The sequence below is a fragment of the Ancylobacter mangrovi genome (assembly GCF_024752355.1).
GTDB classification, from domain to species: Bacteria; Pseudomonadota; Alphaproteobacteria; order Rhizobiales; family Xanthobacteraceae; genus Ancylobacter; species Ancylobacter mangrovi.
This window is the reverse complement of sequence record NZ_JANTHZ010000006.1, coordinates 1-56,265: the sequence shown is the minus strand read 5'-3', so window position 1 is coordinate 56,265 and position 56,265 is coordinate 1. Positions and strand designations below refer to the sequence as shown.

Annotated in this window: 49 protein-coding genes, 1 tRNA gene, 1 pseudogene and 1 riboswitch (1 of these 52 only partly in view); of the genes and pseudogenes, 35 read left to right on the top strand and 16 right to left on the bottom strand. The window is 69.4% G+C overall.

All coding sequences use genetic code 11. The annotated features are described in order from the left end of the window. The 3 genes from NVS89_RS13915 to NVS89_RS13905 form a co-directional block, all read left to right on the top strand. On the top strand, positions 1–153 hold the 3' end of the coding sequence (locus tag NVS89_RS13915; RefSeq protein ID WP_258733359.1) for a malonyl-CoA decarboxylase. The gene continues 1,230 nt to the left of window position 1, outside the view; only the last 153 of its 1,383 coding nucleotides appear in the window; its start codon lies beyond the left edge, outside the window; its stop codon occupies positions 151–153. An 89-nt stretch (positions 154–242) separates the two neighbouring features. Further along, positions 243–1,337, top strand: coding sequence for a GGDEF domain-containing protein (locus NVS89_RS13910; RefSeq protein ID WP_258733358.1), 1,095 nt, complete (start codon positions 243–245; stop codon positions 1,335–1,337). Between the two features lie 114 nt (positions 1,338–1,451). Continuing rightward, positions 1,452–2,714, top strand: coding sequence for an SAM-dependent methyltransferase (locus tag NVS89_RS13905; protein WP_258733357.1), 1,263 nt, complete (start codon positions 1,452–1,454; stop codon positions 2,712–2,714). 66 nt (positions 2,715–2,780) lie between these two features. On the opposite strand, the gene NVS89_RS13900 is transcribed toward NVS89_RS13905, so the two are convergent. Then, entirely contained in the window at positions 2,781–3,440 is a 660-nt protein-coding gene (locus NVS89_RS13900) for a TetR/AcrR family transcriptional regulator (protein WP_258733356.1), read from the bottom strand. A gap of 126 nt (positions 3,441–3,566) precedes the next feature. On the opposite strand from NVS89_RS13900, the gene NVS89_RS13895 reads away from it, so the two are divergent. The 5 genes from NVS89_RS13895 (at position 3,567) to NVS89_RS13875 (ending at position 11,972) form a co-directional block, all read left to right on the top strand. Continuing rightward, positions 3,567–4,787 (top strand): HlyD family secretion protein, encoded by a 1,221-nt coding sequence (locus NVS89_RS13895; RefSeq protein ID WP_258733355.1) that lies wholly within the window; start codon positions 3,567–3,569, stop codon positions 4,785–4,787. 16 nt (positions 4,788–4,803) lie between these two features. After that, on the top strand, positions 4,804–6,372 hold the full coding sequence (locus NVS89_RS13890; protein WP_258733354.1) for a DHA2 family efflux MFS transporter permease subunit: 1,569 nt from the start codon (positions 4,804–4,806) through the stop codon (positions 6,370–6,372). A 209-nt stretch (positions 6,373–6,581) separates the two neighbouring features. Further along, positions 6,582–9,149 carry an HWE histidine kinase domain-containing protein gene (locus NVS89_RS13885; protein WP_258733580.1) on the top strand — a complete coding sequence of 856 codons (2,568 nt, stop codon included), beginning with the start codon at positions 6,582–6,584 and terminating at the stop codon, positions 9,147–9,149. A gap of 334 nt (positions 9,150–9,483) precedes the next feature. Further along, positions 9,484–11,052 (top strand): 2-isopropylmalate synthase, encoded by a 1,569-nt coding sequence (locus NVS89_RS13880; RefSeq protein WP_258733353.1) that lies wholly within the window; start codon positions 9,484–9,486, stop codon positions 11,050–11,052. 191 nt (positions 11,053–11,243) lie between these two features. After that, positions 11,244–11,972 carry a DUF930 domain-containing protein gene (locus NVS89_RS13875; protein WP_258733352.1) on the top strand — a complete coding sequence of 243 codons (729 nt, stop codon included), beginning with the start codon at positions 11,244–11,246 and terminating at the stop codon, positions 11,970–11,972. A 2-nt stretch (positions 11,973–11,974) separates the two neighbouring features. Here NVS89_RS13875 and NVS89_RS13870 read toward each other — a convergent pair whose 3' ends face one another. Genes NVS89_RS13870 through pabB form a run of 3 tightly spaced genes read right to left on the bottom strand, consistent with a single transcriptional unit; the run spans position 11,975 to position 14,806 of the window. Then, positions 11,975–12,796: an aminotransferase class IV gene (locus NVS89_RS13870; RefSeq protein WP_258733351.1), complete on the bottom strand. Its 822-nt coding sequence runs from the start codon at positions 12,794–12,796 to the stop codon at positions 11,975–11,977. Next, positions 12,793–13,377, bottom strand: a complete 585-nt coding sequence (locus NVS89_RS13865) for an anthranilate synthase component II (RefSeq protein ID WP_258733350.1) — start codon at positions 13,375–13,377, stop codon at positions 12,793–12,795. The genes NVS89_RS13870 and NVS89_RS13865 overlap by 4 nt, the downstream gene beginning before the upstream one ends. Positions 13,378–13,405: 28 nt before the next feature. Further along, entirely contained in the window at positions 13,406–14,806 is a 1,401-nt protein-coding gene (gene pabB, locus NVS89_RS13860; protein WP_258733349.1) for an aminodeoxychorismate synthase component I, read from the bottom strand. Between the two features lie 321 nt (positions 14,807–15,127). Here pabB and NVS89_RS13855 point away from each other — a divergent pair. Beyond that, positions 15,128–15,203, top strand: a tRNA-Lys gene (locus NVS89_RS13855). A gap of 597 nt (positions 15,204–15,800) precedes the next feature. Beyond that, complete coding sequence (locus NVS89_RS13850) at positions 15,801–17,210, top strand: TolC family outer membrane protein (protein ID WP_258733348.1); 1,410 nt, start codon at positions 15,801–15,803, stop codon at positions 17,208–17,210. 87 nt (positions 17,211–17,297) lie between these two features. On the opposite strand, the gene NVS89_RS13845 is transcribed toward NVS89_RS13850, so the two are convergent. The 3 genes from NVS89_RS13845 to NVS89_RS13835 all read right to left on the bottom strand — a co-directional run bounded on the left by NVS89_RS13845 (position 17,298) and on the right by NVS89_RS13835 (position 20,159). Further along, a complete protein-coding gene (locus NVS89_RS13845) occupies positions 17,298–18,176 on the bottom strand; it encodes an NAD(P)-dependent oxidoreductase (protein ID WP_258733347.1) in 879 nt (292 codons plus the stop codon). Positions 18,177–18,209: 33 nt separating this feature from the next. Further along, the gene (gene mgrA / locus NVS89_RS13840) at positions 18,210–19,238 is read right to left on the bottom strand and encodes an L-glyceraldehyde 3-phosphate reductase (protein ID WP_258733346.1); all 1,029 of its coding nucleotides are present in this window, start codon (positions 19,236–19,238) and stop codon (positions 18,210–18,212) included. A gap of 75 nt (positions 19,239–19,313) precedes the next feature. Continuing rightward, positions 19,314–20,159, bottom strand: coding sequence for an SDR family NAD(P)-dependent oxidoreductase (locus NVS89_RS13835; RefSeq protein WP_258733345.1), 846 nt, complete (start codon positions 20,157–20,159; stop codon positions 19,314–19,316). Positions 20,160–20,366: 207 nt separating this feature from the next. Between NVS89_RS13835 and NVS89_RS13830 the strand changes: the two genes are divergently transcribed. The 5 genes from NVS89_RS13830 to NVS89_RS13810 all read left to right on the top strand — a co-directional run bounded on the left by NVS89_RS13830 (position 20,367) and on the right by NVS89_RS13810 (position 23,501). Continuing rightward, a complete protein-coding gene (locus NVS89_RS13830) occupies positions 20,367–21,275 on the top strand; it encodes a LysR substrate-binding domain-containing protein (protein WP_258733344.1) in 909 nt (302 codons plus the stop codon). 120 nt (positions 21,276–21,395) lie between these two features. Further along, a complete protein-coding gene (locus NVS89_RS13825; RefSeq protein WP_258733343.1) occupies positions 21,396–21,584 on the top strand; it encodes a hypothetical protein in 189 nt (62 codons plus the stop codon). 82 nt (positions 21,585–21,666) lie between these two features. Beyond that, entirely contained in the window at positions 21,667–21,984 is a 318-nt protein-coding gene (locus tag NVS89_RS13820; protein ID WP_258733342.1) for a hypothetical protein, read from the top strand. Between the two features lie 52 nt (positions 21,985–22,036). Further along, the gene (locus NVS89_RS13815) at positions 22,037–22,927 is read left to right on the top strand and encodes a transglutaminase family protein (protein WP_258733341.1); all 891 of its coding nucleotides are present in this window, start codon (positions 22,037–22,039) and stop codon (positions 22,925–22,927) included. Between the two features lie 52 nt (positions 22,928–22,979). Continuing rightward, positions 22,980–23,501 carry an HXXEE domain-containing protein gene (locus NVS89_RS13810; RefSeq protein ID WP_258733340.1) on the top strand — a complete coding sequence of 174 codons (522 nt, stop codon included), beginning with the start codon at positions 22,980–22,982 and terminating at the stop codon, positions 23,499–23,501. Here NVS89_RS13810 and NVS89_RS13805 read toward each other — a convergent pair. Next, positions 23,471–24,568, bottom strand: a complete 1,098-nt coding sequence (locus NVS89_RS13805; RefSeq protein ID WP_258733339.1) for an alkene reductase — start codon at positions 24,566–24,568, stop codon at positions 23,471–23,473. The two genes, NVS89_RS13810 and NVS89_RS13805, sit on opposite strands and share 31 nt — an antisense overlap. A gap of 178 nt (positions 24,569–24,746) precedes the next feature. On the opposite strand from NVS89_RS13805, the gene NVS89_RS13800 reads away from it, so the two are divergent. From NVS89_RS13800 to NVS89_RS13755, 10 genes are all read left to right on the top strand, one after another. Next, positions 24,747–25,199, top strand: a complete 453-nt coding sequence (locus tag NVS89_RS13800; protein WP_258733338.1) for a MarR family winged helix-turn-helix transcriptional regulator — start codon at positions 24,747–24,749, stop codon at positions 25,197–25,199. Positions 25,200–25,210: 11 nt separating this feature from the next. Next, positions 25,211–26,428, top strand: a complete 1,218-nt coding sequence (locus NVS89_RS13795; protein WP_258733337.1) for an HlyD family secretion protein — start codon at positions 25,211–25,213, stop codon at positions 26,426–26,428. 185 nt (positions 26,429–26,613) lie between these two features. After that, on the top strand, positions 26,614–28,158 hold the full coding sequence (locus NVS89_RS13790) for a DHA2 family efflux MFS transporter permease subunit (RefSeq protein ID WP_374114575.1): 1,545 nt from the start codon (positions 26,614–26,616) through the stop codon (positions 28,156–28,158). Between the two features lie 134 nt (positions 28,159–28,292). Then, positions 28,293–29,585, top strand: a complete 1,293-nt coding sequence (gene pncB / locus NVS89_RS13785) for a nicotinate phosphoribosyltransferase (RefSeq protein WP_258733335.1) — start codon at positions 28,293–28,295, stop codon at positions 29,583–29,585. Positions 29,586–29,975: 390 nt separating this feature from the next. Next, complete coding sequence (locus NVS89_RS13780) at positions 29,976–31,412, top strand: SH3 domain-containing protein (protein ID WP_258733334.1); 1,437 nt, start codon at positions 29,976–29,978, stop codon at positions 31,410–31,412. Positions 31,413–31,556: 144 nt separating this feature from the next. Beyond that, complete coding sequence (locus tag NVS89_RS13775; protein ID WP_258733333.1) at positions 31,557–32,543, top strand: Gfo/Idh/MocA family protein; 987 nt, start codon at positions 31,557–31,559, stop codon at positions 32,541–32,543. 14 nt (positions 32,544–32,557) lie between these two features. Continuing rightward, the gene (locus NVS89_RS13770; RefSeq protein WP_258733332.1) at positions 32,558–33,712 is read left to right on the top strand and encodes a DegT/DnrJ/EryC1/StrS family aminotransferase; all 1,155 of its coding nucleotides are present in this window, start codon (positions 32,558–32,560) and stop codon (positions 33,710–33,712) included. 121 nt (positions 33,713–33,833) lie between these two features. After that, positions 33,834–35,384 carry a murein biosynthesis integral membrane protein MurJ gene (gene murJ / locus NVS89_RS13765; RefSeq protein WP_258733331.1) on the top strand — a complete coding sequence of 517 codons (1,551 nt, stop codon included), beginning with the start codon at positions 33,834–33,836 and terminating at the stop codon, positions 35,382–35,384. A gap of 140 nt (positions 35,385–35,524) precedes the next feature. Continuing rightward, on the top strand, positions 35,525–36,751 hold the full coding sequence (locus NVS89_RS13760) for an efflux RND transporter periplasmic adaptor subunit (protein WP_258733330.1): 1,227 nt from the start codon (positions 35,525–35,527) through the stop codon (positions 36,749–36,751). Between the two features lie 17 nt (positions 36,752–36,768). Beyond that, positions 36,769–39,948 (top strand): efflux RND transporter permease subunit, encoded by a 3,180-nt coding sequence (locus tag NVS89_RS13755; RefSeq protein ID WP_258733329.1) that lies wholly within the window; start codon positions 36,769–36,771, stop codon positions 39,946–39,948. Between the two features lie 71 nt (positions 39,949–40,019). Here the strand turns inward: NVS89_RS13755 and NVS89_RS13750 are convergent, their stop codons facing one another. Next, a complete protein-coding gene (locus NVS89_RS13750) occupies positions 40,020–40,640 on the bottom strand; it encodes a helix-turn-helix domain-containing protein (RefSeq protein ID WP_258733328.1) in 621 nt (206 codons plus the stop codon). Positions 40,641–40,789: 149 nt separating this feature from the next. Here NVS89_RS13750 and NVS89_RS13745 point away from each other — a divergent pair, with 149 nt between their 5' ends. Then, positions 40,790–41,779 (top strand): threonine ammonia-lyase, encoded by a 990-nt coding sequence (locus NVS89_RS13745; RefSeq protein ID WP_258733327.1) that lies wholly within the window; start codon positions 40,790–40,792, stop codon positions 41,777–41,779. A 34-nt stretch (positions 41,780–41,813) separates the two neighbouring features. Here NVS89_RS13745 and NVS89_RS13740 read toward each other — a convergent pair whose 3' ends face one another. From NVS89_RS13740 to NVS89_RS13725, 4 genes are all read right to left on the bottom strand, one after another. After that, complete coding sequence (locus NVS89_RS13740; protein WP_309486551.1) at positions 41,814–42,875, bottom strand: glycosyltransferase family 4 protein; 1,062 nt, start codon at positions 42,873–42,875, stop codon at positions 41,814–41,816. Further along, positions 42,875–43,702 carry a UDP-2,3-diacylglucosamine diphosphatase gene (locus NVS89_RS13735; RefSeq protein WP_258733326.1) on the bottom strand — a complete coding sequence of 276 codons (828 nt, stop codon included), beginning with the start codon at positions 43,700–43,702 and terminating at the stop codon, positions 42,875–42,877. The genes NVS89_RS13740 and NVS89_RS13735 overlap by 1 nt, the downstream gene beginning before the upstream one ends. An 87-nt stretch (positions 43,703–43,789) precedes the next feature. Beyond that, positions 43,790–44,446, bottom strand: coding sequence for a LysE family translocator (locus tag NVS89_RS13730; RefSeq protein WP_258733325.1), 657 nt, complete (start codon positions 44,444–44,446; stop codon positions 43,790–43,792). 104 nt (positions 44,447–44,550) lie between these two features. Continuing rightward, a complete protein-coding gene (locus NVS89_RS13725; protein WP_258733324.1) occupies positions 44,551–45,366 on the bottom strand; it encodes a universal stress protein in 816 nt (271 codons plus the stop codon). 261 nt (positions 45,367–45,627) lie between these two features. Between NVS89_RS13725 and NVS89_RS13720 the strand changes: the two genes are divergently transcribed. The 3 genes from NVS89_RS13720 to NVS89_RS13710 are packed head-to-tail and all read left to right on the top strand — an operon-like array spanning position 45,628 to position 47,761. Then, positions 45,628–46,068: a c-type cytochrome gene (locus tag NVS89_RS13720; protein WP_258733323.1), complete on the top strand. Its 441-nt coding sequence runs from the start codon at positions 45,628–45,630 to the stop codon at positions 46,066–46,068. A gap of 1 nt (position 46,069) precedes the next feature. Then, entirely contained in the window at positions 46,070–46,783 is a 714-nt protein-coding gene (locus NVS89_RS13715; protein WP_258733322.1) for a cytochrome b/b6 domain-containing protein, read from the top strand. Between the two features lie 54 nt (positions 46,784–46,837). Continuing rightward, entirely contained in the window at positions 46,838–47,761 is a 924-nt protein-coding gene (locus NVS89_RS13710) for a DMT family transporter (protein ID WP_258733321.1), read from the top strand. 8 nt (positions 47,762–47,769) lie between these two features. Here NVS89_RS13710 and NVS89_RS13705 read toward each other — a convergent pair whose 3' ends face one another. Further along, on the bottom strand, positions 47,770–48,012 hold the full coding sequence (locus tag NVS89_RS13705; protein WP_258733320.1) for an Lrp/AsnC ligand binding domain-containing protein: 243 nt from the start codon (positions 48,010–48,012) through the stop codon (positions 47,770–47,772). Positions 48,013–48,271: 259 nt separating this feature from the next. After that, a riboswitch (TPP riboswitch) is annotated at positions 48,272–48,370 on the top strand. A gap of 58 nt (positions 48,371–48,428) precedes the next feature. Between NVS89_RS13705 and thiD the strand changes: the two genes are divergently transcribed. Beyond that, complete coding sequence (gene thiD, locus NVS89_RS13700) at positions 48,429–49,247, top strand: bifunctional hydroxymethylpyrimidine kinase/phosphomethylpyrimidine kinase (RefSeq protein ID WP_258733319.1); 819 nt, start codon at positions 48,429–48,431, stop codon at positions 49,245–49,247. Between the two features lie 99 nt (positions 49,248–49,346). Next, a complete protein-coding gene (locus tag NVS89_RS13695; protein WP_258733318.1) occupies positions 49,347–50,519 on the top strand; it encodes an MFS transporter in 1,173 nt (390 codons plus the stop codon). Here NVS89_RS13695 and dgcA read toward each other — a convergent pair. Then, entirely contained in the window at positions 50,489–51,466 is a 978-nt protein-coding gene (dgcA, locus tag NVS89_RS13690; RefSeq protein ID WP_258733317.1) for an N-acetyl-D-Glu racemase DgcA, read from the bottom strand. The genes NVS89_RS13695 and dgcA overlap by 31 nt on opposite strands. A gap of 265 nt (positions 51,467–51,731) precedes the next feature. Here dgcA and NVS89_RS13685 point away from each other — a divergent pair, with 265 nt between their 5' ends. The 4 genes from NVS89_RS13685 (at position 51,732) to NVS89_RS13670 (ending at position 55,469) form a co-directional block, all read left to right on the top strand. Next, a complete protein-coding gene (locus NVS89_RS13685) occupies positions 51,732–52,880 on the top strand; it encodes an MlaE family ABC transporter permease (RefSeq protein WP_258733316.1) in 1,149 nt (382 codons plus the stop codon). A 76-nt stretch (positions 52,881–52,956) separates the two neighbouring features. Continuing rightward, on the top strand, positions 52,957–53,751 hold the full coding sequence (locus tag NVS89_RS13680; protein ID WP_258733578.1) for an ABC transporter ATP-binding protein: 795 nt from the start codon (positions 52,957–52,959) through the stop codon (positions 53,749–53,751). A 9-nt stretch (positions 53,752–53,760) separates the two neighbouring features. Continuing rightward, positions 53,761–54,807, top strand: coding sequence for an MlaD family protein (locus tag NVS89_RS13675; protein WP_258733315.1), 1,047 nt, complete (start codon positions 53,761–53,763; stop codon positions 54,805–54,807). 41 nt (positions 54,808–54,848) lie between these two features. After that, a complete protein-coding gene (locus NVS89_RS13670; protein WP_258733314.1) occupies positions 54,849–55,469 on the top strand; it encodes an ABC-type transport auxiliary lipoprotein family protein in 621 nt (206 codons plus the stop codon). A 136-nt stretch (positions 55,470–55,605) separates the two neighbouring features. On the opposite strand, the pseudogene NVS89_RS13665 reads toward NVS89_RS13670, so the two are convergent. Continuing rightward, a pseudogene (locus NVS89_RS13665) lies at positions 55,606–56,265 on the bottom strand (apolipoprotein acyltransferase); the annotation flags it as partial.

Here is a 56,265-nt window from a genome sequence, read left to right as displayed (position 1 = left end):
ATGGTGAATTACCGGTATGTGCTCGAGGATATCGAGCGCAACCATGAGGCGTTCTTCGACAAGGGCGAGATCGTCGCCAGCGCGCAGGTGCGCAAGCTGCTGCGGCCCGAGCCGCAGAGCCGCGCGGTCTCTGCCAGAGAGGTAGTTCAGTAGCATCGGCGAAGGCGCGCTTCCGGTCTATGTTGCCTTTCCAGCCGAGCGGGAAATGGCCGCACGATCAGTCATTGCGCCGGAATGCCGCCATGCACAAGGATCACACGTTCTCGACGATGGAAGAGGATGCCGCCCTGCTCGCGGAACTGCGCGGGTACATCGAGTCATCGGCCGACGGTGAACTGCAGCAGCTCGTGGGGCGGCTCGAGCGGAGCCTTGCCGGGCGCAGCCAGGCGTTGCGCGAGCGCGAGAGCGAGCTGGCGCGCTACAAGAAGATGTATGAGCGCTCCTCCTCGCTGGCGAAGATCGGCGTATGGGAATGCGACCTCGCCACCGAGGAGCTGACCTGGACCGACGGCGTCTACGACATCTTCGAGCTGCCGCGGCGGATGCGCGTCACGCGCGACCTGATCCTCGCCCTCTACACCGAGACCTCGCGGCTGGAGATGGAGGCGCTGCGCGCGAAGGCGATCCGCGAAGGCGGCTCCTTCACGCTCGACATCGAGGTGCGCACGGCGAGGGGGACGTCGCGCTGGGTCCGCCTGTCGGCCGACGTGGAATGCGAGGGTGATCGCCCGGTGCGCATCTTCGGCACCAAGCAGGACATCACCTACGAGAAGCATCTGTGGGACCAGATGCGGGTGCTGGCGGAGTGCGACGCGCTGACCGGCTTCGCCAATCGCGGGGTGTTCGAGACCCGGCTCGGCCAGTCGCTCGCCCCCGCCGCGCAGAAGCGGCTCGCCGCCCTGGTGTTGCTCGACGTCGACGGCTTCAAACTGATCAACGACACGCTCGGCCATGCCGCCGGCGACGAGTGCCTGCGCCGGACCGCGCAGAGGCTCAGCGAGGTTTTCGGCCCGGACAGCCTGGTCGCGCGCATCGGCGGCGACGAGTTCGGCGTGCTGGTGTTCGGTCCCCGCGCCGCCTCCTGGGTCGAGGAGCGGGTGGCGACGGCGGTGGCGGCGATCCGCGTGCCGGTCGTCTGGCAGGGCAAATCGGTCGCCATGAGCGCCTCGATCGGCTTCGCCCTCGCCGGGATGCCGGATGTCGGCGCGGCCCGGCTGTTCGTCGATGCCGACCTCGCGCTCTACGAGGCCAAAAAGGCCGGCCGCGACACCTATCGCCGCTCGGCGCCGCGCACCTCGCCGCGCAGGCCGCACCGGACGGCACCGCTCACCGATTGAAATCCGCCGCCCGGGAAGGGCGCCCCGGCCCGCGCGCCGGCGGCGGCCTTGACAGCGCGGGCGCGCTTATGCCCGATGCCGGCGAGTTTCCGGCACCCGAAGGCGGCTTTTCCGATGCGTTTTCTCCCCCATCTCCTGAAGCGCTTCGTCCGCAAGGGCAGCCTGACCGTGCTCGAGCCGAACGGGCAGCGCACCGTGTTCGGCAGCGGCTCGGACGGGCCGGCCGTGGTGATGCGGCTCCACGACGACAAGCTCGACCGCGAGCTGTTCTTCAACCCGGAGCTGGTCGCCGCCGAAGCCTATATGGACGGGCGGCTGAGCTTCGAGGACGGGTCGAGCGTCTACGACTTCCTCTACCTATTCTCGATCAACCGCACCGGCCTCGCCTCGCACCCGGTGCAGCAGGCGCTGCGCAAGGGCTGGCGCTCGCTGAAGCGCTGGCACCAGTCCAACCCGCTGGGGCGCGCGGCGTCGAACGCGCAGAGCCATTACGACCACCCGCCGGAGTTCTACCGGCTGTGGCTCGATTCGCAGATGATCTATTCCTGCGCCTATTTCCCGACTCCCGATGCCTCGCTGGAGGAGGCGCAGCAGGCCAAGCTGCGGCACATCGCGGCCAAGCTGAAGCTGGAGCCCGGCATGCGGGTGGCGGAGATAGGCTCGGGCTGGGGGGCGCTGGCGATCTATCTCGCCGGGCTCGGCGTCCATGTGACGGCGATCAACGTCGCCACCGAGCAGCTCGCCGAATCGAAGAAGCGCGCCGAGGCGGCCGGCGTCGCCGACCGCATCACCTTCTTCGAGCGCGACTATCGCGAGCTGACCGGCACCTATGACCGCATCGTCTCGGTCGGCATGATGGAGCATGTCGGCGTCAATCATTTCGACGAGTACTTCACTACCATAAAGCGGCTGCTCGCGCCGGGCGGCTTCGCCATGATCCACGCCATCGGGCGCATGTCCCTGCCCGGCACCACCGCGCCCTTCATCCGCAAGTACATCTTCCCCGGCGGCTACGTGCCGGCGATGTCGGAGGTGTTCACCTCGCTGGAGCGCACCGGGCTGTGGGTCGGCGACTGCGAGATGCTGCGGCTGCACTATTACTGGACCATCCGCCACTGGCGCCTGAACTTCGAGGCGAAGCGGGCGGAGGTGGTCGAGATGATGGGCGATCGCTTCGCGCGGATGTGGGAGTTCTACCTGGTCGCGGTCGAACTCGGCTTCCTGCACGGCTCGAACATGGTGTTCCAGCTCCTGCTGGCCAACGAGCGCGACGACGTTCCGGTGATCCGCGACTACATCGTCGACGAGGAGCGCGCGCTGGCCGCCCGGCCGGAGCAGAAGGGCGACGGCGAGGGCAGGGCGGTCCCGGCGTTCTGAGGTCCGTGCCTGCCGGGGGAGCGGCTTCCGGGGGGCGGCTCGCGGGGGGCTCAGCTCCTAGACGTCTTAGCTCCCGGAGGTCTCTGTGCCGTAGGCGGCGAGGAACACCTTCACCGCGCCGTCGACCGTCTTCTCGATCATCTCGGGCACCGGCGTCGGGTCGCTGCCGAACATCAGCCCCTTGACGATGTTGCCCTGGCACAGATTGAGGAACTGGAAGGCGGCCGTCTCGTAGTCGCTGACCGCCAGCGCGCCGGCCAAGGTCTGCCGCTCCAGCAGCTCGGCCAGCCGGCGCCCGCCGAGGCAGGGGCCGTCGTTGAAGAAGGTCTGGCCGATGCGGGGGAACTTCTCGGCGACGCCGATCACCATGCGCACCAGCCGGATATGGTCCGGGCGCACCATCATCGTCATGAAGGACACGCCGATGCGCCGCAGCACGGTGGCCGCGTCCGCGTCGCCCTCGCCGACCTCGAACAGGTGCTCGGCCGAGCGGGCGCGATCGACCTGGACCAGCGCCTCGAACAGGTCTTCCTTGCTGCCGAAATAAACGTAGATCGTCGCCTTGGAGACGCCCGCGACGCGCGCTACCTCATCCATGCTGGCGCCGTCGAACCCCTTCTCGAAGAAGACGTGGCGAGCGCCGTCGAGGATCTCGCGGCGCTTGGCAGGTTCGGCGTCGGAACGGCCCGGCGCAGTGACGGGCATGGTGCGCGCGGTGCTTGTCATGTTGTCCTCGTTTCATACTCCATAGGTCGCATGCGACCCGCTTGTCAAAGGATTTGACTGAACGGTTTAGTTTGCTATATAGACAACTGAACGGTTCAGTCAATGTTTATGCGAAAGGGGCGGCGCATGGCAGAAGCCAGCAAGGCGGCAGAGGCCGCCGGTCGCACGCAGGAGGTGCCCACCGGGCCGGTGGCGCTCACTCTACTGAAGAAGCCGGAACAGCAGCCGGCGGAAGCGGTTGCCGCGTCCACGCCGACGCCGCGCCGGCGCCGCTCGCGCCGGCCGCTGGTGTTCGGCGCGCTGCTGCTCGCCGCGCTCGCGGGCGGGGGCTATTACGGCCTTCACTGGTGGCAGGTGGGCCGCTTCGAGGTTTCCACCGACGACGCCTATGTCGGCGCGGACACGACCGTCCTCGCCGCCAAGATCTCCGGCTATGTGGTGAGCGTCGACGTCGACACGAATCAGCCGGTCAAGGCCGGCGACGTCATCGCCCGCATCGACGACGGCGACTACACGCTCGCCCTGCGCGCGGCCGCGGACAAGATCGCCACCCAGCAGGCCGTGCTCGGCAGCTATGACGAGCAGATCCGCGCCGCCGAGCGGGCGGTCGACCAGGCCAAGGCGCAGCTCACCGCCAGCGAGGCCGAACTCGCCCGTACCAAGCTGGAGTTCGACCGGCAGGACAAGCTCGCCCAGCAGAATTTCGCCAGCCGTTCCGCGCTCGACAATGCGCGCGCCGATCGGGACAAGGCGCAGGCCAATGTCGAGGCCGGTCGGGCGGCGGTCGCTTCGGCGCAGGCCAACGTCGCCGTGCTGCAGGCCCAGCGCACCGAGGCCGGCCGCGTGCTGGACGAGAACCGCACCGCCCGCGACCAGGCGCAGCGCAATCTCGACTTCACCGTGGTCCACGCCCCCGTCGACGGCGTGGTCGGCAACCGCGCCGTCCAGGTCGGCCAGCTCGTGCAGGCCGGCACGCGGCTGGCGGCGATCGTGCCGCTCGATGCGGTCTATGTCGACGCGAACTTCAAGGAGACGCAGCTCGGCCGGCTGAAGCCGGGCCAGAAGGTGCGTGTCGAGGTCGACGCCTACCCGGACGAGGACTTCCAGGGCACCGTCACCAGCGTCTCGCCGGCCTCGGGCTCTGTGTTCAGCCTGTTGCCGCCGGAGAACGCGACCGGCAACTTCACCAAGATCGTGCAGCGCGTGCCGGTGCGCATCGCCCTCGACGCCTCTGCGCTCGCCAAGTCCGAGCTGCGCCCGGGCATGTCCGTCACCGCCGTCGTCGACACGCGCACGGGCGACGCCCGTACGGGTGGGGCGCACGCCGGCGAGGGCACGGGCAACTGAGCGGGAGGGCGCGGCCATGGCCGAGACAGTGACGGCCGGCGGCGCCGGCCACTCCGTGGAGACGAGGCGCATGATCGCCTTTCTCTGCATGGTGTTCGGCATGTTCATGGCGATTCTGGACATCCAGATCGTCTCGGCCTCGCTCTCGGAGATCCAGGCGGGGCTCGCCGCCTCGTCGGACGAAATTTCGTGGGTGCAGACCAGCTACCTCATCGCCGAGGTGGTGATGATCCCGCTCTCGGGCTTCCTGTCGCGGGCGCTCTCGACGCGGTGGCTGTTCGTCGCCTCGGCGACCGGCTTCACCGTCATGAGCTTCATGTGCGCGACGGCGAACTCGATCGACCAGATGATCGTCTACCGGGCGCTGCAGGGCTTCCTCGGCGGCGGCATGATCCCGACCGTCTTCGCCTCCGCCTATGCCGTTTTCCCGCGCGAGAAGCAGCCCATCGTCACGCCGATGATCGGCCTGGTGGCGACGCTGGCGCCGACGATCGGCCCGACCATCGGCGGCTATCTCACCGACCTGTTCTCCTGGCACTGGCTGTTCCTGGTGAACATCGTCCCGGGCATCTTCGTCATCATCACCTCGGTGACGCTGATCGACTTCGACGAGCCCGACCTCGCCTTGCTCGACCGCTTCGACTGGTGGGGCCTGCTGTTCATGGCCGGCTTCCTCGGCAGCATGGAGTTCGTGCTTGAGGAAGGGCCGACCAATGACTGGTTCGACGACGAGACCATCTTCTACTTCGCCATCGTCGGCGTGGTCTCCGGCATCGCCTTCTTCCTGCGGGTGCTGACCGCGCGCGAGCCGGTGGTCGACATACGCGCGTTCCAGAACCGCAACTTCGCGACCGGCTCGGCCTTCAGCTTCGTACTCGGCATTGGGCTCTACGGGCTGACCTATCTCTATCCGATCTATCTGAGCTGGGTGCGCGGCTACTCGGCGCTGATGATCGGCGAGACCATGTTCGTCACCGGCATCGCCATGTTCGTCACCGCGCCGCTCGCCGGCCGGCTGATGACCCGCGTCGACCCGCGCCTGATGATCGGCATCGCCTTCGCCGGTTTCGCGCTCGGCACGTGGCGGGTGACGGGGCTGACCAAGGACTGGGACTTCTGGGAACTTTTGGTGCCGCAGATCCTGCGCGGCGTCTCGCTGATGATGGCGATGATCCCGATCACCAACCTGTCGCTCGGCACGCTCCACCCCTCGCAGATCAAGAACGCCTCTGGTCTGTTCAACCTGATGCGCAATCTCGGCGGCGCGGTGGGGCTCGCCCTCATCAACACCGTGCTCAACGACCGCTGGGACCTGCATCTGGCGCGCCTGCACGAGCAGGTGCAGTGGGCGAGCAGCGCGGCGATGGAGCGGCTCGACTCGATGACGAACGCCTTCGCCAGCTTCGGCTCGGACGCGGACAGCGCCGCGCTCAGGCAGATGGCGGCGATGGTGCGGCGCGAGGCGCTGGTGATGTCCTTCGCCGACGTGTTCTACCTGCTCACCTTCCTGTTCCTGGCGCTGGTCGTCTTCGCGCCGCTGATGCGCCGGCCGTCCCATGTCGGCGGCGGTGGGGGCGGGCACTGAATTCCGGGGGAAAGCGGTAGGGGGAAACGGAACTTTCCGGCATCCAGGCGTGTTCTTGGCTAAACGTTTCACGTCGCGTCTGGATAGCGGGATCATTTCCGAATGCCGAACTGCCACTTTGATCGGCGCCGTCCAGACTTCTGTCTCAGCCTCCATGTTCTTGCCGGTGCACCAGCAGTCGCGAAGGGGCGAGTCTGGAGGTGCCCGAAGTGCTGAGCCCCGAGAGCGTCAATCTTTCGAACTGCGATCGCGAGCCGATCCACGTTCCCGGTAGCATCCAGTGCCATGGCTGCCTGCTCGCCTGCGACGAGGCGGGCGAGAGTGTCGAGCGCTGCTCGGAAAATGCCGCGGGCATGCTGCGCGCTGAGGACGGGCCGGTGCTCGGCCAGCGGCTCGAGGCGCTGCTCGGAGCCGAGGCGGCCGGGCAATTGCGCGAGGCGCTCGGGCGCGCGGACGAGCCGACCGCGCCGGTGCTGCTGTTCGGCGTGACGGTCGCTGGCGGGCGGCGCTTCGACGTCGCCGTCCACCGCTATGACGGCGCCGCGATCTTCGAGTTCGAGCCGGCCGCCGGCGACGACGGGCTGGCGCTCGACCATGCGCGCGGCATGCTGGCGCGGGTGCGCGGCCTTACCGACATCGACGAGCTGGTGGAGGTCGCCGCCAGGCTCGTGCGCGACATGCTCGGCTATGACCGGGTGATGGTCTACCGCTTCGCCCATGACGGCGCGGGGCAGGTGGTGAGCGAGGCGCGCCGCGAGGACCTCGAGAGCTTCCTCGGCCAGTGGTTTCCCGAGAGCGACATCCCGCAGCAGGCACGCCGGCTCTATCTGCGCAACATCGTCCGCGTCATCGGCGACGTGCACGCCACGCGTTGCACCATCGAGCCGGAGCGGGACCCCGCCGGCCGGCAGCTGGACCTGTCCTTCGCGCATCTGCGCTCGGTCTCGCCGATCCATCTCGAATATCTGCGCAACATGGGCGTCGCGGCGTCGATGTCGATCTCGGTGGTGGTCGACGGCGAGCTCTGGGGCATGATCGCGTGCCACCACTACGCCCCGCGCGTGCTGCCGATGACCGAGCGCGTCGCGGCGGAGATGTTCGGCTCCTTCTTCTCGCTGCACCTGCAGGCGCTGAAGCAGAAGCGTTCGCTCCAGGTCGCGACCGAGGCCCGGCGGGCGCTGGACCGCTTCCTGCAGCGCGCCTCGCGCACCGAGGACGTGCTCGATCTGCTGCGCAGCAACCTCTCCGAGTTCGCCGCGCTCATGCCGTGCGACGGCATCGGGCTGTGGCTGGGCGGCGTGTGGACCGCGCAGGGCTGCGTGCCGCCGGCCGATGCCATTCCCGGCCTTCTCGGCGCCATGGTGACGCGCCCCGCGCGCATGATCGACGGGCCGGCCGAAGGCAAGATCTGGACGACGGACTCGCTCGCGCGGGCCTGGGAGCCGGCCGCCGCCTTCAGCGAGGAGGCGTCGGGCATGCTGGCCCTGCCGCTGTCCCAGCTTCCGCGCGACTACCTGCTGTTCTTCCGCCGCGAGGTGGCGCAGACGCTGGACTGGGCGGGCCGGCCGGAGAAGGTCTACGAGACCGGCCCCTTCGGCGACCGGCTGACGCCGCGCAAGAGCTTCGCGATCTGGAAGGAAACGGTGCGCCAGCACGCCAGCCCGTGGACCGACGCCGACCGCGAGATTGCCGAGGCAACCCGCTCGGCCCTGGTCGAGACCGTGCTGCGCCACAACGAGATGATGGCCGAGGAGCGCGAGAAGGCCGACATCCGCCAGCGCATGCTCAACGAGGAGCTCAACCACCGGGTCAAGAACATCCTCGCCGTCATCAAGTCGCTGGTCGAGCACTCGATGCAGGACGGCCGCGACATCACCGATTATGTCGATTCGCTGCGCGGGCGGATCCAGGCGCTCGCCGTCGCCCATGACCAGGTCGTGCGCGGTGCCGGCGGCGGGGCGCTCGCCGAGCTGCTGGGCGCCGAGCTGTCGCCCTATGGCGGCGGCGCGCGCACGCGGCTGGACGGCCCCGGCGTGCGGCTCGACGCGCGGGCCTTCTCGGTCATGGCGCTGGTGCTGCACGAGCTGGCCACCAATGCCGCCAAATACGGCGCGCTGTCGCGTTCGGAAGGCCGGGTCGAGGTGAGCTGGAAGATCGAGCCGAATGGCGATTGCACGGTGGACTGGCGCGAGCATGGCGGGCCGACGGTCGTCGACACCGGCCGGCGCGGCTTCGGCTCGGCGCTGATCGAGCGCAGCGTGCCGCACGACCTCGACGGCGACGCGACGATCGATCTCGTGCCGAGCGGGCTCGTCGCCCGCTTCCGCCTGCCGGCCCAGCACATCGTCGCGGTCGCGCCGGTCGAGGAGGCCGGCACGGCGGCCGGCACCGAGGCCGCGGCGGGGGAGAGCGACGTGCTGTCCGATTGCGCGGTGCTGCTGGTGGAGGACCAGATGATCATCGCGCTCGACGTCGAGGCGATGATGCTGGAGGGCGGCGTCGGCTCGGTGGTCACCGCCGCCTCGGTGAACGAGGCGCTGCGCAAGCTCGAAGGGCTGACGCCCGACGTCGCCGTGCTCGACGTCAATCTGGGCACGCGCAACTCCGCGCCGGTGGCCGAGGAACTGCGCCGGCGCGGCGTTCCCTACCTCTTCGCCACCGGCTATGGCGACCAGTCGATGATCCCGGACGGGCACCAGGACGCGATGGTACTGCCCAAGCCCTATGAGAGCGGAACGCTGCTCACCGCGCTGCGGGCGCTGCTCGAAGCGTCCTGAGCGGGCAGGGCTGGTACGGACCTGCCGGCGGTTTTGCCGACAGGCTTGCCAGCACCGCCTCGCATCCGGTATGAGAGCGGTCCGAGCAACCTCGCGAGAGCCGAGCCGTGACGCCTTCGTCCGCCCGCTGCTGTTCCGCGACCCCGGCCGCCAAGCGGCTTGCGGGGAACGCTCTCCTTCTGTCCGGACTGCTTCTTCTTAGCCGCCCCTGAGGGCCGGCCGGGCTTCGTGCCTGGGCGCTCAGGGGATGACGCCCGAACGAACTCGCAGACGACATTCCGAGCCGATGAGAGCCGCCCCGCGGCGCCGGCCGACGCGACAGAAGGAAAAGCCGATGTCCACCTCCGCCCATGATCGCATCGTGATCTTCGACACCACGCTGCGCGACGGTGAACAGTGCCCCGGTGCCTCGATGACCTTCGAGGAGAAGCTCGAGGTCGCCGAACTCCTCGACGCGATGGGTGTCGACGTCATCGAGGCCGGCTTCCCGATCGCCTCCGTCGGCGACTTCGAATCGGTGGCCGAGATCGCGCGCCGCGCCGACCGCTCGGTGATCGCCGGCCTCAGCCGCGCCATCCCGGCCGACATCGCGCGCGCCGGCGAGGCGGTGAAGCATGCGCGCCGCCCGCGCATCCACACCTTCGTCTCGACCTCGCCGATCCATCTCGAGCACCAGATGCGCAAGACGCAGGACCAGGTGATCGACATCATCACCGCCACGGTGGCGCAGGCGCGCAACCTGGTCGAGGACGTCGAGTGGTCGGCGATGGACGCCACCCGCACGCCGATCGACTATCTGGCGCGCTGCGTGGAGACCGCCATCAAGGCCGGCGCCACGACGATCAACCTGCCCGATACGGTCGGTTATGCGACCCCGTCCGAATACGAGGCGATGTTCCGCCAGGTGCGTGAGCGCGTCCTCGACCGCGTCTCCAACCCCGAGGCGATCGTCTTCTCGACCCACTGCCACAACGATCTCGGCCTCGCGGTGGCGAACTCGCTGGCCGGCGTCGCCGGCGGCGCGCGGCAGATCGAGTGCACCATCAACGGCCTCGGCGAGCGCGCCGGCAACGCGGCGCTGGAGGAGATCGTCATGGCGATCAACACCCGCCGCGACGTGCTGCCCTACGAGACCGGCATCGACACCACCATGCTCACCCGCGCCTCGAAGATGGTGTCGGCGGTGACCTCGTTCCCGGTGCAGTACAACAAGGCGATCGTCGGCCGGAACGCCTTCGCCCACGAGAGCGGCATCCACCAGGACGGCATGCTCAAGAACAACACCACCTACGAGATCATGACGCCGGAGAGCGTCGGCGTGACCAAGACCTCGCTGGTGATGGGCAAGCATTCCGGCCGTGCCGCCTTCCGCGACAAGCTCAAGGCGCTCGGCTACTCGCTGGGCGAGAACGCGCTGAACGACGCCTTCACCCGCTTCAAGGACCTCGCCGACCGCAAGAAGGTGGTCTACGACGAGGACATCGAGGCGCTGGTCGATCACGAGATTGCCGTCGCCCATGACCGCATGAAGCTGGTCTCGCTCTCGGTCATCGCCGGCAGCCACGGCCCGCAGCGCGCCACCATGAAGATGGAGGTCGACGGCCACGTCATCACCGAGGAATCGGCGGGCAACGGGCCGGTGGACGCCACCTTCAACTGCATCCAGGCAATCGTGCCGCACAGCGCCAAGCTCGCGCTCTACCAGGTCCACGCGGTGACCGAGGGCACGGACGCGCAGGCCGAGGTGTCGGTACGGCTCGAGGACGGCGACAAGGCGGTGACGGGGCGCGGTTCCGATCCGGACACGCTGGTCGCCTCGGCGCAGGCCTACATCATCGCGCTGAACAAGCTGCAGGCGAAGCGCAACAGCCTCAACGCCCAGGCGCAGTCCGCCGCCGGCTGAGCCGCGCCTCCGGCCGAACCATCGTCGAAGTGGCGCCGTCCCGCCTTTGCGCGGGGCGGCGCTTTCGTGTGCGGCGCCCCGTGCCATATTGATGCCGGAACGATGGGTGATGTCCGAACCCATACACCCGCCAGAACCTCCCGCAGCCCGCGTTCCAGGCCGTTGCGCGCCATGACATCCCGTTCCGCACGATGAACGTTGCGAGCGTGCCATTCCCGGGCCTTACCGGCGACGACCTGTCGGGCCGGCTGGCCGCCCCGCCGCGCCTGCGAAGGGGTGGCGTGGACCTGCTCGCCTCGCTGGTTCTGCACGGTGGGCTGCTCGCGCTGATGCTGCTGGTGGCGATCGCCCCGCCGCTGCCGGTGCCCGAGCCGCCGGCGATCCAGACCGAGGTCATCAGCCAGCGCGACTTCGATCTCCTGCGCGGCGTCACGGCGGCACCCGCGCCGGCTCCTGCGGCTGAGCCCGAACTGCCGCCGCCGGCGGCGCCCTCCGCTCCGCATCCGCGATCGGGCGGGGCAAGGGCGCAGCCCGACATGGTGCGCCCCTCGCGCATGTTGTCCGAGCAGGCGCTGGCCAATCCGCGCAGCCGCGGCCTGCGCCGCGCCCTTGCCGGCCTCGCCGAGGAGGAGCGCATCGCCCAGCTCTGCGACCTCGAGGCGATGGAGCAGATCCATGCCTGGCGCGACGAGTTCCAGCCCGACCGGCTGGTCGACTACGCGCTGTCCGACACGCGCATGGAAGGGCAGACGCTGGTCGCCCCGCGCGGCGCCTTCCGCAGCCGGCACCAGTGGTACGAGGTGTCGTTCCAGTGCGAGCTCGATGCCGGCTGGCGCAAGGTCGCCGGCTTCGCCTTTCATGTCGGCGAGCCGATCCCGCGCGAGGAATGGGCGGCGGACAATCTCGCCGCCGTGCACTGAGCTCAGGGGGCGGGCAGCACCACGCCGCATTCGGCGAGCACATGGGCGCCGAGGGCGGCGACAAGCGCGTCGGTCACCTCGGGCTCCCGTGCCAGCATCTCCCCGTCCAGCGCCGTCACCGGCCGGATGAAGCCCACGCTGTTGGTCAGGAACACCGCGTCGGCGCCGTGCAGCGCCTCGGGCGCCAGCGGACGCTCCTCGACGGCGAGGCCGAGCTTCGGCGCGGCCTCGATCACCAGCGCGCGCAGGATGCCCGGCAGGCAGCCCTCGCCGAGCGAGGGGGTGATGAGCCGGCCGGCGATCAGCACGAAGACGTTGGCGATGGTCGAGCAGCACACGCGCCCGCGCGTGTTGAGGATCAGCGCGTCGTCCACTCCCGCCGCCACCGCCTCGCGCGCGGCGAGGATGTGGTCGAGATAGCCGAGCGTCTTCAGGTTCGCGGTCGGGGAGAACTCGTTGCGCCGGCCGGTCGCGGTGACGAGCCGCGCGGGCTTGCCGAGCAGCGCCGCGCTCCACGCCGCGCGAGTCGTCACCAGCGTCGGCTCGCCCGTGCTTGCCGGCCACAGGCCGCGCGCGGCGGTGCCCCGCGTCAGCGTGGTGCGCAGGATGGCGGGCTCTGCGCCGGGAGCGGCCTCGATCGCCGCATCAAGGGTGGCCTCGATCCGCGCGCGCTCGACGCCGATGCCGAGCAGGCGTGCAGCCTCGAGAAGGCGCGCCACATGGCGCTCGCGGGCAAAGACGCGGCCGCCGAGCGCAAGCGCGGTGTCGAACACGCCGTCGCCCAGCGTGAAGCCGCGGTCCTCGACGTCGATGGTCGTGCTCACGCGGCGGTTTCCCTGGTCCGTGCCAGCTTCAGGAAGTTCGCGAGCAATTCGTAGCCCGGTCCCGTGAGGACCGATTCGGGATGGAACTGCACGCCGTAGGTCGGGTGCTCGCGATGGGCGAGGCCCATGATCTCCCCGTCCTCGCTCCAGGCGGTGGGCACCAGCGCGGACCCCTCGTCCAGCTCCACGGCCAGCGAATGATAGCGCGCGGCCGGGAACGGGGAGGGCAGGCCGGCGAACACGTCGCTGCCGTGATGGCGAATCTGCGAGGCGCGCCCGTGCATCGGCTCCTTCGCGCGCACCACGCGTCCGCCGAAGGCCTGCCCGATGCACTGGTGCCCGAGGCAGATGCCGAGGATCGGCAGGCGCCCGGAAAGGGCGCGCACCGCCTCCAGCGAGATGCCCGCCTCGTTGGGCGAGCAGGGGCCCGGCGATACGACCAGCGCGTCCGGCTGCCGTGCCTCGATGGCGGCGAGGTCGAGCGCGTCGTTGCGCGCCACCTCGACCTCGGCGCCGAGCTCGACGAGGTAGCGTGCGACGTTGAAGACGAAGCTGTCGTAATTGTCGATCAGCAGGATCACGGCGCCGCCTCCCTCATCGCCGCCTCCCTCACCGCGCAGGCCGGAAGGCGCGGAACAGGCGCTCGGCCTTGGTCAGGCTTTCCTCGTGCTCCGCGCCGGGGTCGGAGAGGGTGGTGATGCCGCCGCCCACGCCGAAGCTCGCCTCGCCCTTCTCGACCGTTACGGTGCGGATGGCGATGTTGAAATCCATCGCGCCGTCGAAGCCGACATAGCCGATGGAGCCGCAATAGACCCCGCGCGGCCGGCCCTCCAGCTCGTGGATGATCTCCATGGCGCGGATCTTCGGCGCGCCGGTGATCGAGCCGCCGGGGAACGAGGCCTTCAGCAGGTCGAGCCCGTCGTGCTCCTCCGCCAGCTCGCCGGTGACCACCGAGACGAGGTGGTGGACGTTGGCATAGGTCTCGAGCCCGCACAGGCGGGGCACCTTCACCGTGCCGGGCCGGCACACGCGCGAGAGATCGTTGCGCAACAGGTCGACGATCATGACGTTCTCGGCGCGGTCCTTCTCGCTGGCGGTGAGCTCGCGCCCGCGATGGGCGTCGAGCGTCGGCTCGACCGAGCGCGGCACCGTGCCCTTGATCGGGCGCGTCTCCACCTGTTCGCCGACGAGACGCACGAAGCGCTCGGGCGAGGAGGAGGCGATGGTGCGCTCGCCATTGACGATCAGCGCCGCGAAGGTCGCCGGATTGGCGCGGCGGAGCTGGTCGTAGAGCGCGAGCGGATCGGCCTCGCCGATCGCGGCGGCGAAGCGCTGGGTGAAGTTGGCCTGGAAGATGTCGCCGGCGCGGATGTAGTCGATCACCCGCGTCACCGCGGCGCGGTAGCCGGCGGCATCGAAATTCGAGCGCCACTCCCCGGCGACCACCGCCGGGCCGAGCGCGGGCAGGGGGCCGGCGAGACGCGCGGAGGCTTCCTCGAGGCGTTCGCGGGCGCGGCGGGCGCGGCGGCCGGCGTCCTCCTCCGGCCAGCCGGTCGAGACGATGAAGGCGCGCTTGCCCATCGTGTCGAAGGCGACGACGAGGTCGTAGAAGCCGAGGTCGATCTGCGCCCCTTCGCCCGGCTCGGGCGCGGAGGTCGGGAAACGGTCGAACAGCCGGCCGGCCTCATAGGCGATGTAGCCCGCCGCGCCGGCCTGGAAGGTCATTTCGCCCGGCAGGCGGGGCTGGGCGAAGGCGTGGAGCCGCGCGCGCAGCGCCTCCAACGGGGCGGAGGCCTCGCGCTCGCCGTTCCAGCGCGCCTGCCCGTCCTCGACACGGAAGCGGCCGAAGGGCTGCGCCATCACATAGGACCAGCGCCCCAGCACGGGGTGGGTCATGGCGCTGTCGAGGAAGGTCAGCCCTTCCCGATCGCCACCGGCCAAGCGCCGCGCGGCCTGCCAGGGGTCCTGGAAGGCGATCTCGACGACGAGAGGCGGCGGCTCGTGAATCATCGCCGGAATATGGAGTGTCCGGCGGCATCTTCCTAGATCGCCCGGCAGTCAAACCGGCTGCACCCAAGCGCAAAGCCGTCACATCTACCTCGGAGCGGCGCCGCAACGCTGGGGCAGGGCGGCGCGGGTAGGGCAAACGACATGAAGGCGGCCGCGCCGCGCCGCCGCGCGGTCGCGTTTTCCGCAGCGGAAGACGCCGCCGCGTGGGCGGTTCGCGTCATCCACAGGGTGAATTAGGCGGGCCAGGGGGTATGGACACGCCCCGGCAGCTTTGCTAAACGACCGCGGCTCGCGGGGCTCAACCCCGCGACATTCGGTTCCGGGCGCATAGCTCAGTTGGTAGAGCAGCTGACTCTTAATCAGCGGGTCCTAGGTTCGAGCCCTAGTGCGCCCACCACCGCATCCCATTGAAGGATCAGCGGTTTTCGGAACCGGATCACGCCCACAAGCGCAAAGCGTTCCCCATCACATTCCCCGGCGTCTCGGGAACGTGTTCACCCGGCGTTCCTTCTGGCAATTGGCAGCGCGGCGACGCGGGCAGTCTTCTTCAAGGTGCTTCGATTGTAGCGCTGGGTCGTGCTCACCTGGGTATGTCCAGCGGCGTTCATGACGTTGCTGTCGATGGCGCCCTCAACTCCGCGCCCCCACGCAGAGCCCGTCTGCGCCAGCCACCTCCGGTAACGTATCGGCACCCCGCCGGTCGACATCCGGGCGGTGTCATCGGCCTCCTTTTACATCTTCGGAAACACCGCGGACATACCCGGGAAATCGATCCTTGGGATAGTTCGCCTCGTCCGGTCGCGCTTCCCAGACGTCATGCCGTCTCGGCGTGCCGGTACAGCAACGAGGTGGCCCGTTCGCCGTTGGCGCAGTCCGCCCCGTAAGTAACCGGGGCGGGATTGACGCTCCGTCTCGGCCTGGAGCCAGACGCGTTGCCTGCCCCCTGTCAGGCGATGCGTTTGGCTCCTCATTTCTTCATGGATCGGCGACGGCTGTGTACGGTTCGACTGCTTTCCTCCGGACTTTTCGACTTGCCTTCCTCACCTGCGGCCTCGCCAGCGGCGCAGCCTCGGGTGCTTGGGCGCAGACCCTCGATCAGGCGCTCGCCTCCGCCTACGACGCCAATCCCAGCCTCAATTCGCAGCGCGCGGCCACCCGGGCGGTGGACGAATACGTGCCGATCGCGCTGTCGGGCTACCGCCCGCAGATCTTCGGCAGCGCCTCGATCGGCTCGCAATGGGTGGAAGGGCGCTACGATGCCGGTATCGGTTCCGTGACCAGCCACTACAAGACCGACCCGTCGAGCTTCGGCATCACCATCAGCCAGACCATCTATGACGGGCTGAAGACCGCCAATTCGGTCCGCGGCGCCGAGGCGCAGGTGAAGGGCCAGCGCGAATTGCTGCGCAACACCGAGCAGACCGTCCTGCTCGACGCCGCCACCGCCTACATGAACGTGCTGGAGGACGGCGCGCTGCTGGAATTGCGCCGGCAGAACCTCACCGCGTTCGAGGAGGAGCTGAAGTCGGCCCGCCAGCGCTTCGCCGTCGGCGAGATCACCCGCACCGATGTCGCCCAGGCGGAGGCGAGCGTCGCCGACGCCAAGAGCACGCTGGCCGAGGCGACCGCCAACCTCAAGACCGCCGACGCGGTGTTCGTCCGGGTGACGCAGCTCCAGCCGCAGCAGCTCTCGCCCGCGCGGCCGGTCGACGGCCTGCTGCCCGCCTCGCTCGACGCCGCCCTGGCCTCGGGCCTCACCCGGCATCCGGCCATCCGCGCCGCGCAATACGCGATGGACCAGAGCGCGACCGAGGTGAAGGTGGCCGAGGCGGCGCTCTCGCCGACGCTGTCGCTCAACGGCTCGGCCACCAACCAGTACAACTACTATTCCGACGGCGACCGCATCGAGCGCGGGACCGACGTCGCGGCCACGCTCAACCTGTCCGTGCCGATCTACCAGGGCGGCGCCGAGTATTCCTCGATCCGCCAGAGCAAGGAGAAGCTGACGCAGGCCCGCATCGATATCGATACCGAGCGCGACCAGGTGCGGGCGAGCGTCCAGCAGTACTGGAGCGGCCTGCAGGCGGCCAAGGCCGCGATCGAATCGGCGCAGGCCTCGGTCGCCGCCAACGAGATCGCGCTCAAGGGCGTGCGGGAGGAGTGGCGGGTCGGCCAGCGCACCACGCTCGACGTGCTGAACGCCCAGACCTCGCTGTTCGAGGCGCGGGCGAGCCTCGTCACGGCCCAGCGCGACCGGGTCGTGGCCTCGTTCTCGCTGCTCTCGTCCGTGGGCGAGCTCAGCGCGGGCCGGCTAAAGCTGAAGGTGCGGGCCTACAACCCGAAGGTCCATTACGACCAGGTTCGCGATGCCTGGATCGGCGTGCGGACCCCGGGCGGTCAATGAGCGATGCCCGCCGCAAGCCCGCCCGCCTCCGCACGGGTCGGCGGCCGGGCCGGCGCGAAGACGGACGTGCAGACCGGCGGCAGCTCCCTACTGGCCGGACTGGATCTTGGCGAGTTCGCCGAGCGAGGACCAGTCCTTCGCTTCGCCTTCGGTGGCGATCATCGTCATCAGCCGGTCGCGCAGCAGGCTGCCGATGGGCAGGGGCACCTTCAGCTCCTCCCCGGCGGCGAGGGCGAGGCGGACGTCCTTGGCTCCCAGAGGCAATGCGAAGCCCGCCGGCTCATAGGCGCGGTCGACGATGAGCTGGCCGTAGGTCCGGTAGACCGGGGCGGAGAACAGCGTCGAGGTGAGCAGGTCGAGATAGGCCTGCTGGTCCACCCCGCCCTTGGCGACCAGCGCCAGCGCCTCGCCGAGGCTCTCGATCACCGAGGCGATGAGGAAATTGCCGGCGAGCTTGGCGAGGTTGGCCTGCTGCGGGTCCTCGCCCATCACCTGCGTCATGCGGCCGATGGCGGCGAAGGCGGGTGCGAGCCGCTCCAGCGCCGCTCCGGGACCGGCGGCGACCACCGCCAGCTCGCCCTTGGCCGCGACATCCGGCCGGCCGAACACGGGGGCGGAGACATAGACCTGTCCCGCCTGCGCATGCGCCTCTTCAAGCCGACGGGCCATCGCGGTGCCGATGGTGCTGGTGCCGACATGGATGGCGCCGCGGGCGAGGTTCGCCACCAACCCGTGCGGGCCGAGCACCACCTCCTCCAGCGCCGCGTCGTCCGGCAGGCTGGTGAAGACGATCTCCTCGCCCGCCGCGAGGGCGGCGAGGTCGGGGGCGACGGTGGCGCCCTGCGCGGCCAGCGGCTCCGCCCTCGCGGGGCTGCGGTTCCACACCGTCACCTCGTGCCCGGCCCGCAGCAGCGCACCGGCCATACCCGATCCCATCAGTCCCAGCCCGACGAAGCCGACCTTCATGACGCTTTCCTCCCACTCGGGCCGGCTCGCGGTTCACACCGCCGAGGAGCGGGCCCACAGATTGATGTCCTCCTCGGTCGCCCAGCGGTCGATCTCGCCGAGCTCCTCGGGGGTGAAGTCGAGATTACGGATTGCGCCGACGCAGTCGACCACCTGCTGCGGGCGCGAGGCGCCGATCAGCGCCGAGGTGATGCCGCCATCGCGCAGCACCCAGGCGAGGGCCATCTGCGCCAGCGTCTGGTCGCGGCGGGCGGCGATCGCGTTCAGCTTGCTGAGGTGCTCGAGCGCGCGCGCCGAGAGCGCCTCGGGCTTCAGCGTCTTGCCCTGGGTGGCGCGCGAGCCTTCGGGAATACCGCCGAGATACTTGTCGGTGAGCATGCCCTGCGCCAGCGGGGTGAAGGCGATGGAGCCGATGCCGAGCTCGGCGAGCGTCTCCTTCAGCCCGTCGCGCTCGACCCAGCGGTTGAGCATGTTGTAGCTCGGCTGGTGGATCAGGCAGGGCGTGCCGAGTTCCTTCAGGATCGACGCCGCCTCGCGGGTGCGCTGGGCACTGTAGGAGGAGATGCCGACATAGAGCGCCTTGCCCTGACGCACCAGCGTGTCGAGCGCGCCCATGGTCTCTTCCAGCGGCGTGTCGGGATCGGCCCGGTGCGAATAGAAGATGTCGACATAGTCGAGCCCCAGCCGCTTCAGCGACTGCTCGCAGGAGGCGATCAGGTACTTGCGGCTGCCCCAGCTTCCATAGGGGCCGGGCCACATGTCGTACCCCGCCTTGGTGGAGACGATGAGCTCGTCGCGATAGCCGGCGAAGTCGGTGCGAAGGATTTTGCCGAACGCCTCCTCGGCCGAGCCGGAGGGCGGGCCGTAATTGTTGGCGAGGTCGAAATGGGTGATGCCGTGGTCGAAGGCGGTGCGGCAGAGCTCGCTCTTCAGCGCGTGCGGCCGGTCATGGCCGAAATTGTGCCACAGGCCGAGCGAGATCGCCGGCAGCTTCAGCCCCGAGCGGCCGCAGCGGCGATAGACCATGGTCTCGTAGCGGTTCTCGGCGGGGACGTAGGGCATGGGGAAAGGTCTCCAGAGGCAATGAAAGGGCGGCGTGCCGGCCTCGCGGCCGCGGGCAGGGGGTGCGCGGCGCGGTCAGCCGTCGCCCTCCATCCAGCGCCGGAAGGCGTCGGCATGGTCGGGATGCCAGCGCGACAGGGCGGGGCGGTTCTCCAGAATGTCGCCGAAGCCCCAGCGCATGCGCCGGATGTCGATGGCGCGGTCGACCTCGTTGTCGGGGCACAGGATGTAGAAGTCGCCCGCCGCCATGCCCGCGAGCATGAAGTCCGCCACCTGTTCCGGCGTCCAGGCGCCGGGCGGCTTCTGCTCGACGCCGCGCCGGCGGGTGAAGCCGGTATAGGTGAAGCCGGGAATGAGCAGATGCGCGGAGACGCGCCCGGAGGTCGCCCCGACCAGCTCGTGCGAGAGCGATTCCGTCAGCGCCTTCAGCGCCGCCTTGCTGACATTGTAGGCGGTGTCGCCCGGCGGCAGGGTGATGCCCTGCTTGGAGCCGGTGCAGATCACGGCGCCGGGGAGGTCGGCGGCGATCATGTCCGGCACGAAGAGCTGGAGGCAGTGGATCGCGCCCCAGAGGTTGGTGTCGAGCGTGCGCCGCCAGACCTCCTCGCCGGCGAACAGGCCGCCGCCGCCCTCGCGCCCGGCATTGCTGAGCAGCACGCCGACCGGACCAAGCGCGTCGGCCCGCGCCTTCAGCGTCGCAATCTCGTCGCGCACGCGCACGTCGGTGGGCTGGGCCACGGCGTCGATGCCCTCGGCCGCGAGCGATGAGCGGGCATCGTCGAGCGCCTCGCCCGGCAGGTCGGCGAGCAGCACCTTCATGCCGGCCGCGCCGAGCCGCTGCGCCGCCGCAAGGCCGATGCCGCTGGCGCCGCCGGTGATGACGGCGACATGGCCGGGTCGGATGGCCGGATGGGAGGTCATGCGTTTGTCTCCTGGTTCGGGCGGCCTCGCCTGGGGCCGGTCATCAGGGCGGATGCCGGCGAGGCGGCAATGGCGATGCCCGCGGGCCCGCCCCTTGGCCGAACCCGCGCCTCGATCTGTCCGGCCTTGAGAATAATCGGTTTGTGCTGGCGGAGAACGGCTTAATTGTTTAGCCAGGCTCAATGATGCGGTGAGGAGACGGCAAGGATGGCCTATCGTGGCGGCCCCGATCTGAGCGATCTGCAGGCCTTCGCGGCGATCGTGCGCCACCTCAGCTTCACCCGCGCGGCGATCGAGCTCGGCGTCTCGACCTCCGCCCTCAGCCACCGCATCCGCCGGCTGGAAGCGGGGCTGGAGGTGCGCCTGCTCAACCGCACCAGCCGCTCGGTCGTGCCGACCCAGGCCGGGGCGGCGCTGGCGGAGCGGCTGGCGCGCGGCTTCGAGGCGATCGGCGACGCGCTGGGCGCGCTCGACCTCCACCGCCGCTACCCGGTCGGCCGCCTGCGGCTCAACGTGCCGCACGACGCGGCGCGGCTGCTGCTGGCGCCGGTGATCGGCGAGTTCGTCGAGCGCTACCCGCAGATCCATCTCGACGTGATCGCCGACGACCGCCCGGTCGACATCGTCGCCGCCGGCTTCGACGCCGGGATACGCTATGCCGACCACGTGCCCGGCGACATGATCGCGATGCAGGTGACGCCGCCGCTGGACTGGGTGGTGGTCGGCGCGCCGGCTCTGCTCGACCGTCTCGGCCGGCCGCGCACGCCCGACGACCTCGCCGACTATCCCTGCATCCAGATGCGGATCGGCGACAGCACCTCCTTCCCGTGGGAGCTCGGGGAGGGCGAGCGCCTGCGCCGGCTGGACGTCTCCGGCCCGCTCAGCTCGAACGACACCGACTATTCCATCGCTGCCGCGATCGAGGGCGCCGGGCTCGCCTATTGCCTCGCCTGGCGGGTGGCGGCCGAGCTGACGGCGGGGACGCTGGAGGTCGTGCTGCCGGACTGGGCCTCGCCCGGCGCGCCGTTCGCGGTCTATTATCCGAGCCGCCGGCAGCCGCCCCCGGGTCTGCGCCAGCTCGTCGAGCTGCTGAAGCGGCGCTCGCGGCTCGGCTGATGCCGTGCCGGTGCCTGCATCCGGCGCCTCGGCCTCATGGCGGGATGTTGCGGGCGGGCGGTGGGATACCCATCTGTCGGGCCCTGCGCGGAAGGAGCCACCACCATCGACGCGACATCCATGATCTGTGCGCACTGCCAGCGCTGCGGCCGCCGTTCGGCGCTGGGGAGGGGGGATTCGACGCTCCTCACCGTGCTCGAGGAGGACGCGCCGCGGCTGCGCTGCGACATGTGCGGCTGCCGGCGGGTCCGGCTGTTCCGGGCGCGCGGGCCGGCCGAGATGCTGGCCTTCCTGACCGGGCGCATCTGACGGGCAGCCCTGAACCAATCGTGCGCTGGAACGTTGATCCGCGCGAGTTCAGTGACCGAGGAAGCGACAAGGAGGGTGCATCATGGCCGAGGGTGACAAAGTGCCGAATGGCGTGGCGCGGGAAGCGGTGGACCAGGAAGCGGCGGCCGGCGCTGGGCGCGCAAGCGCCGCGCGGGCCAAGGCAGCGGCCGGAACCCGTTCGACGCGCTCGTCTTCCGAATCCGGCTCGCGCGCAGGGGCAAACGACGCGTCCGCCGCACGCGGGGCCCGCGAGAGCGCCCGTGCGACCCGCGAAGCGGTGGCGCACCTGCCCGGGCTCCCCCCCCGCCACTATTCATTCAACGCCCTCGTCGCGGCCGGCGTGCTGGGCTTCGTCATCGGGCGCATCTGCGCACGCTGACCGCGAGGGAACCGGGGCGGCCGATGGTCCCGCCCCAGATGGAAAGACATAGATGCAGACCCTAACTGTCCGCCACGTGACCCATTACAGCTATGCCAATCCGGTGGAGTTCCAGCCCCACCGGCTGATGCTGCGCCCGCGCGACAGCCATGATCTGCGCCTCGTCAACGCCGAGCTGTCGATCTGGCCGCACGGCAATGTGCGGTGGCTGCACGACGTGTTCGGCAATTCGGTCGCGGTGGTCGACTTCATCGAGCCGTCGAACGAATTGAAGATCGAGAGCGTGCTGACGCTGGAGCGCTATGGGGCCGGCGGCCTGCCGTTCGAGCTGGAGGAGAGCGCGAGGGACTATCCGTTCGTCTATTCCTCGGACGACCGGATCGACCTCGGCCGCATGCTCGACTGCCACTATCCCGACCCCACCGGCGAGCTCGAGACGTGGGCCAAGGGCTTCGTCGCCGCGCGGCCGACCGACACGATGGCGCTGCTGACCGACATCAACAACGGCATCCACCAGGGCTTCACCTACCAGATGCGGCACGAGGAGGGCACGCAGGCCCCACTCGAGACGCTGCGGCTCGGCACCGGCTCCTGCCGAGACTTCGCGCTGCTGCTGATCGAGGCGGTGCGCGCGCTCGGCTTCGGCGCCCGCTTCGTCACCGGCTATCTCTACGATCCGGCGCTGGACGGCGACGATTCGGCGGTGGTCGGCGCCGGGGCGACCCATGCCTGGGCCGACATCTACCTTCCGGGCGCGGGCTGGGTCGAGTTCGACCCGACCAATGGCAGCATCGCCGCCGACAACCTGATCCGTGTCGCCGTCACGCGCGACCCGAGCCAGGCGGTGCCGGTGGCGGGCGGGTTCACCGGTCTGCTGGGCGACTATCTCGGCATGACGGTGGACGTCTCGGTGCGCTCCCATGCGGAGCCGCTGGCGGCCTGAGGCGCTAGCCGGTAACATTTCCCCGCCGGGCATTTCATGGCGGGAGAGGGCAATGAGCTTTCAGGTCTGGGCCTGGCTGGGACTGCTGGCCTACACGTTGCACATCATGGAGGAGTTCGCCTTCGACTGGCGGAACTGGGCGCGCGACGTCATCAGGCTGCCGGTCGAATGGAGCGATTTCTACGTCACCAACGCGGCGGTGGTGATCCTCGGCTTCGCGCAGGCCCAGATCTCCTATGCGCTGCCGGTGGCGGCGCTGACCTTCGCGGCGCTGATGCTGATCAACGCGACCTTCTTCCACGTGGTGCCGATGATGGCGACGCGCGGGCGCTTCTCGCCGGGCACCTTCACCGCGGTGCTGCTGTTCTACCCGGTGGCGCTCGGCATCTACCGCAGCGCGGCGGCCGAAGGACAGGTCTCGACCGTGACGGTGATCGGCTCCGTGGTCGGCGGGGCGCTGCTGATGGCCTATCCGGTGGCGATGATGCGGCTCAGGGGCCTGCCCTATTTCAGGCAGACCCCCGAGGGGAGCGTCGGCGTGGATCAGGCGTCCACGTCCTCCAGCGTCGGGTAGTCGGTGTAGCCGGTGGCGCCACCGCCATAGAGGTGGTCCTTGTCGACCTCGTTGAAGGCGACGCCGCGCCGCAGCCGCTCGACCGCGTCGGGGCTGGAGATGAAGGCCTTGCCGAAGGCGACGAGATCGGCCCGGCCGGAGGCGACCGCCTCTTCCGCCATCGTCTTGTCGTAGCCGTTATTGACCATCCACGTCCCGCTGTAGCGCTTGTGCAGGGCCTCGAAGTCGAAGCCGGGCACGATGTCGCGCGACCCGCCGGTGGCGCCCTCGATCATGTGGACATAGACCGGGCCGAGCTTCTCCAGCACGTCCACCACATGGGCGAAAAGGGCGGCCGGGTCGCTGTCGGAAATTCCGTTGGCGGGCGTGACGGGCGAGATGCGGATGCCGGTGCGGCTGGCGCCGATCTCGGCGATCACGGCCTCGACCACCTCCTTCATGAAGCGCACGCGGTTCTCGATCGAGCCGCCATAGGCATCCGTGCGCTTGTTGGCGCCGTCACGCAGGAACTGGTCGATCAGGTAGCCGTTGGCGCCGTGGATCTCGACCCCGTCGAAGCCGGCGCGGATGGCGTTCGCCGCCGCCTTGCGGAAGTCGTCGACGATGCCGGGGATCTCCTCCAGCGTGAGCGCGCGGGGCTCGTCGGTCGGCTGGAAGCTGTTGTTCACATAGGTCTTGGTGTCGGCACGTACGGCCGAGGGCGCCAGCGGCGCGGCGCCGCCGGGCTGGAGCGAGCGGTGCGAGACCCGGCCCACATGCCAGAGCTGCACGAACATGCGCCCGCCCTTGGCGCGGACCGCGTCGGTGACGGCCTTCCAGCCCTCGACCTGGGCGTCGGTGAAGATGCCGGGCGTGTCCTGGTAGCCCTGGGCGGTGGCGGAGACCTGCGTCGCCTCGGTGACGATGAGGCCGGCAGTGGCGCGCTGGCCGTAATATTCGACGGCGAGCGGAGAGGGGACCAGCCCGGCGGCGGCGCGGTTGCGCGTCAGCGGGGCCATGACGATGCGGTTCGACAGCGTGATGTCGCCGAGGCGATAGCTGTCGAACAGGGACGGCGTGGAGGTCATGCTCACGTCCTTCGATCTCAGTGAGGAGTCTATCAGGTCGGACATAAGCATTGCGGTGCAGCATGCCAGAGCCCCGGCGGGTGAGGAGCTGGCATGCAGATACTGCATGACGTGTGGTATGGCGCGATATAATAACGTTGCTTATATTATCCCTCGTAAGGAGCTTGCCATGCCCACCATGCCCCAGGACGACGTGCTCACGGTGATCCACGAGGTCGCGCATCTCATGCGCATCCGCTTCGACCAGCGTGCGCGCGCCTACGGCATGACCCGGGCGCAGTGGGTCATCCTGCTCAAGCTGCGCCGCGGGCCCGCGCCGACACAGAACGAGCTGGCCTCGATGATCGAGGTGGAACCGATAACGGTGGCGCGTCTTGTCGACAGGCTGGAGGCAAGGGGCTTCGTCGAACGCCGGCACGATCCGAACGATCGGCGCGCCTGGCGCCTGCATCTGCTGCCGGCGGCCGGGCCCATCATCGACGACATCGCCGTCGTGCGGGCCGAGGTGCTGGCCCAGCTCCTCGGCGACACCGTGGACGAGAAGGAAGTCGCGGCCGTCGATGCGACGCTGCGCAAGATGAAATCGAACCTGCAATCGGCAGACGGGCGCACCAGCGCCGCTGCTCCGTAAAGAGAACCGCCATGCTCGATCGTACCCGCGCCCCCGGCGACACCGATCCGGCCGAGGTGACCAGCGAACGTCCCGCGACCCCCATCGAAACCCCGCGGCCCCTCCCGGCAGCGGCGCCCGCGCTCGCGCCTTCTCCGGCGCCTGCCCCTGCTGCCGCTCCCGCTCCCAGGCGCAAGCGGCGGCTGCGCTCGGTGCTGATGCTCGGCGGCATCGCCGTGGTCGCGATCGGCGCCGGCTATTTCTGGCTCACCGGCGGGCGCTACGTCTCGACCGACGACGCCTATGTGCGCGCCGCCAAGCTCATGGTCTCCACCGACGTCTCCGGCATCGTCTCCGATGTCGACGTGAAGGAAGGCCAGAAGGTCAAGGCGGGCGACGTGCTGTTCCGCATCGATCCGCGCCAGTACGAGATCGCGCTCGCCAACGCCAAGGCGAACCTCTCCGAGACGGCGCTGGACCTCAAGGCGCAGAAGGTTGACTACCAGCGCATGCTGAGCGACATCGCCGCGCAGCAGGCCGTGGTCGAGAACGACCAGGCGACCTTCGACCGCTACGCCAAGCTGGTGAAGGATTCCGCCGCTCTGTCGAAGGCGCAGTATGACGACGCGCGCTTCGCGCTCGACGGCGAGCAGCGCAAGCTCGACTCGCTGCGCAAACAGGCCGAGGTCGCGCTGGCCAAGCTCGGCGGCAACCCCGATTTCGACGTCGAGCAGCACCCGCAATATCTGCAGGCCAAGGCGGCGGTCGACGAGGCCCAGCGCCAGTACGACCACGCCACGGTGCGCGCGCCCTTCGCCGGCACGGTGACAGGGGTCGATTCGCTGCAGCCCGGCCTCTACCTCGTCGCCGCCACCGCGGCGCTGACCAATCAGGGCGCGGTGGGCCTCGTCTCCGCCGACAAGGTGTGGATCGATGCCAACATCAAGGAGACCGACCTCACCCATGTGAAGGCCGGCGACAAGGTCGATGTGACGATCGACGCCTATCCCGACCGCACCTGGCAGGGCACGGTGCAAAGCATCGCGCCGGCGAGCGGCTCGGAATTCTCTGTCCTTCCGGCCGAGAATGCGAGCGGCAACTGGGTGAAGGTGGTCCAGCGCGTGCCCGTGCGTGTCACGGTCGAGAGCGCGAAGGACGATCCCCCGCTGCGCGCCGGCATGAGCGCGGTGGTGTCGATCGACACCGGCCAGAAGCGCTCGATCGGAAGTCTGATCTCCGACGTGATCTGATCGCCCGCGCGACCCGACCCGCCGAATAACCGGATCGCCCGCCGCCAATACGCCCCCCTTGGCGGCCGGGCGGGCGGGCAGGGACGGACCGAAAGGCCACCGTTCCTGCCCGCAGATACCCACGCGAAGAACGCCGGAGGCGGGTGCTCCCGCCCGGAGGTGATGCGATGTCCAGCACAGCAACGATGAACACGGACGCTCCCTCGGAGCATGTCGGGATGGCCCGCATCCTGGTGACCGTCTGCGCCATGATGGCGACGCTGATGCAGGCGCTCGATTCCACCATCGCCAATGTCGCGCTGCCCTACATGCAGGGCTCGCTCTCGGCGACGGCGGACCAGATCACCTGGGTGCTGACCTCCTACATCGTCGCCGCCGCGATCATGACCGCGCCGGTCGGCTGGCTCTCGGCCCGTTTCGGGCGCAAGAGGATCTTCATCATCAGCCTGGTCGGCTTCACGCTCGCCTCGATGCTGTGCGGCGTCGCCCAGTCGCTGACCGAGATCGTCGTCTTCCGGCTCGCCCAGGGCGTGTTCGGCGCGGCGCTGGTGCCGCTGTCGCAGGCGACCATGCTCGACCTCTACCCGGTCGAGCAGCGCGGCCAGGCGATGGCGGTGTGGGGCATGGGCGTGATGCTCGGCCCCATCCTCGGGCCCACGCTCGGCGGCTGGCTGACCGACGCCTACGACTGGCGCTGGGTGTTCTACGTGAACCTGCCCTTCGGCGTGCTGGCGACCGCCGGGCTGGCGCTGTTCCTCAACGACAGCAAGCGCGACGAGGGGCTGCGCTTCGACTGGATCGGCTTCGCCGTGCTCGCGCTCGGCATCGGCGCGCTGCAGATGATGCTCGACCGCGGCGAGCAGAAGGACTGGTTCGGCTCGACCGAGATCGTGATCGAGACGGTGCTGGCGGGGCTCGGGCTCTATCTCTTCACCGTCCACATGATCACGGCCGAGAAGCCGTTCATCAGCCCGCGCCTGTTCAAGGACCGCAACTTCGTGGTCGGCCTCGTCATCATGTTCGCCATCGGCATGGTGCTGCTGTCGACCTCTGCGTTGCTCGCGCCCTATCTCCAGCGGCTCAGCGGCTACCCGGTGCAGACCGCGGGCCTGCTGATGGCGCCGCGCGGCTTCGGGACCATGATGGCGATGATGGTCGCGGGGCGGCTGGTGTCGAGGGTCGACCCGCGCCTGCCCATGGTGGCCGGCCTCGGGCTGATCGCCTGGAGCCTGTGGGACATGACCGGGTGGACCCCCAACGTCGGCACCGAGGAGATGATCGTCAACAGCGTGCTGCAGGGCGCGGGGCTCGGCTTCGTGTTCACGCCGCTCACCGTCGTCGCCTTCGCGACGCTGGCGCCGGAGCTGCGCACCGACGGCACCGCGCTGTTCAGCCTGGTGCGCAATGTCGGCAGCGCGATCGGCATCTCGGTGACCTCGTTCCTGCTGTCGCAGAACACCCAGATCATGCACGCCTCGCTCGCCGCGCATGTGACCCCGTTCAACCGGATGATCCAGTCGGGCGGCGCCTACGAGTTCTGGAACATCGCCAACCCGTCGACGCTCGCCGCGCTCAACGCCGAGATCACGCGGCAGGCGACCGCTATCGCCTATGTGGACGACTTCAAGTTCATGATGCTGGTCACGCTGCCGACCGCCCTGCTGCTGTTCCTGATGAGCGCGCCCGAGAAGAAGAAGGGCGACGACATGGTCCCCGAGATTCTGGACTGACGGGCCCGGCGCCGGGCGGCTGCGCCCGCCCCGGGCCCCGGTCGCGCGGCGCCGTGACGAAGCGGCACGCTGCGCCCTAGGAAGGAGGTGCCCGCGTCGGGTAGAAGGGGGAATCCGCATCGGCAGGCCCCGCCATGATCGACATCGCTTCCCGCGTCTATGCCCATACCTGGAAGATCGACCCGATCGTGCGTTCGGTGCTCGACACCGACTTCTACAAGCTGCTCATGGCGCAGACGATCTACCGGCGCCATTTCCACACCCGCGTCACCTTCGGCATCATCAACCGCACCGCGCGGGTGCGGATCGCCGATTTCGTCGACGAGGGCGAACTGCGCGAGCAGCTCGACCATGTGCGCACTCTCTCGCTCACCCGCGGCGAATCGACCTGGCTGCGCGGCAACACCTTCTATGGCCGCCGGCAGATGTTCTCGCCCGACTTCATGGCCTGGTTCGAGAGCTTCCGCTTTCCCGCCTACCACCTCGAGAAGCGCGACGGCCAGTACGAGCTGACCTTCGAGGGGCCGTGGATCGAGACCACCATGTGGGAGATCCCGGCGCTCGCCATCATCAACGAGCTGCGCTCGCGCGCGGTGCTGCGCTCCATGGGGCGGTTCGAACTCCAGGTGCTCTATGCGCGCGCCATGACCCGGGTGTGGGAGAAGGTGGAGCGGCTGAAGAAGCTGGGGGGCGTCAACGTCGCCGATTTCGGCACCCGCCGGCGCCACGGCTTCCTGTGGCAGGACTGGTGCGTGCAGGCGATGATGGAGGGGCTGGGCGAGCGCTTCCTCGGCACCTCGAACTGCCTCATCGCGCTGCGCCGCGAGGTCGAGGCGACCGGCACCAACGCCCATGAGCTGCCCATGGTCTATGCCGCGCTCGCCGACAGCGACGAGGCGCTGGCCGAGGCGCCCTACAAGGTGCTCGCCGACTGGCAGAAGGACTATGAAGGCAATCTGCGCGTCATCCTGCCCGACACCTTCGGCACCGCGCATTTCCTCGCCGAGGCGCCCGACTGGGTGGCGCAGTGGACCGGCATCCGCATCGACAGCAAGGACCCGATCGAGGGCGGGGAGGAGGCCATCGCCTGGTGGCAGTCGCGCGGGCAGGACCCGCGCGAGAAGCTGGCGATCTTCTCCGACGCGCTCGACATCGACGACATCGAGCGCATCTACCGCCATTTCGACGGGCGGATGCGGATGGGCTTCGGCTGGGGCACGCTGCTGACCAACGATTTCCGTGGATTCGCGCCGGACGGGGCGCTCGACCCGATTTCCATCGTGTGCAAGGTCATCTCGGCCAATGGCCGGCCGACGGTGAAACTCTCGGACAATCCCACCAAGGCGATGGGCCCGCCCGAGGAGGTCGCACGCTACCGGCGCGTGTTCGAGGCCCGGCCGGAACACGCCCGCGAGGTGCTCGTGTGACGCGGTATTATAGCGCTGTCACAAGGGGGTATTAAAATAGGGTAAGGGATTTGGGGTCATTCCCGACCAAGAGTTGCCGCAATCGGCCATCAAGGTGATATTTTAAAAGCTGTGGTTTTCTTGCATCAAACCCTGCGATGCCGTTAGTTAGGCGCCGAACGCAGGATGGGGTGCGGAACTGGCGCGGTGATTCCCGGATCATCGCCCTCAAACGAACTGGACGTAAGGCATGCGAAGTGGTCAGCACCGTGCAACCGAACATGAGGCCGCAGGTGAGACCCGATCCTGTGGCGCAGCCGGATCCGATGCCGACAATTCCGCGCTCCACCGCCTCCGCCGCTTGCCGGCCGCCCCGTGGGCGCCCAAAGCCTTCGTAGGGTGAGTCGCGTCATGACCGTTTCCTCCCAGGAGCCGCGCGGGACCGGGCTCTCCACGTCGCTCGTCAGTGATTTCCGCGCCATTCTCAACGCGCTTGAAAAGGAAAAGGGCGGGCGCCCCGCCGACGATGCGGGCGAATCGCACACCGGCAACGACGCCCCTTCGACCGTTTCCGGCTCGGTACTCGCGGTGGCGAAGATCGACTCCGTGCCGGTTCCGCCCGCGGCGGACGGCGAGAATGAGGACGAGCGTCCGTCCGAGCCGACCGGCCCCATGGTGCGCGAGCGGGTGAGGGTTCCCCGCGGCGAGACGCCGGCGCGGCCCGAGCCGATGGCGCTTTCCGAAGTGCGCAGCCGGATTTCCGCGCTGGGCGACGTGCGCGACATGTTCCCGCATCGCGCCGGCCGCCCCGCCGCCGAGGGCGACCAGGCGGGCGAGGCCGCCGATGCGCGCCCGGCCGCAGGCCAGCCTCTTCCGCAACCGACGCCCCCTGCGCGCAATCCCATCGGGCGCAAGCGCGCCGCTGCCGCGCCGGCCGTCGCCGAGGCGCCCGCGCCGCGCCGCCGGGCCTTCGGGGCCTCGGGCCGGGCCGGGGAGGCGGAGACGCCGGTGCGCCGGCGCAAATCCACCTCGAGCGACGTCATCACCTGGCAGAGGCTCGGCATTCTCGCCATCTGCGCCGTCGTGTTCGGCGGCGGGCTGGTGGCGCTCCAGCGCGTCGTCGGCCGCGAGGAGGCGGTGGTGGCGCCCGATGAGATCGGCAATGCCGCGATCGCCAGCGTCGCCCCCTCGACCTCGTACGACGTGCCCGCGCCAGCTACGGTCGCCGTGGCGCCGCCCGTGGCCGCTCCGGCGACGCAGGAGGCCAGCACGCCGGCCGCGCCCGCCAGCGTCGCCGACGTGGTGGCCGAGATCCCCAAGCTCAATCTGCGTGACGCCGAGCCCGTGTTCGACACGGCCACCCCGCCGGCGGCCCCGTCCGGGGTGACGGCCTTCGCGCCGCCCGAGCCGCCGGCTTCGCCGCGTCTCGACGACACCGCCGTGCCGGCGGACGCCGCGACCGATGCGGCGAGCGCCCATGTGACGCTGCCCAAGCAGCCGCCGCTGCCGCCGGTCCGGCAGGCGGCGCTCGACACCGGCGCCGCGCCGGCTGCCGCGTCGGATACCGCCGCCGCCGAGCCGGCGACGGACGAGGTCGCGGACGATACGGAGACGGCCGGTGGCGGCGATCCGGTCGGCACGGTCCTCGTGCGCAGCTCGGTGACCATGCGCTCGGCCCCCCGCAAGGGCGCCTCGGCGCTGGCGAACCTGCAGGGCGGCGAGAAGGTCGACCTCGTGGCCTGCCACGGCTGGTGCGAGGTCATCGCCGATGGCAAGCGCGGCTTCGTCTACAAGAGCTTCCTCAACACCCAGTCCGTGCAGCAGCAGGCCGACGCTGCCGCCGAGTGAGCCCGGCGGCCTGTGCAGGCGCGGTAACATCCTGAATCAATGATTGAACCGCGCGGGCGGCGAATCGCGCCGCTCCGCCTCGTCTTGCCCCGAGGCGCGTGTTAGACCCCGGGCATCTTCACGAGCCGACATTAGGAATCGATCATGCCGAACAGTCCGACCGAGGCGCCCCATCCGATCCGCGTCGGCGTCGTCGGCGTCGGCGTCATGGGCTACAACCACGCCCGCGTGCTGTCGGACCTGCCGGGCGCGACGCTGGTCGGCATCGCCGATCCCGATGACGGCCAGCGCGGCAAGGTCGCGGCCCTGCTCGGATGCGAGGCGGTGCCGGGTATCGCCGACCTGATCGAGCGCGGCGTCGACGCGCTGGTGGTGGCTGCGCCCACGCACCTTCACCACGACATCGCGCTCACCGCCATCGAGGCCGGCAAGCACGTTCTTGTGGAAAAGCCGATCGCCCCCGTAGTGGCCGAGGCCGAAGCCATCGTCGCCGCCGCCCGCGCCAAGGGCGTGGCGCTGATGGTCGGCCATGTCGAGCGGTTCAACCCGGCGGTCGAGGCGATCAAGAACGCCATTCGCGGCGAGGAGATCCTCTCCATCGGCATCACCCGCGTCGGACCGTTCCCCCCGCGCATGTCCAATGTCGGCGTGGTGATCGACCTCGCCGTGCACGACATCGACCTGATCTGCCATTTCACCGGCTCGCAGATCGCCGAGATCCAGCCGCAGGTGAAGGCGGCGGTGGCGGACCGCGAGGACATCGCGCTGCTGCAGTTCCGCACCGCCAACGGCGTGCTCGCCCACATCAACACCAACTGGCTGACGCCCTTCAAGGCGCGCACGGTGCATGTGGCGACCCGCAACAAATACGTCATCGGCGACCTGCTGACCCGGCAGGTGACCGAGTGCTTCGACTACAAGCCGGACGGCAGCTACTCGATGCGCCACCTGCCGGTGGCCTATGCCGAGCCGCTGCGCGTCGAGCTGAACCGCTTCCTCGAAGCGGTGCGCGGCGACAAGGATTCGGCGGTGACCGGCGAGGACGGGGTCGCGGCCATCGCCACCGCCATCCGCTGCCTCGGGGAGCCCACGCCGGCCGAGGCGCCGCGCCGCCTCAAGGTCGCCGGCTGAGCCAGGACAAGATGATGAACACCCATGTGAAGACCGAACTGGCGCCGATCCCCTTCATCGACGTCGCCGCCCAGCGCGCCCGGCTGGGCACGCGCATCGACGACGCGGTGACCCGCGTGCTGAACCACTGCCGGTTCGTGAACGGGCCGGAAGTTGCGGAGCTGGAAAGCCGGCTCGCGGCCTTCGCCGGCGCCCGCCACGCCATCGCCTGCTCCAGCGGCACCGATGCGCTGGCCATGATCCTGATGGCCTGGGGCGTGAAGCCGGGCGACGCGGTGTTCTGCCCCTCCTTCACCTTCTGCGCCACCGCGGAGGTAGTGCCGTGGGTCGGGGCGACGCCGGTGTTCGTCGACGTGCTGGCCGACACCTTCAACATGGACCCGGCGAGCCTCGAGGCCGCCATCGAGGTCGCGAAGCGCAAGGGGCTGACGCCGAAGGTGGTCATCCCGGTCGACCTGTTCGGCCAGCCGGCCGACCTCGACGCCATCGAGGCCATCGCCAAGGCCAACGGGCTGAAGGTGCTGTGCGACACCGCGCAGGGCTTCGGCGCGACCTGGAACGGCAAGCGCACCGGCTCGTTCGGCGACGCCACCGCGACCAGCTTCTTCCCGGCCAAGCCACTTGGCTGCTTCGGCGACGGCGGCGCGGTGTTCACCGATGACGACGATCTGGTTCCGGTGCTCAAGAGCGTGCGCGAGCACGGGCAGGGTGTCGACAAGTACCAGAACGTGCGCATCGGCATGACCGGCCGGCTCGACACGATCCAGGCCGCTATCCTCCTGGAAAAGCTGGCGATCTTCGAGGACGAGGTCGCGGCCCGGCAGAAGGTCGCCGAGCGCTACAACGCCGCGCTCGCCGATGTGTGCATCGTTCCGGCGGTCGACCCGCGCGCGACCTCGGTCTGGGCGCAGTACACCATCCGGGTGCCGCAGGGCGGGCGCGACGCGCTCGGCCCGGCGCTGCAGAAGGAGGGCGTGCCGACGGCGGTGTATTATCGCCTGCCGATGCACATGCAGCCCGCCTATGAGCAGTATCCGTCCGCCGGCAACGGCCTGCCGGTCTGCGAGAAGCTCGCCGGCGAGGTGATCAGCCTGCCGATGCACGCCTATCTTGACGAGGCGACGCAGGACCGCGTCATCGCGGCAGTGCGCCGCGCGCTGGGCGGCTGACGCCGCGCTGAAGGGGAGCGCCGCCCGGCGCGGCCGTGTTCGCCTCCGTGCGGCCGGCCGGCTGGCGGGAGAGGCGGGGCTCGGCTAGGTTCCGGCCCCGCTCAACGCGGCCGGGTTTCGCATGATTCGCTCCATCTTCTCCGTCGGCGGCTGGACGCTGCTTTCGCGGCTGACCGGCTTCATCCGCGACATCGTGATGGCGGCCGTGCTCGGCGCCGGGCCGGTGGCGGACGCGTTCTACATCGCCTTCCGGCTGCCGAACCATTTCCGCTCCATCTTCGCCGAGGGCGCCTTCAACACCGCCTTCATCCCCGCCTATGCGCGGGTGAAGACGACCGAGGGCGACGCCAAGGCCAATCGCTTCGCCGACGGCATCCTGACCGCCGTGGTGCTGGTGCAACTCGCCATCCTCGCCTTCGCGCTGGTGGCGACGGACTGGGTGGTGGCGACCCTGGCGCCGGGCCTCTCCAGCGATCCCGAGCGCTTCGCGCTGACGGTCGACTTCACCCGCATCACCTTTCCCTATCTCGGCCTGATCGCGGTGGTGACGCTGGTCGGCGGGGTGCTCAACGCCAATGAGCGGTTCTGGGCCGCGGCGGCGGCGTCGATCCTGCTCAACGTCTCGATGGTGGGGACGCTCAGCGTCGTCGGGCTGTTTCCCAATGCCGGTGCGGCGGCGGCCTGGGGCGTGCTGATCTCGGGCTTCCTGCAGGTCGCTCTGCTCGTCTACGATTCCGAATCGCACGGTCTCGGCCTGCGCTTCGGCCGGCCGCGGCTCGATCCCGAGATGCGGCGCTTCCTGATCGCGCTGGGGCCGGCGATCATCGGCTCGGCGGGCGTGCAGCTCGCCATCTTCGCCGACACCATCATCGCCTCCTTCCTGCCGCAGGGCGCGGTGGCGGCGCTGTTCTACGCCGACCGCATCAACCAGCTTCCGATCGGCGTGGTGGGCATCGCCGCCGGCGTGGTGCTGCTGCCGGAGATGTCGCGGCGCATCGCGGCGGAGGATTTCGAGGGCGCCCGCCATGCGCAGGCGCGGGCGATCGAGCTGACCCTGCTGCTGGTCCTGCCCTTCCTCGCCGCCTCGCTGGTGATACCGGAACTGCTGATGCGCGGCCTGTTCATGCGCGGGGCCTTCACGCCGGAGGCGGCGGAGGCGGCGGGGCAGACGCTGGCGGCCTATGGGCTCGGCCTGGTGCCGTTCGTGGTGATGCGGGCCTTCATGTCGCCCTTCTATGCGCGCGGCGACACGCGTACACCGGTGATGGCGACGCTCGGCGCGGCCTGCATCAACATTCTCATCAAGATCTGGCTGATGGACAGCCTCGCCCAGGTGGGCCTCGCCTTCGCCACCTCCGTGGGCGGCTGGATCTGCGTGCTGCTGCTCGCCTTCCTGGCGCGGCGGCGCGGCTATGAGTGTGGCGACACCCAGCTCCTGCGCATCCTGCCGCGCCTCGTCCTGATCGGCCTCGGGGTCGCGGCGACGCTGTATATTGTCGAAAAGCACTCGCGCCAGCTCGTCGCAAGTCTCGCTGCATTGCAAAACGAGACCCAGCTGCTTATGTGCGTTGCAGCAGGCGGTGCGGTCTATGCCGCGCTGGTCATCACCCTGATCGGACCGCGTTATTTGCGTGCCCTGCTTCGTGGGCAACCCCAGCCGAAGTTACGTTGACACTTTTATTGCTTACGCGGTGCAGCAAAGTTGTGCTAGTGGCGTGTCGCGTTGAGCGTTCCCGGGAGCGGGCCGGGTCGCGTCGCGTTGCTTCGAGTGGGGGCCGGAGCGCTTTTTTTGCCTTTCTCGGAGACGGTTGCATGAACACCGCCTTGTCGCGCCTTCCCGCTCTTGTCGTTGTCGCCGCCGCTCTCGCGCTGGCGGCCTGCTCGGAACAGCAGGCCCAGCAACAGGCGCCGCAGGCGCCGCCCGTGACCGTCGCCAAGCCGGAAACGCGCACCATTACCGACTATGACGAGTATGTCGGCCGCTTCGCCGCGGTCGACCTCATCAACGTCTATGCCCGCGTCTCCGGCTATCTGGAGACCATCAACTTCACCGATGGTCAGATCGTGAAGAAGGGCGACCTGCTGTTCTCGATCGACAAGCGCCCGTTCCAGGTCGCGCTCGATCAGGCCAAGGCCAACCTGGACAAGGCGCAGGCCGATCTCGACTTCGCCAATTCCGACCTGCAGCGCGCGAAGACCCTGATCGAGGACAAGACCTCGACCGCGATCTCCAAGCAGACCTACGACCAGCGCCTGCAGACCGAGCGCTCCGCCCGCGCCGCCGCGGCGGCGGCCGAGGCGGCCGTGCACGCGGCCGAGCTCGATCTCGAATTCACCGAGCTGCACGCCCCGGTCACCGGCCGCATCGGCGACCGCAAGGTCTCGGTCGGCAACCTCGTGACCGGCGGCTCGGGCGGCACCAACACCAATACGCTGCTCGCCACCATCGTCTCGATCGACCCGATCTATTTCGAGTTCACCTATGACGAGGCCTCCTACCTGCGCTACCAGCGCATGGCCAAGCAGATGGGCGACAAGGCCGATGCGATCCCGGTCAAGCTGGAGCTGATCGACGAGAAGGGCTTCCCCCATGAGGGCACGCTCGACTTCGTGGACAACCGCATCAGCGAGACCACCGGCACCATTCGCGGCCGCGCCGTGTTCAAGAACCCGGAGGGAACCTTCACCCCCGGCATGTTCGGCCGCGTGGAGGTGCCGTCCTCGGCGCCGCACGAGGTGCTGACGGTGCCGGACGTCGCCATCGGCACGGAGCAGACGCGCAAGTTCGTCTATGCGATGCAGCCGGGCGACGAGCCGCAGGTCCCGCAGGTGAAATACGTCACGCTCGGCCGGGTCTATGACGGCCAGCGCGTGATCACGAGCGGCATCGAGAAGGATGACCTCGTGGTGGTGAACGGCCTCATGCGGATTCGGCCCGGCTCCAAGGTGGTGGGCAAGCCGGAGGAGCCGAAGGCGCCCGCCGAGGCTGCCGCTGCCGGCGAAGGCACCGGCTCGGCTGCCGCCAAGCCCGCCAACTGAGCGCGGGAGCTGGCTCCATGCGATTTTCACATTTCTTCATCGACCGGCCCATCTTTGCTTCGGTGGTATCGGTCATCGTCATGATCCTCGGCGGCGTCGCGTTCTTCGCGCTGCCGGTCGCCCAGTATCCCGACATCGCTCCGCCGGTGGTGAACGTCACCGGCCAGTACCCGGGCGCGAGCGCGGAAACCGTGGCCGACACGGTGGTCTCGCCGATCGAGCAACAGATCAACGGCGTGGAGGGGATGCTCTACATCTCCTCCAACTCGACCGCCGACGGCCGGTTCTCGATCGCCGTGACCTTCGACATCGGCACCGATCTCGACATCGCGCAGGTGCAGGTGCAGAACCGCGTGGCCACCGCCACGCCGCGCCTGCCGCAGGAAGTGCAGCAGATCGGCGTCACCGTCGCGAAGTCCTCGCCGGACATCCTGATGGTGGTCAGCCTGTTCTCGCCCGACAATTCGCGCGATTCGCTGTTCATCTCCAACTACGCGAACCTGCAGATCAAGGACCAGCTCCAGCGCGTGCCGGGCGTGGGCTCGATCACCGTGTTCGGCTCGCGCGACTATGCGATGCAGGTCTGGCTCGACCCGGAGAAGCTGCAGGCGCTGAACCTCACCGCGACGGACGTGACCGCCGCGCTCCAGGCGCAGAACCTGCAGGTCGCCTCGGGCGTGCTGAACGCGCCGCCGGTGGCCAAGCAGAACGCCTTCCAGGTGGCGGTGCGCACGCTCGGCCGCCTGTCGACGCCGGAGGAGTTCGGCAACATCGTCGTGCGCCAGACCGGCGACGCGGTGGTGCGCCTGCGCGACGTGGCGCGGATCGACATCGAGGGACAGGACAACTCCTCGATCTCCTACTACGACTCCAAGCCCTCGGTCGCGCTCGGCATCTTCCAGCTCCCGGGCTCGAACGCGCTGGCCACCGGCCAGGCGATCTCGCAGCAGATGGTGGAGATCGCCAAGAACTTCCCGCAGGGCCTCGCCTACTCGACCGCGTACAACCCGACCCAGTTCATCGCCGAATCGGTGCGCGCGGTGGAGGACACGATCATCGAGGCGATCGTGCTGGTGGTGATCGTGGTGATCCTGTTCCTGCAGACCTGGCGGGCGGCGATCATCCCGATCCTCGCCATCCCGGTCTCGCTGATCGGCACCTTCTTCATCATGAGCCTGTTCGGCTTCTCGCTGAACAATCTGTCGCTGTTCGGCCTCGTGCTGGCCATCGGCATCGTGGTGGACGACGCGATCGTCGTGGTGGAAAGCGTGGAGCACAACATCTCCACCGGCCTCAGTCCACGCGACGCGGCCTACAAGACCATGGACGAGGTCGGCGGGGCGCTGATCGCGATCTCGCTGGTGCTGGCCTCGGTGTTCGTGCCGTCGGCCTTCATCACCGGCATCTCGGGCGAGTTCTACCGCCAGTTCGCGCTGACCATCGCGGGCTCGACGCTGATCTCGCTGCTGGTGTCGCTGACGCTGTCGCCGGCCATGTGCGCGCTGCTGCTGCGCCCGCATCGGGGGCCGGACCACAAGCCGGCCTGGTATGCGCGCCCGTTCACCGGCTTCTTCTACTACTTCAACAAGGGCTTCAACGGCCTCTCGCGCGGCTATGGCTGGTTCACCGGGCGCGTCGTGCGCTTCGCGGTGATCGTGCTCATCGTCTATGCGGGCATCCTCGCCGGCGGCTTCCAGCTGTTCCGGATGACGCCGCAGGGCTTCATCCCGGCGCAGGACCGCGGCTACCTGATCGTCGCGGCGCAGCTTCCCGGCGGCGCGGCGCTCGAGCGCACCAACGAGGTGATGACGCGGGCGGCGAAGATCGCCCTCGGCACGCCCGGCGTCTCCCATGTGGTGAACATCGTCGGCTTCTCCGGCGCGACCTTCACCAACGCGCCGAACGCGGGCGCCATGTTCCTCATCCTCGGCCCGGCCGAAGAGCGTGCCAAGAATCCGGGCGAATCCGCCGCAGCGATCCAGGGCAAGCTGTTCGGCGAGCTCGGGGCCATCGAGGAAGCGCAGATGATCGTGGTGATGCCGCCGCCCGTTCAGGGCATCGGCAATGCCGGCGGCTATCGCATGATGATCGAGGATCGTGGCGGGCGCGGCTATGGCGCGCTGCAGAACGCGGTTTACGCGATGATGGGCAAGGCGAACCAGACGCCGGGTCTCAAGCAGGTCTATTCGCTGTTCGAGACCTCGACGCCGCAGCTCTTCCTCGACATCGACCGCACCAAGGCGCAGCTCCTCGGCGTCAACATGGCGGACGTGTTCGCGACGCTGCAGACCTATATCGGCTCGTCCTACGTCAACGACTTCAACCTGTTCGGCCGTACCTACCGCGTGCAGGCGCAGGCCGACGCGCCCTATCGCCTGACGCAGGAGGACCTGCTGCGGCTGAGGGTGAAGAACGCGGACGGCGAGACGGTGCCGATCGGCTCCTTCGCCACGGTGCGCGACATTGCGGGCCCCTACCGCGTGCCGCGCTACAACCTCTACCCGGCGGCGGAGCTCGACGGCGACACCCAGCCCGGCACCTCGCAGGGCCAGGCGATCCAGACCATGGAGAAGCTGGCGGCGGAGACGCTGCCGGACGGCTTCGCCTTTGAGTGGACGACGCTCGCCTATCAGCAGGTGAGGGCGGGCAACACCGCGATCTTCGCCTTCGCGCTCGGCGTGGTGTTCGTCTTCCTCGTGCTGGCGGCGCAGTATGAGAGCCTGACGCTGCCGCTCGCGGTGGTGCTCATCGTGCCAATGTGCCTGATCGCGGCAGTGGCGGGCATATTGATACGCGGGCAGGACAACAACATCCTGTCCCAGGTGGGCTTCATCGTGCTCATCGGTCTGGCGGCGAAGAACGCGATCCTGATCGTGGAATTCGCCAAGCAGCTCGAGGACCGCGGCGAGAACCGCTTCGCCGCCGCCCAGCATGCGGCCCAGCTCCGCCTGCGGCCGATCATCATGACCTCGCTGGCCTTCATCCTCGGCGTGGTGCCGCTGGTGCGGGCGACCGGCGCCGGCTCCGAGCTGCGCCAGGCGCTCGGCACGGCGGTGTTCTCCGGCATGATCGGCGTGACCTTCTTCGGCCTGCTGTTCACGCCGACCTTCTACGTGGTCTGCCGCTGGCTCGCCGGCTTCGGCGAACGCCGGCGGATGCGAAAGCAGGAACAGGCGGAAGCGGCCGGCTCACAATGACGAAAAGGAAAAGGCGCCCCGCGGGGCGCCTTTTTCATTTGGGGGCAGGGCTGCGCTTGCGGCGGCCGCCCTCAGTCGAGGACGGCGGCCTTGAGCAGGCACACCATGGTGGCATGGGCCGGCTCGGTGCCCATGTTGCGGATGACATGGCGGCGGTCGCAGCGATAGCGTAGCGTCTCGCCCGCCCGCGCGGTCTCAACCACGTCGGCGCATTCGACCTGCAACTCGCCGGCGAGGACCGAGAGGCACTCGATCGAGCCGCGCTGGTGGCCGTCCGAGATCAGCTCGCCGCCCGGCTCGGCGACGAAATCGAACCATTGCAGCCATTCCACCGTCTTGATCCATCCGGTGATGGTCAGGCGGCAGCGGCCGTCCTCGGAGACGAGAATGGGCGTGTCGGCGCGGGTGAGGTGCTCGACGAAGGGCTCGTCGTCGGTCGCCGCCATGAAGCGGTCGATCGACACGTCGAGCGCCTGCGACAGGCGCCACACCGTGGCGAGCGTGGGATTGGTCTCGTTGCGCTCGATCTGGCTGATGATCGACTTGGCGACGCCCGACTGTTCGGACAGCTCCGAGAGCGAAAGGTTGTAGGCCTTGCGCAGGCGCTGGATGGTGCGTCCGAGCTGGCCTGTTATGGCCTGGGCTCCCGCTTCCATGCCGCCCCGATCGATACTCCGCGTGCGGCCCGACATGCCTGCTCCCGTTTGCGCCTGGCTGGACATTAGGTTGGGGCGAGGGAGCCGCGCAAGTCGCCGGAGCGTGCCTCGATCCGCCGTCAACATAGTGATGAAAGCCGCGAATTGCAGATGCGCGGCGCCCCGCGCGGGGCTAAGCTCGCCCCATGATGCAGACCAATGCCCTGCCGACCATCGATGACGTCGCATCGGCCGCCGAGCGGCTGGCCGGCGTCGCGGTGCGCACCCCGCTGATCGCCTCGCCCCGGCTCGACGAGCTGACGGGCGGGCGGGTCTTCCTCAAGCCCGAGCCGCTGCAGCGCACCGGCTCGTTCAAGTTCCGCGGCGCCTACAACCGGATCTCGCGCATCCCGGAGGACCAGAGGGCCGGCGGCGTGGTCGCCTGCTCCTCGGGCAACCATGCGCAGGGCGTCGCCGCCGCCGCGACGCTGATGGGCATGCGCTCGGTCATCGTCATGCCGAAGGACGCGCCGGCGATGAAGCGCGCGCGCACCATCGCCTTCGGCGCCGAGGTGGTCGACTACGACCGCGGGGTGGACGACCGCGACGCCATCGCCGATGCGATCGCCCGCGAACGGGGCGCGGTGTTCGTGCCGCCCTATGACGATTTCCACATCATCGCCGGGCAGGGCACGGTGGGGCTGGAGATCGCGGAGGACCTCGCCGCCCGCGATCTGGTTCCCGACGTGGTGATCGCCAACGCCTCGGGTGGCGGGCTCATCTCGGGCATTGCGTTGGCGGTGAAGGACCGCTTTCCCGATGCCCGTGTCATGACCGCCGAGCCGGCCGGGTTCGACGACCATGCCCGCTCCTTCCTCTCCGGCGGGCGCGAGCGCAACGAGCGCGCCACCGGTTCGATCTGCGACGCGCTGCTGGCGGCGACACCGGGCCGGCTGACCTTCGAGATCACCTCCCGCATCGTCGGCGAGGGCGTGTCGGCGAGCGACGAGGAGGTCGCGCGCGCCGTCGCCTTCGCCTTCGAGGAGCTCAAGATCGTGGTCGAGCCGGGCGGGGCGGTGGCGCTCGCGGCGGTGCTGGCCGGCAAGGTGGACCTCAAGGGCCGGGTGGCCGCCATCGTGCTGTCCGGCGGCAATGTCGACGGCGACATGTTCGCGCGTTGCCTCGCCGCCGCCTGAACGCGTCCAGCCTCGCACCGACCCGACGCTGCCGTCAGCCGACCGCCGCCGCGCCGAACTGCAGCACGCGCGACTGGGCGGTCGCGATGTTGCCGAGGAACTGCTCCGTGCAGGCGCGCCAGGAATAGCCGAGCGCATAGGCGCGGGCATCGGCGCGGTCGATGTCGAGCGCGGCGAGCGCGGCCCGGCGCAGATCCGCATCCAGCACACCCACCGGCGCGTCCTGCGGCGCGGTCGCGATCACGTCGTTCGGGCCGGTGACAGGAAAGGCGGCGACGGGCAGGCCGCTCGCCAGCGCCTCCAGCAGCACGATGCCGAACGTGTCCGTGAGGCTGGGGAAGACGAAGACGTCGGCGGCGGCATAGATGCGCGCCAGCGCCTCGCCTTCCTTCATGCCGAGGAAATGCGCGTCGGGAAACTGCGCCCTGAGCGTTGCGAGCGCCGGGCCGTCGCCGACCACCACCTTGCTGCCCGGCAGGTCGAGGCCGAGGAAGGCGCCGAGATTCTTCTCCACCGCCACCCGGCCGACCGAGACGAAGATGGGGCGCGGCAGGTCGCGCACGATCGGGTCGAACTCGTCCTCGCCGCGCGGGCGGAAGAGCTGCGCGTCGACGCCGCGCGACCAGCGCATGATGTTGTGGAAGCCGCGCCCGCGCAGCTCGGTCTCGAGCGTGGGCGTCGAGACCATGATGCCGGCCCCGGCATTGTGGAAGCGCCGCAGCCAGGCATAGGAGAGCTTCTGCGGCACCGGGGCGCGCGCGGCGAGGTATTCGGGAAAGCGCGTGTGATAGCTGGTGGTGAAGATCTGCCCGCGCCCAGTGCACCAGCGCCGGGCCATGATGCCGACCGGCCCCTCGGTCGCGATGTGCACGAAGTCGGCGCCGATCTCGTCGATGCGGCGCGCGACCTTCGAGGGCGTGGCGACCGCCAGCCGGATCTCGGGATAGGTGGGCATCGGCACGGTGCGGAAATCGCCTGGCGTCAGGAAGGTGATCTCGGCGCCGAGCGTGGCCGCCTCGCGGGCGGTGTTCTGCAGCGAGCGGACCACGCCGTTGACCTGCGGCGTCCAGGCATCGGTCGCGATGAGAATGCGCATCAGGCGGCGACCTTCGGCCGTTCCAGCATCAGCGGCGTGCTCAGCCGTGCCCGGGTCTGGCGCGCCCAGTCGATCAACTCGAAGCGGCCGTCCTCGTGCTCGACGATGGCGGTGCAGCTTTCGACCCAGTCGCCGCAGTTTACATATTCCACGCCGAAGCTGTCATGCATCGTGGCGTGGTGGATATGGCCGCAGATGACGCCGTCCACCTTGTGGCGGCGCGCCTCGTTGGCCACCGCCTCCTCGAAGCGGCCGATGAAGTTGACCGCGTTCTTAACCTTCAGCTTGGCCCACTGGCTCAGCGACCAGTAGGGGAAGCCGAGCTTGCGGCGCACCCAGTTGAGGTAGGTGTTGACGCCGAGCGCGAAGGTGTAGGCGCCGTCGCCCAGGAAGGCGAGCCACTTGGCGTGACGCACCACGACGTCGAACACGTCGCCATGGATGACGAGGTAGCGCCGGCCGTCGGCGGCGTCGTGGATCGCCGTCTCGACCACTTCGATGCCGCCGAAATGGCTGCCGTAATAGTCGCGCAGGAACTCGTCGTGATTGCCGGGCAGGTAGACGATGCGCGCGCCCTTGCGGCCCTTGCGCAGCAGCTTCTGCACCACGTCGTTGTGGGACTGCGGCCAGTACCAGCCGGCGCGCAGGCGCCAGCCGTCGACGATGTCGCCGACGAGGTAGATCGTGTCCGCGTCGTGGAACTTCAGGAAGTCGAGCAGCAGGTCCGCCTGGCAACCCTTGGTTCCAAGATGGACGTCGGACAGGAACAGGCTGCGAAACCGGCGGGCGTCTGGCGCGTCGCTCAATTCGGGGGCCGTGTCCGTCATGCCTTCCCCTAAGAGGTGCGAAGGTTTCATGCGGCACATAAGCCCGACTCGCATCACGTTTTTATGACGGATGCTGCGCTGCAGCGTTCACAGGAACAGCATCACCACGCTCGCGGCGACCAGCGCGGCCATCAGGTAGTTGACGATGCGGCGCTGGCGCGGGTCGGTGAGCAGGTGCGCGAGCAGCGAACCGAAGCCGGCCCAGACGCAAAGACAGGGGAAGGTCACGATCCCCGAGACCACGGCGATGACCAGCACCTGGACGAAGATGCTCTCGGCGCCGATGGTGGTGAAGGCGGGGATGATGCTGAGCGCGATGGTCCAGGCCTTGGGGTTGACCCACTGGAACAGCGCCGACTGCAGCATGGTCATCGGCTTCTCCATCGCAGTTCCGCCCGCCGGGCCGGCGGCGTTGGCGATCTTCCAGGCGAGGAAGAGCAGGTAGAGCGAGCCGGCGATCTTCAGGATCTCGTGCAGGTACGGCACCGCCGTGAAGAGCGAGCCGAGCCCCATGCCGACGGCGATCACCATGATGGTGAAGCCGATGCTGACGCCCCAGATCTGCGGCAGGGTCCGCCGGAAGCCGAAGGCGGCGCCGGAACCGGCGGAAATCATGTTGTTCGGGCCGGGCGTCAGGGCGCCCGCGAGCGCGAACAGGAACAGCGAGACGATCTGCACCGACACCGACGCAACTCCCAGGTCGGCCTCGCCGACGTTGCCGGCGCCGTTGCTAGCGATGCGCACCGCCGCGGGCAACCCGAATCCGTCGCGGAAGGTGTCGGTCCGGCAGGGAGAGCGGCGGCGGGGAGGGGCGTCCTGCTGGCGGACGCCCCCGTCGGGAGCCGGGCTCAGTGCGCGAAGAACAGCGCGGCCGGCGGCTTGGCGAGCATGGAGGCGGTGACGCCGCCGAGCACCATCTCGGCGATGCGCGAGCGGCTATAGGCGCCGAGCACTATCAGGTCGGCCCGGAACGCGGCCGCTTCCTCGGTGATGGTGCGGCTGGCCGAACCCGCGTCGATATGGATGTGCTTGGCCTTCACGCCGTGGGTGGCGAGGAAGGCGGCCAGCTTGTCGCCCGATTCGGACGCCTTGGGCATGTCCTCGGCGACGGTGAGCACCTCCACCTCGTCGGCCAGCGTCAGCAGCGGAATGGAGAAGCGCACCGCGTGGCCCGCCTCGCGCGAGGGTTTCCAGGCGATCAGCACGCGGCTGATGCGGTCCGGCACCTTCTTGCCGGTCGGCACGACCACGACCGGGCCGTTGCAGGCCAGCGCCAGATGCTCGGGCAGCGTGGCGGCGAGCTGGTCGTCCACCGTGCCGTCGGTGGTCTCGCTGACGATCGTGAGGTCGACGAAGCTGACGAGATTGCGCAGCTCCTTGGTGACGTCTCCCGGCGCCGTCTCCCAGCTCGCGGTGATTCCCGCCGCCGCGGTCGCGCTCTCGAACGTGGCGCGGATGCCCGCCTCCTTCTCCCGCGCCTCGTGCATCAGCTCGTTGATGTAGATGGACAGGGCGCGGCCGACCTGCGGTACGCCGGCGGGATGAAGCGTATAGACGGCCTTGAGCGCGGCGCCGGACTGGCGGGCGAGGGTGATGGCGAAGGCGAGACGGTCGGCGAAGCCGCTATCGGGAGCGGCGTGAAGGAGGATGCTGCGCAGGGACATGATGTGCTTGCTTCCTTGAGTGGCGTTTCTGGTTGGCGATTGCGCTTCTCAATCTTTGTGACCTTAGGGCATAGGCTGGCGATCAAAATCAGGAAAAGCACCATACGCAACCGCTAAATATGGTGCGGACATTACTCTGCGTAATGCATACCCATCACGAGCGCGCGAGTGACCAGACGGCCGATTGTCATCGTTTGGAGCCTTACTAAGGTGGAGCCTCTGTGGTTTGCAGTGCAGCAAACCCGAACCCGGGAGCAGCCTATGAGTCGTCGTCTCGCATTCGTCGTCGCCACCCTGTCCTTTGCCGCCTTCGCGACGACCGCGGTCGTGGCACAGTCCGACGTCGCCAAGCAGCGCGAGGCCCTGATGAAGGAGTACGGCAAGGCCACCAAGGCCGTCGGCGGCATGCTGCGCGGTGCCACCCCGTTCGACCTCGCCACCGTCCAGAGCACTCTCGATCTTTATGCCAAGAATGCCAAGACGCTTCCGACCCTGTTCCCGGAAGGGTCGGGCGAGAGCACGGACGCTCTGCCCGCGATCTGGGAGAAGAAGGACGAGTTCGAGGCGCTGTTCACCAAGCTCGCGGCCGATTCGGTCGCCGCGCGGGCGGCCATCACCGACGAGGCGAGCTTCAAGGCGAACTTTCCCGGCGTGATCCGCACCTGCGGCACGTGCCATGATTCCTTCCGCAAGAAGAGCTGACGTGTCCGCGGTGACCGAGGAAGCGGCTTCCGCGCCAGCCACCGTGCTGGCGTGGGACCTGCCGACGCGGCTGGCGAAATGGCTGCTTGCCGCGCTGGTGGGGCTTGCCTTTGCCAGCAAATATTATGGCGACGTCGGGCTGGTCTGGCACCAGTGGAACGGGCTGGCGATCCTCGTGGTGCTGGTGTTCCGGCTGCTGTGGGGCCTCGTCGGCGGCAGCACGGCGCGCTTCTCGGCCTTCCTGCGCGGGCCGGGCGCTGCGCTCGGCTACGGTCTCGGCCTGCTGCGCGGGCGGCCGGCGCATTATCTCGGCCACAATCCGCTCGGCGGGTGGATGGTGATCGCGCTGCTGCTCGTGGCGGCGGCGCAGGCGCTGACCGGGCTGTTCACCACCGACGACATCATCGTCTACGCGCCGATGACGGCCGTGGCGAGCGACGAGACCATCGCGCGCGCCTCCGCCCTGCACCAGCAGATCTACCCGATCCTGCTGGGCCTCATCGCGCTGCACGTCGTCGCCAACATCGCCTATTCGGCGCTGGGCAGCGACAACCTGATCGCGGCCATGGTCCTCGGCCGCAAGCCGGCGGGGCGCTATGTGGACCCCGCTCCGGCGACGCCGGGCTCGGTCGCCCTCGCCATCGCCTGCCTCGCCGTGGCCGTGCTGGTCGTCTTTGGCGGTATCGCGCTCGCCGGGGGCAATCCTTTTCCGTGATTCTCTTCCCGACCCGCTTGCGGGCCGGGAGGACTCGTGCTCCTTGGCGCCATCATGAACGCCCTCAGGGGGATCGCGCTGCAGGTCGGTGCGACCTTCGTCTTCACCGTAATGTCGGCCCTCGTCCGCATCGTCTCGGATCGCATTCCGACCGGCGAAGTGGTGTTCGCGCGCTCCTTCTTCGCCCTGTTCCCGCTGCTCGCGCTGCTGGCCTTCCGGGGTGAGATCAGCGCGGCGGTGCGCACCGCGCACCCGGTCGGGCACATCATGCGCGGGACCATCGGCGTGTTCGCCATGGCCTCGTCCTTCTCCGCGCTGGCCCTCATTCCGCTCGCCGACGTGACCGCGATCAGCTTCACCGCGCCGCTGCTCACGGTCGCGCTGGCGGCGCTGATGCTGGGCGAGAAGGTCCATGTCTACCGCTGGAGCGCGGTGTTCGTCGGCCTAATCGGCGTCGTCATCATGCTGTGGCCCCATCTCGGGGGCGGCTTCGCCAGCGGCCATGGAAGCCTCGGCGCGCTGATCGCCCTGTTCAGCGCCGCCTGCACCGCGGGGGCGATGATCCAGGTGCGGCGCCTGACCTCCAGCGAGACCACGGCGGCGATCGTGTTCTATTTCCAGGCGCTGGCCGCCGTCGCCGGCCTCGCCACCGCGGCCTGGGGCTGGGTGCTGCCGAGCGCGGGGGACGCCGTGATGCTGGTGTCGATCGGCTTCCTCGGCGGGGTCGGGCAGATATTGCTCACCGAGAGCTATCGCTCCGCGCCGGCCTCGGTTGTGGCGCCCTTCACCTATTCGGCGATGATCTGGTCGCTGCTGCTCGGCTTCGTGCTGTTCCGCGAGGTGCCGCCGCTGCTGGTGCTGGTCGGCGCCTCGGTGGTCATCGCGGCCGGGCTGTTCGTGATCTGGCGCGAGCAGCGGCTCGGCATCGAGCGCGCCGCCGCGGTCGAGGCGACGCCGCCCACGGGCCCGGCCGCCTGACGGCGCGGCTAGCTGGCGAAGGCCTTGAAGGTGATGATGGTGCGCGTGTCCTGGATGCCGGGAATGCGCTGGACCTTCTCGTTCACGAAATGGCCGATATCCGTGCCCTCGGCGACGTAGAACTTCACCAGGAGATCGAATTCGCCGGCGGTCGAATAGACCTCGGAGGCGATCTCGGCATCGGCGATGGCGTTGGCCACCTCATAGGAGCGGCCGAGCTGGCATTTGATCTGGACGAAGAAGGGGACCATCGCGGCTTCCAGGCACGGTTCGGGGTGCGCAACAGGAACAGAACGGCGACCCGCGCGCAACCCCCCGGCGCCCGGGCTGCGGATCGCACGCCGGGACACCGCGCGACCCTCGCCCCCGCCCGAGGTGTGCGGCCGGTCCGCGCGAGGATGCGGGCCCGGAGCCGCCGCCGGGTCGGCCCTTTCTGGCTCTGAAATGACCTTGGGGCAGGCTTCCCGGCACGTCTTGCCAGTCGCCCATGCTTCGCCTATGCCTCGAAGGATGATCGCGTTGGGGTGCCGTCGAGGCTGAGAGGCAATCCTGCCAACCCACGAACCTGATCCGGGTCATGCCGGCGGAGGAAACGGGTCGCGCTCACCGGGCGGGAGACCGCGCCGGCGGGCCGCTTCTCTTCCTTGCCACGACGGGAGGCGTGCCGATGACTGATGCAGCGGCGCAGAGCGCGATTGCGGTGACCATAGCCGGCTCGGATTCGGGCGGCGGCGCCGGAATCCAGGCGGATATCAAGACCTTCTCGGCGCTCGGCGTCTATGGCGCGAGCGTCATCACCGCGCTCACCGCGCAGAACACGCTGGGCGTGACCGGCATCCACGACGTGCCGCCCGCCTTCATCACCCAGCAGATCGAGGCGGTCTATTCCGACCTCGACGTCGCGGCGACCAAGATCGGCATGCTGTCGCGGCCGGAGGCGATCCTCGCGGTGGCGTCGGGGCTCGACCGCCACCAGGTGGCGAATGTGGTGCTGGACCCGGTGATGGTCGCGGCCTCCGGCGACCGGCTGCTAGTGGCCGAGGCGATCGCGACGCTGCGGGCCGAGCTGCTGCCGCGCGCGCGGCTCATCACCCCCAACCTGCCCGAAGCGGCGGCGCTGCTCGACGAGCCGCAGGCGACCAGTCTCGAGGAGGTCCGCGCCCAGGCCGAGCGGCTGCTGGCGCTGGGACCGAAGGCGGTGCTGGTCAAGGGCGGGCACAGCGAGGGGCCCGAGAGCGTCGACGTGCTGATGGACGCGGACGGGGTGCATGAATTTCGCGGCCCGCGCATCAACACGCAGAACACGCACGGCACCGGCTGCACGCTGTCCTCCGCCATCGCCGCCGGCCTCGCCAAGGGCGAGGATCTGCGCACCTCGGTGCAGGCGGCCAAGCATTATCTCTCGCGCGCGCTGGCGCGCTCGGACGAGCTCCATATCGGCCACGGCCACGGCCCGGTGCACCACTTCCACGCCTTTTGGAGCTAGGCTGCTGGCCGGAGCGGAAGGCGCGCCCTGACGCTACGGCTCGCCAGCCGCCAACGCGCCTGCTAACGAGAGGCGCCGTTCCCCCGTGAGTGCCCGATCGTGCCCGCCGTCGCGCCGCGCCATTCGATCGCCGTCGTCTATGCCGGGCTGTTCTTCGGCATAGGGGTCTATCTGCCGTTCTTCCCGGTCTGGCTGACGGGGCGCGACTTCAGCGCCTCGATGATCGGCTTCGCGCTGGCCGTGCCGATGGCGGTGCGGCTGGCGACGATGCCGCTCGGCGGGCTGCTCGCCGACCGGACGGGGCGCCCGCGCGCGACCCTGATCGGCTACGCCCTCGCGACGGCCTGCTGCTTCGTCGGCGTCGTGCTGGCGCCGGACGCGGCCCTGATGCTGGTCGCGCTCGGTCTCGCCGCGAGCTTCTGGCAGCCCAGCCTGCCGGTCCTCGACGCCTACACGGTGGCGCGGCGGGCCGAGGGGCTCGTCGATTACGGGCGGGTGAGGCTGTGGGGCTCGCTGTCCTTCATCGCCGGCAATCTGGCCTCCGGCCTCGTCCTGCGCGTCTTTCCGGCCGACGCGCTGATCTGGATGATCGTCGCCGGCAGCCTGGTGGCGGCGTTCGCCGCCTGCGCTCTCCAGCCGGATGCGCGACCGTTGCCGGAGCCGGCACGGCCACGGGGCGCGGCCTCGGCGCGGGCGCGGCTGCCGCGCGCGCTGCGGATCGGCATCGCCGCCGCCGCCCTCGTGCAGGGATCGCACGCTCTGCTCTATGCCTTCGGCTCCATCCAGTGGCGCGAGGCCGGCCTCTCGGACACCGCGATCGGTGGCCTGTGGGCGGTGGGCGTGCTGGCGGAGGTGGTGCTGTTCCGCTCCGGCACGCGGATCACGGCGCTGATCGGGGCGGAGCGGCTCCTGCTCGCCGGCGGCCTGGCGGGGCTTGCGCGCTTCGGCGCCATGGCGCTCGACCCGCCGGTCGTGCTGCTGCCGTTCCTGCAGGTGCTGCATGCCGGCACGTTCGGCTGCACCTATCTCGGCACGGTCGAACTCGTCGCGCGCCTTGCCCCGGCGGGGCGCGGGGCGGCGACGCAGGCCATGGCGGCCTGGGCGGTGGCCATCGTCATGACCGGCGCGACGCTGGCTTCCGGCCCGTTATGGCAGGCGCTCGGCCCGCTCGCCTTTGCCGCTTCGGCGCTGATGGCGGGCGGCGGGGCGGTGCTGGCGCTCCTCGCCTATGCCGATCGTCCTCAGCCCCAGAGCGCGGGCTCGGGCGGATAGACGAGGCTGCCCTCGTAGCGCAGGCCCGGCTCGCGATCGCGCGCGAGCAGCAACGGCCCGTCGAGATCGACGAAACGGGCGAGCGGGGACAGCAGCAGCGCCGGCGCCATGGCGAGCGAGGTCGCCACCATGCAGCCGATCATGAGGTCGAGCCCCGCCGCCTGCGCCTCCCGCGCCAGCGCCAGCGCCTCGGTGAGGCCGCCGGTCTTGTCCAGCTTGACGTTGATGGCGTCATAGCGGCCGATCAGGCGGCCGAGCGTGTCGCGCCCGTGCACGCTCTCGTCGGCGCAGACGGCGACCGGACGCGCGATCTCGGCGAGCAGCGCGTCGGCGCCGGCCGGCAGCGGCTGTTCCACCAACTCGACGCCCGCCTCCGCGCAGGCGGCGAGGTTTTCCGCGACATCGCCGGGCGTCCAGCCTTCATTGGCGTCGACGACGAGCCGCGCCCCGGGCACCGCCGCGCGCACGGCGGCGAGCCGCCCCGCGTCGCCCGGCATGCCGAGCTTGAGCTTCAGCAGCGGGCGCCCGCAGGCCGCGGCGGCCTGCGCCATGGCTTCGGGCGTATCGAGGCTGATGGTGAAGGCGGTGACGACCGGCTCCGGCGCGGGAAGGCCCGCCAGCTCGTGGACGGGAACGCCCACGCGCTTGGCCTCGAGGTCCCATAGCGCGCAGTCGAGCGCGTTGCGCGCCGCGCCGGGGGGCATGCGCTCCTGCAGCGCGCGCCGGTCGAGCCCGGCGGCGAGGGGAGCGGCCATCGCCTCGACGGCCGCCAGCACACCTTCCACGCTCTCGCCATAGCGGGCGTAGGGGACGCATTCGCCGCGCCCGACCGTGTCGCCCTCGCGCAGCTCGGCGAGAATCACCACCGCCTCGGTCTTCGAGCCGCGCGCAATGGTGAAGCGGCCGCGGATCGGAAAACGCTCGACGAAGGCATCTAGGGCGGGCATGGCGGTTCCCGGTCGTGGCGGCGGGCGAATCACCCCTGCGCGAGAATGCCAGCATAGGACGCCGGCAACGCCCGCGCGCGTCACAGGGAAAGCACAGTTCCCCAGCGGACAACACATTTTCTGTAATATGGCACCAGTAAAGCCGGCTATCGCCTCGACAGGGCGGAAGCCCTGCGGCTAAGAATCGGGCACTGAATCTTGCAGATGGCGAACGGGCTTAAGGGGCGGGGCCGGCGCCGGGATCGGACGAGGGAAGGGGGCCGACTTGGGAGCTGCGGAAGCGCCGCTTCTCGCTGCCGCCCGCAACGGGCGCGAGCTGGTATTCGTCGGCAACGGCCGATGGATCGCCACGCAGAGTCGTGCCCTTGAAGGTGCCGTCGATGCGGGCCTCGCCGAGCTGCAGGCCGGCGAGGTGGAGACGGCGCGCATCGACCTGTCCGGCGTACGCACCCTCGACACGGTCGGCGCGGTGATGGCCGACCGGCTGATCCGCGGCCTCGAGGAGGCCGGCGTCCAGTTTCACGTCGTCGGCCTTGAACAGCGCTTCCGGCCGCTGCTCGACGAGATCGCCCGCGGCTGCCACCAGATTCCGCCGCGCAAGCCGCGTGGCAGCGTGTTCGGCGACGGGCTCGAGGTGATCGGCGAGACGGTCGCGCTGATGGGGCAGGACGCGCTGCGCTTCCTGTCCTTCGTCGGGGCGGTGGTGGAGGCGATGCTGCGCGTGGTCGCGCGCCCGCTGACCTTCCGCTGGACCTCGATGGTCTATCATCTGGAGCGGACCGGGCTGCGCGCGGTGCCGATCATCGCGCTGATCACCTTCCTGATCGGCTGCATCATCGCCCAGCAGGGCATCTTCCATTTCCGCAAGTTCGGCGCGACCACCTATGTCGTCGACATGGTGGGCATCCTCACCCTGCGCGAGCTCGGCGTGCTGATCGTCTCGATCATGGTGGCGGGCCGCTCGGGCAGCGCCTTCACCGCCGAGCTCGGCTCGATGAAGATGCGCGAGGAGGTCGACGCGCTGCGGGTCATGGGCTTCGACCCGAACGAAGTGCTGGTTCTGCCGCGCCTCGTCTCGCTCATCATCGCGGTGCCGCTGCTCACCTTCATCGGCAACATGTGCGCGCTGTTCGGCGGCGGGCTGGTGGCCTGGCTCTATGGCGGCATCTCGCCGGAGATATTCCTCAACCGCCTGCGGGAGGCGATCGCGCTCAACACCTTCGAGGTCGGCATGATCAAGGCGCCGTTCATGGCGGCGATCATCGGCCTGATCGCGTGCATGGAGGGCATGAGGGTCGGCGGCAGCGCCGAATCGCTGGGCGCGCACACCACCGCCTCGGTGGTGAAGGCGATCTTCCTCGTGATCGTGGCGGACGGCCTGTTCGCCATGTTCTTCGCCGCGATCGATATGTGAGGCGCCGGTGCAGCCGATCGCGAACCCACACGACGCACCCGCTCCCCGGCACGGCCAGCCCGGCGACACCGCCGGCGTGCGCGCCGGCGCCGAGCCGGGCGACGCGATCATCCGTGTGCGCGACCTCGTGGTCGGCTTCGGCGACCGGGTCATCCTCAACGGGCTCTCGCTCGACGTGATGCAGGGCGAGATCCTCGGCTTCGTCGGCGCCTCGGGCGGGGGCAAGTCGGTGCTCACCCGCACCATCCTCGGGCTGGTGCCCAAGCGCGCCGGCACGGTCGAGGTGTTCGGCCAGAACCTCGACACGCTCTCCTATGTGCAGCGCCGGCAGCTCGAGCAGCGCTGGGGCGTCCTGTTCCAGCAGGGCGCGCTGTTTTCCTCGCTCACCGTGCGGCAGAACATCCAGTTCCCGATGCGCGAATATCTCGACCTCTCGCCACGGCTGATGGACGAATTGACCATCGCCAAGATCGAGATGGTCGGCCTGTCGCCGGACGTGGCGGAGAAGGCGCCGTCCGAGCTTTCCGGCGGCATGATCAAGCGCGCGGCGCTGGCGCGTTCGCTGGCGCTGGACCCGGAGATCCTGTTTCTCGACGAGCCGACCTCGGGCCTCGACCCGATCGGCGCGGGCGAATTCGACGAGTTGATTGCGACATTGCAGCAGACTTTGGGGCTGACCGTATTCATGGTAACGCACGATCTCGACAGCCTTCACACCGTGTGCGACCGCATCGCGGCTCTCGCCGAGGGGAAGGTCATCGCCGTCGGACCGATCGAAACCATGCTCGCCTCCGATCATCCCTGGGTTTCCGCCTATTTCCACGGGAAGCGGGCGCGCGCCGCCGGCTTCGGTACGAACGGAGCGCGGTGAGGTCGGAAGATGGAAACACGCGCCCACTACATCGTCATCGGCCTGTTCACCCTGGCGGTCATCGCCGGCGGCTTCGGCTTCGTCTGGTGGTTTTCCAATGCCTCCAGCCGCGGGCCGCGCGCGGCCTATGACGTCGTCTTCAACGGCGCGGTCAGCGGCCTCCAGACCGGCTCGCAGGTGACCTTCAACGGCATTCCCGTCGGCGAGGTGACCGGGCTGCGGCTCGACGCGCAGGACCCGCGCAAGGTGGTGGCGACCATCGCCGTGCAGCCGGGTACCCCGATCCGCGACGACACCCGCGCCAATCTCGATGCCCAGATCCTCACCGGGCTCGCCTCGGTGGGGCTGGTGGGCGGGTCCAAGGACGCGCATCCGCTGCCGGAGCCGCCCGATGGTGGGCTGCCGCGCATCGATGCCAACACCTCCGCGGTGCAGGACCTGGTGAAGAGCGCGCGCGAGGTGATGGGCCGGGTCGACGACATCGCCACGCGGGTGGACGACCTGCTGCGCGGCAATGAGGGCAAGATCAACTCGGTCATCGCCAATGTCGACAAGTTCAGCCAGGCGCTCGGCAACAATGCCGACAACATCGATTCCTTCGTGAAGGATGTCAGCGGGGCCGCCGGCCAGGTGAAGCAGCTCGCGGCCGACGCGGACAAGATCATCGTCTCCTTCGACCCGGAGAAGGTCGGCCGGACGGTCGACGACATCAACAAGTTCACGGCCAAGCTGGACGGCATGTCGGCGAAGTTCGACCAGATCCTCGACAACGTGCAGGCGCTCACGACGAGCGAGGAGGGCAAGGGGATGTTCAACCAGGTCTCCGCCGCCGCCGCCGAGGTGCGCAAGCTCGCGGCCAATCTCGACGTGCGTACGGCGCAGCTCTCCGACAACCTGAACAAGTTCACGGGGCCGGGACTTAGGCAGTACGAGGCGCTGGCGGCGGACGGCCGGCGCACGCTGGCGGAAATCGAGCGCGTCTTCCGGCAGCTCGAGCGCAATCCGCGCCAGTTCATCTTTGGGGGCTCGTCCGTCCCTGGCTACACTGGACGGTAGGCATGGGAAGGCTGGGCGCATTCGGGGGCAGGGGACGACGCGTGACGTTGAGACGTAGACAGGCGTGTCGCAGGCTGACGGGCGCTGCGGCGACCATCGCTCTTGCCCTGACGCTGGGAGGCTGCGCGTCGCTGCTGTCGGGTGGCGACAAGTCGGTGCCGACCTTCGACCTCACGGCACCGACCAATTTCCCGGTGGCGCGGGCGGGGCGCGGACAGCTCGTGGTGAACGGGCCGACGGCGCTGCAGGTGCTCGACACCGAGCGGATCGTGGTCGAGCCGGCCCCGGGCCAGATCGCCTATCTCGACAAGGCGCAATGGGCCGACCGCCTGCCGCCGCTGTTCCAGGCGCGGCTGATCGAGGCGTTCGAGAACGGCAGCCGGGTTCGCGTGGCGCGCTCCGACAGCGCGGTCACCGCGGACTATGTGCTGCTGACCAACATCCGCACCTTCGGCATCCAGACTTTCGGCAGCGGGCCGGAGGCGGTGGTCGAGGTCTCGGCGCAGATCGTCGCCAACGGTTCCGGGCGGATCGTGGCGGCGCAGGTGTTCACCTCGCGCGTCCCGGCCATCGGCACCAGCGGCGCGGAGGCCACGCAGGCGCTCGACCAGGCGTCCGACCAGGTGCTGGTCGACATCGTGCACTGGGCGTCGCGGCGCTAATCCCGAAGACGGGGGCGGCTTCCGCCGAAGGGCGGCGCCGTTTCGTGCCGAGCTTCAGCGGCTGCCGGACAAAGAAAAAGGGCCCCTTGCGGGGCCCTTCGTTTTTCTTCGGGCTCGTCCCGAGCCTGCGGGCCGGTCAGTCGAACCGGCCGGCCGCGTGCGCGAGCAGGGTGTAGACCTTGCCGGTGTCCGAGGTGAGGTAGGTGTTGGTGAGCTGCTGGCCGCGCTCGTCGCGCGAGACCTGCTCCAGAAGCCGTTCGAACTCGCTGATGTAGCGGTCCACCGTGTCGCGGAACTCGAGGTCGCGCCGGTACTTGCGGCGGATCTCCTCGAAAGTCTGCTGGCCCTGCATGGTGTAGAGCCGGCGCGTGAACACGTTGCGCTCGCCACGGGTGTAACGCTCCCACAGGTCGACCGCGGTCTCGTGGTCGATCATGCGGGCGATGTCGACCGACAGCGAGTCGAGCGATTCGATGGTGTGGTGCACCGGCCGCTCGGGCTGCTGCGCCGGCCGCACATCCCGTCCGCGGGCCCCGCGCGGCACGCCGGGCGCCATCGGGGTCTCGTTATCGGAGGCGCGGGCCAGCAGGTCGGAGAGCCAGCCGCTCTGCCCCTCATTGCCGGCGGATGCCGGGCGGGTCGGGGCGGGACGGGCCGGAGCGGCCGGCGGCGCGGCCTGACGGCGGACCGGCTGCGGAGCCGGGGCGGGTGCCGCGGGACGCGGGGCGGCCGGGCGCGGCGCGGCCGCGGCGGGACGCTGGGGCTCGTAGCGCGGCGGGGCCGGCGGCGGCGCGGG

What these genes read in the sequence shown, in the direction of transcription:
- NVS89_RS13910 (WP_258733358.1), top strand. Translation starts at nt 243, where the DNA reads ATGCACAAGGATCACACGTTCTCGACGATGGAAGAGGATGCCGCCCTG.
- NVS89_RS13905 (WP_258733357.1), top strand. Translation starts at nt 1,452, where the DNA reads ATGCGTTTTCTCCCCCATCTCCTGAAGCGCTTCGTCCGCAAGGGCAGC.
- NVS89_RS13900 (WP_258733356.1), bottom strand. Translation starts at nt 3,440, where the DNA reads ATGACAAGCACCGCGCGCACCATGCCCGTCACTGCGCCGGGCCGTTCC.
- NVS89_RS13895 (WP_258733355.1), top strand. Translation starts at nt 3,567, where the DNA reads ATGGCAGAAGCCAGCAAGGCGGCAGAGGCCGCCGGTCGCACGCAGGAG.
- NVS89_RS13890 (WP_258733354.1), top strand. Translation starts at nt 4,804, where the DNA reads ATGGCCGAGACAGTGACGGCCGGCGGCGCCGGCCACTCCGTGGAGACG.
- NVS89_RS13880 (WP_258733353.1), top strand. Translation starts at nt 9,484, where the DNA reads ATGTCCACCTCCGCCCATGATCGCATCGTGATCTTCGACACCACGCTG.
- NVS89_RS13875 (WP_258733352.1), top strand. Translation starts at nt 11,244, where the DNA reads ATGAACGTTGCGAGCGTGCCATTCCCGGGCCTTACCGGCGACGACCTG.
- pabB (WP_258733349.1), bottom strand. Translation starts at nt 14,806, where the DNA reads ATGATTCACGAGCCGCCGCCTCTCGTCGTCGAGATCGCCTTCCAGGAC.
- NVS89_RS13845 (WP_258733347.1), bottom strand. Translation starts at nt 18,176, where the DNA reads ATGAAGGTCGGCTTCGTCGGGCTGGGACTGATGGGATCGGGTATGGCC.
- mgrA (WP_258733346.1), bottom strand. Translation starts at nt 19,238, where the DNA reads ATGCCCTACGTCCCCGCCGAGAACCGCTACGAGACCATGGTCTATCGC.
- NVS89_RS13835 (WP_258733345.1), bottom strand. Translation starts at nt 20,159, where the DNA reads ATGACCTCCCATCCGGCCATCCGACCCGGCCATGTCGCCGTCATCACC.
- NVS89_RS13830 (WP_258733344.1), top strand. Translation starts at nt 20,367, where the DNA reads ATGGCCTATCGTGGCGGCCCCGATCTGAGCGATCTGCAGGCCTTCGCG.
- NVS89_RS13825 (WP_258733343.1), top strand. Translation starts at nt 21,396, where the DNA reads ATGATCTGTGCGCACTGCCAGCGCTGCGGCCGCCGTTCGGCGCTGGGG.
- NVS89_RS13820 (WP_258733342.1), top strand. Translation starts at nt 21,667, where the DNA reads ATGGCCGAGGGTGACAAAGTGCCGAATGGCGTGGCGCGGGAAGCGGTG.
- NVS89_RS13815 (WP_258733341.1), top strand. Translation starts at nt 22,037, where the DNA reads ATGCAGACCCTAACTGTCCGCCACGTGACCCATTACAGCTATGCCAAT.
- NVS89_RS13810 (WP_258733340.1), top strand. Translation starts at nt 22,980, where the DNA reads ATGAGCTTTCAGGTCTGGGCCTGGCTGGGACTGCTGGCCTACACGTTG.
- NVS89_RS13805 (WP_258733339.1), bottom strand. Translation starts at nt 24,568, where the DNA reads ATGACCTCCACGCCGTCCCTGTTCGACAGCTATCGCCTCGGCGACATC.
- NVS89_RS13800 (WP_258733338.1), top strand. Translation starts at nt 24,747, where the DNA reads ATGCCCCAGGACGACGTGCTCACGGTGATCCACGAGGTCGCGCATCTC.
- NVS89_RS13795 (WP_258733337.1), top strand. Translation starts at nt 25,211, where the DNA reads ATGCTCGATCGTACCCGCGCCCCCGGCGACACCGATCCGGCCGAGGTG.
- NVS89_RS13790 (WP_374114575.1), top strand. Translation starts at nt 26,614, where the DNA reads ATGAACACGGACGCTCCCTCGGAGCATGTCGGGATGGCCCGCATCCTG.
- pncB (WP_258733335.1), top strand. Translation starts at nt 28,293, where the DNA reads ATGATCGACATCGCTTCCCGCGTCTATGCCCATACCTGGAAGATCGAC.
- NVS89_RS13780 (WP_258733334.1), top strand. Translation starts at nt 29,976, where the DNA reads ATGACCGTTTCCTCCCAGGAGCCGCGCGGGACCGGGCTCTCCACGTCG.
- NVS89_RS13775 (WP_258733333.1), top strand. Translation starts at nt 31,557, where the DNA reads ATGCCGAACAGTCCGACCGAGGCGCCCCATCCGATCCGCGTCGGCGTC.
- NVS89_RS13770 (WP_258733332.1), top strand. Translation starts at nt 32,558, where the DNA reads ATGAACACCCATGTGAAGACCGAACTGGCGCCGATCCCCTTCATCGAC.
- murJ (WP_258733331.1), top strand. Translation starts at nt 33,834, where the DNA reads ATGATTCGCTCCATCTTCTCCGTCGGCGGCTGGACGCTGCTTTCGCGG.
- NVS89_RS13760 (WP_258733330.1), top strand. Translation starts at nt 35,525, where the DNA reads ATGAACACCGCCTTGTCGCGCCTTCCCGCTCTTGTCGTTGTCGCCGCC.
- NVS89_RS13755 (WP_258733329.1), top strand. Translation starts at nt 36,769, where the DNA reads ATGCGATTTTCACATTTCTTCATCGACCGGCCCATCTTTGCTTCGGTG.
- NVS89_RS13750 (WP_258733328.1), bottom strand. Translation starts at nt 40,640, where the DNA reads ATGTCGGGCCGCACGCGGAGTATCGATCGGGGCGGCATGGAAGCGGGA.
- NVS89_RS13745 (WP_258733327.1), top strand. Translation starts at nt 40,790, where the DNA reads ATGATGCAGACCAATGCCCTGCCGACCATCGATGACGTCGCATCGGCC.
- NVS89_RS13740 (WP_309486551.1), bottom strand. Translation starts at nt 42,875, where the DNA reads ATGCGCATTCTCATCGCGACCGATGCCTGGACGCCGCAGGTCAACGGC.
- NVS89_RS13735 (WP_258733326.1), bottom strand. Translation starts at nt 43,702, where the DNA reads ATGACGGACACGGCCCCCGAATTGAGCGACGCGCCAGACGCCCGCCGG.
- NVS89_RS13725 (WP_258733324.1), bottom strand. Translation starts at nt 45,366, where the DNA reads ATGTCCCTGCGCAGCATCCTCCTTCACGCCGCTCCCGATAGCGGCTTC.
- NVS89_RS13720 (WP_258733323.1), top strand. Translation starts at nt 45,628, where the DNA reads ATGAGTCGTCGTCTCGCATTCGTCGTCGCCACCCTGTCCTTTGCCGCC.
- NVS89_RS13710 (WP_258733321.1), top strand. Translation starts at nt 46,838, where the DNA reads ATGAACGCCCTCAGGGGGATCGCGCTGCAGGTCGGTGCGACCTTCGTC.
- NVS89_RS13705 (WP_258733320.1), bottom strand. Translation starts at nt 48,012, where the DNA reads ATGGTCCCCTTCTTCGTCCAGATCAAATGCCAGCTCGGCCGCTCCTAT.
- thiD (WP_258733319.1), top strand. Translation starts at nt 48,429, where the DNA reads ATGACTGATGCAGCGGCGCAGAGCGCGATTGCGGTGACCATAGCCGGC.
- dgcA (WP_258733317.1), bottom strand. Translation starts at nt 51,466, where the DNA reads ATGCCCGCCCTAGATGCCTTCGTCGAGCGTTTTCCGATCCGCGGCCGC.
- NVS89_RS13675 (WP_258733315.1), top strand. Translation starts at nt 53,761, where the DNA reads ATGGAAACACGCGCCCACTACATCGTCATCGGCCTGTTCACCCTGGCG.